Origin of the sequence: Streptomyces sp. NPDC005728, from assembly GCF_040630895.1 — a bacterium.
Taxonomy (GTDB): domain Bacteria; phylum Actinomycetota; class Actinomycetes; order Streptomycetales; family Streptomycetaceae; genus Streptomyces.
In genome coordinates this window covers 1-57,459 of sequence record NZ_JBEXYL010000045.1, presented here as the reverse complement: position 1 = coordinate 57,459, position 57,459 = coordinate 1, and the positions used below count along the sequence as shown (strand labels likewise).

The 57,459-nt window shown below is 71.5% G+C and carries 48 protein-coding genes; 31 read left to right on the top strand and 17 right to left on the bottom strand.

What is annotated here, in order from left to right:
• Positions 1-104: 104 nt before the first annotated feature.
• From ABZ471_RS27325 to ABZ471_RS27310, 4 genes are read right to left on the bottom strand one after another with little or no spacing between them, the layout of a single operon-like run.
• Positions 105-1,013 (bottom strand): phosphotriesterase, encoded by a 909-nt coding sequence (locus ABZ471_RS27325; protein WP_359069856.1) that lies wholly within the window; start codon positions 1,011-1,013, stop codon positions 105-107.
• Positions 1,010-1,594 carry a DUF4865 family protein gene (locus tag ABZ471_RS27320; RefSeq protein ID WP_359069854.1) on the bottom strand — a complete coding sequence of 195 codons (585 nt, stop codon included), beginning with the start codon at positions 1,592-1,594 and terminating at the stop codon, positions 1,010-1,012. The genes ABZ471_RS27325 and ABZ471_RS27320 overlap by 4 nt, the downstream gene beginning before the upstream one ends.
• A gap of 15 nt (positions 1,595-1,609) precedes the next feature.
• Positions 1,610-1,999, bottom strand: a complete 390-nt coding sequence (locus ABZ471_RS27315; RefSeq protein WP_359069852.1) for a cupin domain-containing protein — start codon at positions 1,997-1,999, stop codon at positions 1,610-1,612.
• Between the two features lie 17 nt (positions 2,000-2,016).
• Positions 2,017-2,580: a TetR/AcrR family transcriptional regulator gene (locus ABZ471_RS27310; RefSeq protein ID WP_359069850.1), complete on the bottom strand. Its 564-nt coding sequence runs from the start codon at positions 2,578-2,580 to the stop codon at positions 2,017-2,019.
• Between the two features lie 181 nt (positions 2,581-2,761).
• Here ABZ471_RS27310 and ABZ471_RS27305 point away from each other — a divergent pair, with 181 nt between their 5' ends.
• From ABZ471_RS27305 to ABZ471_RS27290, 4 genes are all read left to right on the top strand, one after another.
• Positions 2,762-3,052, top strand: coding sequence for an SHOCT domain-containing protein (locus ABZ471_RS27305; RefSeq protein WP_359069848.1), 291 nt, complete (start codon positions 2,762-2,764; stop codon positions 3,050-3,052).
• Positions 3,049-3,798, top strand: a complete 750-nt coding sequence (locus ABZ471_RS27300) for an ABC transporter ATP-binding protein (RefSeq protein WP_359069846.1) — start codon at positions 3,049-3,051, stop codon at positions 3,796-3,798. The genes ABZ471_RS27305 and ABZ471_RS27300 overlap by 4 nt, the downstream gene beginning before the upstream one ends.
• Positions 3,795-6,356 carry an FtsX-like permease family protein gene (locus ABZ471_RS27295; protein WP_359069844.1) on the top strand — a complete coding sequence of 854 codons (2,562 nt, stop codon included), beginning with the start codon at positions 3,795-3,797 and terminating at the stop codon, positions 6,354-6,356. The genes ABZ471_RS27300 and ABZ471_RS27295 overlap by 4 nt, the downstream gene beginning before the upstream one ends.
• A gap of 220 nt (positions 6,357-6,576) precedes the next feature.
• Positions 6,577-6,864: a hypothetical protein gene (locus ABZ471_RS27290; protein WP_359069842.1), complete on the top strand. Its 288-nt coding sequence runs from the start codon at positions 6,577-6,579 to the stop codon at positions 6,862-6,864.
• Positions 6,865-7,126: 262 nt separating this feature from the next.
• Here ABZ471_RS27290 and ABZ471_RS27285 read toward each other — a convergent pair whose 3' ends face one another.
• Both ABZ471_RS27285 and ABZ471_RS27280 read right to left on the bottom strand, forming a co-directional pair.
• Positions 7,127-7,717, bottom strand: coding sequence for an ATP-binding protein (locus ABZ471_RS27285; RefSeq protein ID WP_359069841.1), 591 nt, complete (start codon positions 7,715-7,717; stop codon positions 7,127-7,129).
• 205 nt (positions 7,718-7,922) lie between these two features.
• Positions 7,923-8,246, bottom strand: coding sequence for a hypothetical protein (locus ABZ471_RS27280; protein ID WP_359069839.1), 324 nt, complete (start codon positions 8,244-8,246; stop codon positions 7,923-7,925).
• A 374-nt stretch (positions 8,247-8,620) separates the two neighbouring features.
• On the opposite strand from ABZ471_RS27280, the gene ABZ471_RS27275 reads away from it, so the two are divergent.
• Positions 8,621-9,745, top strand: coding sequence for a PLP-dependent cysteine synthase family protein (locus ABZ471_RS27275; protein ID WP_359069838.1), 1,125 nt, complete (start codon positions 8,621-8,623; stop codon positions 9,743-9,745).
• Between the two features lie 21 nt (positions 9,746-9,766).
• Here ABZ471_RS27275 and ABZ471_RS27270 read toward each other — a convergent pair whose 3' ends face one another.
• Together ABZ471_RS27270 and ABZ471_RS27265 are read right to left on the bottom strand one after the other, a co-directional pair.
• Positions 9,767-10,237 carry an SRPBCC family protein gene (locus tag ABZ471_RS27270; protein ID WP_359069836.1) on the bottom strand — a complete coding sequence of 157 codons (471 nt, stop codon included), beginning with the start codon at positions 10,235-10,237 and terminating at the stop codon, positions 9,767-9,769.
• Between the two features lie 70 nt (positions 10,238-10,307).
• The gene (locus ABZ471_RS27265; protein WP_359069834.1) at positions 10,308-11,138 is read right to left on the bottom strand and encodes a DeoR/GlpR family DNA-binding transcription regulator; all 831 of its coding nucleotides are present in this window, start codon (positions 11,136-11,138) and stop codon (positions 10,308-10,310) included.
• A gap of 381 nt (positions 11,139-11,519) precedes the next feature.
• On the opposite strand from ABZ471_RS27265, the gene ABZ471_RS27260 reads away from it, so the two are divergent.
• A complete protein-coding gene (locus ABZ471_RS27260) occupies positions 11,520-13,781 on the top strand; it encodes a hypothetical protein (protein WP_359069890.1) in 2,262 nt (753 codons plus the stop codon).
• Between the two features lie 15 nt (positions 13,782-13,796).
• Here the strand turns inward: ABZ471_RS27260 and ABZ471_RS27255 are convergent, their stop codons facing one another.
• The 4 genes from ABZ471_RS27255 to ABZ471_RS27240 form a co-directional block, all read right to left on the bottom strand.
• Complete coding sequence (locus ABZ471_RS27255) at positions 13,797-16,235, bottom strand: right-handed parallel beta-helix repeat-containing protein (protein ID WP_359069832.1); 2,439 nt, start codon at positions 16,233-16,235, stop codon at positions 13,797-13,799.
• Between the two features lie 109 nt (positions 16,236-16,344).
• Positions 16,345-16,950 carry a hypothetical protein gene (locus ABZ471_RS27250; protein ID WP_359069830.1) on the bottom strand — a complete coding sequence of 202 codons (606 nt, stop codon included), beginning with the start codon at positions 16,948-16,950 and terminating at the stop codon, positions 16,345-16,347.
• 199 nt (positions 16,951-17,149) lie between these two features.
• A complete protein-coding gene (locus tag ABZ471_RS27245) occupies positions 17,150-17,974 on the bottom strand; it encodes an MOSC N-terminal beta barrel domain-containing protein (RefSeq protein WP_359069828.1) in 825 nt (274 codons plus the stop codon).
• Between the two features lie 42 nt (positions 17,975-18,016).
• Entirely contained in the window at positions 18,017-18,454 is a 438-nt protein-coding gene (locus ABZ471_RS27240) for a DUF6643 family protein (protein WP_359069826.1), read from the bottom strand.
• A 296-nt stretch (positions 18,455-18,750) separates the two neighbouring features.
• On the opposite strand from ABZ471_RS27240, the gene ABZ471_RS27235 reads away from it, so the two are divergent.
• The gene (locus ABZ471_RS27235) at positions 18,751-20,067 is read left to right on the top strand and encodes a TerD family protein (protein ID WP_359069888.1); all 1,317 of its coding nucleotides are present in this window, start codon (positions 18,751-18,753) and stop codon (positions 20,065-20,067) included.
• 6 nt (positions 20,068-20,073) lie between these two features.
• On the opposite strand, the gene ABZ471_RS27230 is transcribed toward ABZ471_RS27235, so the two are convergent.
• Complete coding sequence (locus tag ABZ471_RS27230; RefSeq protein WP_359069824.1) at positions 20,074-21,249, bottom strand: glycosyltransferase; 1,176 nt, start codon at positions 21,247-21,249, stop codon at positions 20,074-20,076.
• Positions 21,250-21,306: 57 nt separating this feature from the next.
• Between ABZ471_RS27230 and ABZ471_RS27225 the strand changes: the two genes are divergently transcribed.
• On the top strand, positions 21,307-22,092 hold the full coding sequence (locus tag ABZ471_RS27225) for an aspartate/glutamate racemase family protein (RefSeq protein ID WP_359069823.1): 786 nt from the start codon (positions 21,307-21,309) through the stop codon (positions 22,090-22,092).
• A gap of 85 nt (positions 22,093-22,177) precedes the next feature.
• A complete protein-coding gene (locus ABZ471_RS27220; RefSeq protein ID WP_359069821.1) occupies positions 22,178-22,723 on the top strand; it encodes a hypothetical protein in 546 nt (181 codons plus the stop codon).
• 217 nt (positions 22,724-22,940) lie between these two features.
• Here ABZ471_RS27220 and ABZ471_RS27215 read toward each other — a convergent pair whose 3' ends face one another.
• Positions 22,941-23,906: an O-antigen polymerase gene (locus tag ABZ471_RS27215; protein WP_359069820.1), complete on the bottom strand. Its 966-nt coding sequence runs from the start codon at positions 23,904-23,906 to the stop codon at positions 22,941-22,943.
• Between the two features lie 310 nt (positions 23,907-24,216).
• Here ABZ471_RS27215 and lnt point away from each other — a divergent pair, with 310 nt between their 5' ends.
• The 4 genes from lnt to ABZ471_RS27195 all read left to right on the top strand — a co-directional run bounded on the left by lnt (position 24,217) and on the right by ABZ471_RS27195 (position 29,283).
• Positions 24,217-25,830: an apolipoprotein N-acyltransferase gene (gene lnt / locus ABZ471_RS27210; RefSeq protein WP_359069818.1), complete on the top strand. Its 1,614-nt coding sequence runs from the start codon at positions 24,217-24,219 to the stop codon at positions 25,828-25,830.
• Between the two features lie 68 nt (positions 25,831-25,898).
• The gene (locus ABZ471_RS27205; RefSeq protein ID WP_359069816.1) at positions 25,899-26,378 is read left to right on the top strand and encodes an NUDIX domain-containing protein; all 480 of its coding nucleotides are present in this window, start codon (positions 25,899-25,901) and stop codon (positions 26,376-26,378) included.
• A gap of 54 nt (positions 26,379-26,432) precedes the next feature.
• Entirely contained in the window at positions 26,433-27,254 is an 822-nt protein-coding gene (locus tag ABZ471_RS27200; protein WP_359069814.1) for a 3-hydroxybutyrate dehydrogenase, read from the top strand.
• A 76-nt stretch (positions 27,255-27,330) separates the two neighbouring features.
• Positions 27,331-29,283: a GAF domain-containing protein gene (locus ABZ471_RS27195; protein WP_359069812.1), complete on the top strand. Its 1,953-nt coding sequence runs from the start codon at positions 27,331-27,333 to the stop codon at positions 29,281-29,283.
• Between the two features lie 45 nt (positions 29,284-29,328).
• Here the strand turns inward: ABZ471_RS27195 and ABZ471_RS27190 are convergent, their stop codons facing one another.
• Positions 29,329-30,702, bottom strand: coding sequence for an MFS transporter (locus tag ABZ471_RS27190; RefSeq protein WP_359069810.1), 1,374 nt, complete (start codon positions 30,700-30,702; stop codon positions 29,329-29,331).
• Positions 30,703-31,226: 524 nt separating this feature from the next.
• Between ABZ471_RS27190 and ABZ471_RS27185 the strand changes: the two genes are divergently transcribed.
• The 5 genes from ABZ471_RS27185 to ABZ471_RS27165 all read left to right on the top strand — a co-directional run bounded on the left by ABZ471_RS27185 (position 31,227) and on the right by ABZ471_RS27165 (position 35,981).
• A complete protein-coding gene (locus ABZ471_RS27185) occupies positions 31,227-32,312 on the top strand; it encodes an S-(hydroxymethyl)mycothiol dehydrogenase (RefSeq protein WP_359069809.1) in 1,086 nt (361 codons plus the stop codon).
• Positions 32,312-32,944 carry an MBL fold metallo-hydrolase gene (locus tag ABZ471_RS27180; protein WP_359069807.1) on the top strand — a complete coding sequence of 211 codons (633 nt, stop codon included), beginning with the start codon at positions 32,312-32,314 and terminating at the stop codon, positions 32,942-32,944. The genes ABZ471_RS27185 and ABZ471_RS27180 overlap by 1 nt, the downstream gene beginning before the upstream one ends.
• 250 nt (positions 32,945-33,194) lie before the next feature.
• Positions 33,195-33,557, top strand: a complete 363-nt coding sequence (locus ABZ471_RS27175; RefSeq protein WP_359069805.1) for a bifunctional 3-phenylpropionate/cinnamic acid dioxygenase ferredoxin subunit — start codon at positions 33,195-33,197, stop codon at positions 33,555-33,557.
• Complete coding sequence (locus ABZ471_RS27170) at positions 33,554-34,717, top strand: FAD-dependent oxidoreductase (RefSeq protein WP_359069803.1); 1,164 nt, start codon at positions 33,554-33,556, stop codon at positions 34,715-34,717. Before ABZ471_RS27175 ends, ABZ471_RS27170 begins: the two co-directional genes overlap by 4 nt.
• A 130-nt stretch (positions 34,718-34,847) precedes the next feature.
• Positions 34,848-35,981: an aromatic ring-hydroxylating dioxygenase subunit alpha gene (locus ABZ471_RS27165; protein ID WP_359069801.1), complete on the top strand. Its 1,134-nt coding sequence runs from the start codon at positions 34,848-34,850 to the stop codon at positions 35,979-35,981.
• A gap of 63 nt (positions 35,982-36,044) precedes the next feature.
• Here the strand turns inward: ABZ471_RS27165 and ABZ471_RS27160 are convergent, their stop codons facing one another.
• A complete protein-coding gene (locus tag ABZ471_RS27160; protein ID WP_359069799.1) occupies positions 36,045-36,842 on the bottom strand; it encodes an IclR family transcriptional regulator in 798 nt (265 codons plus the stop codon).
• Positions 36,843-36,997: 155 nt separating this feature from the next.
• Here ABZ471_RS27160 and betA point away from each other — a divergent pair, with 155 nt between their 5' ends.
• Both betA and ABZ471_RS27150 read left to right on the top strand, forming a co-directional pair.
• Positions 36,998-38,668, top strand: a complete 1,671-nt coding sequence (gene betA, locus ABZ471_RS27155; RefSeq protein WP_359069797.1) for a choline dehydrogenase — start codon at positions 36,998-37,000, stop codon at positions 38,666-38,668.
• Between the two features lie 4 nt (positions 38,669-38,672).
• On the top strand, positions 38,673-39,509 hold the full coding sequence (locus ABZ471_RS27150) for a 5,10-methylenetetrahydrofolate reductase (RefSeq protein WP_359069795.1): 837 nt from the start codon (positions 38,673-38,675) through the stop codon (positions 39,507-39,509).
• Between the two features lie 57 nt (positions 39,510-39,566).
• Here ABZ471_RS27150 and purU read toward each other — a convergent pair whose 3' ends face one another.
• Positions 39,567-40,439 (bottom strand): formyltetrahydrofolate deformylase, encoded by an 873-nt coding sequence (gene purU / locus ABZ471_RS27145; protein WP_359069793.1) that lies wholly within the window; start codon positions 40,437-40,439, stop codon positions 39,567-39,569.
• 220 nt (positions 40,440-40,659) lie between these two features.
• Between purU and ABZ471_RS27140 the strand changes: the two genes are divergently transcribed.
• The 11 genes from ABZ471_RS27140 to ABZ471_RS27090 all read left to right on the top strand — a co-directional run bounded on the left by ABZ471_RS27140 (position 40,660) and on the right by ABZ471_RS27090 (position 57,019).
• A complete protein-coding gene (locus ABZ471_RS27140; RefSeq protein ID WP_359069791.1) occupies positions 40,660-42,129 on the top strand; it encodes an aldehyde dehydrogenase family protein in 1,470 nt (489 codons plus the stop codon).
• Between the two features lie 20 nt (positions 42,130-42,149).
• On the top strand, positions 42,150-43,241 hold the full coding sequence (locus ABZ471_RS27135; protein WP_359069789.1) for a glycine betaine/L-proline ABC transporter ATP-binding protein: 1,092 nt from the start codon (positions 42,150-42,152) through the stop codon (positions 43,239-43,241).
• Complete coding sequence (locus ABZ471_RS27130) at positions 43,241-45,250, top strand: ABC transporter permease subunit (RefSeq protein WP_359069787.1); 2,010 nt, start codon at positions 43,241-43,243, stop codon at positions 45,248-45,250. The genes ABZ471_RS27135 and ABZ471_RS27130 overlap by 1 nt, the downstream gene beginning before the upstream one ends.
• Positions 45,251-45,263: 13 nt before the next feature.
• Positions 45,264-46,229 carry an ABC transporter substrate-binding protein gene (locus ABZ471_RS27125; protein WP_359069785.1) on the top strand — a complete coding sequence of 322 codons (966 nt, stop codon included), beginning with the start codon at positions 45,264-45,266 and terminating at the stop codon, positions 46,227-46,229.
• Positions 46,230-46,490: 261 nt separating this feature from the next.
• Positions 46,491-48,929, top strand: a complete 2,439-nt coding sequence (locus ABZ471_RS27120; protein ID WP_359069784.1) for an FAD-dependent oxidoreductase — start codon at positions 46,491-46,493, stop codon at positions 48,927-48,929.
• A 22-nt stretch (positions 48,930-48,951) separates the two neighbouring features.
• Positions 48,952-49,812: a bifunctional methylenetetrahydrofolate dehydrogenase/methenyltetrahydrofolate cyclohydrolase gene (locus ABZ471_RS27115; RefSeq protein ID WP_359069782.1), complete on the top strand. Its 861-nt coding sequence runs from the start codon at positions 48,952-48,954 to the stop codon at positions 49,810-49,812.
• A complete protein-coding gene (gene glyA, locus ABZ471_RS27110; RefSeq protein ID WP_359069780.1) occupies positions 49,809-51,092 on the top strand; it encodes a serine hydroxymethyltransferase in 1,284 nt (427 codons plus the stop codon). The genes ABZ471_RS27115 and glyA overlap by 4 nt, the downstream gene beginning before the upstream one ends.
• Positions 51,089-52,321 (top strand): sarcosine oxidase subunit beta family protein, encoded by a 1,233-nt coding sequence (locus tag ABZ471_RS27105; protein WP_359069778.1) that lies wholly within the window; start codon positions 51,089-51,091, stop codon positions 52,319-52,321. Before glyA ends, ABZ471_RS27105 begins: the two co-directional genes overlap by 4 nt.
• Positions 52,322-52,345: 24 nt before the next feature.
• Positions 52,346-55,603 carry a sarcosine oxidase subunit delta family protein gene (locus ABZ471_RS27100; RefSeq protein WP_359069776.1) on the top strand — a complete coding sequence of 1,086 codons (3,258 nt, stop codon included), beginning with the start codon at positions 52,346-52,348 and terminating at the stop codon, positions 55,601-55,603.
• Positions 55,596-56,198, top strand: a complete 603-nt coding sequence (locus tag ABZ471_RS27095; protein ID WP_359069773.1) for a sarcosine oxidase subunit gamma family protein — start codon at positions 55,596-55,598, stop codon at positions 56,196-56,198. The genes ABZ471_RS27100 and ABZ471_RS27095 overlap by 8 nt, the downstream gene beginning before the upstream one ends.
• Before the next feature lie 395 nt (positions 56,199-56,593).
• Complete coding sequence (locus ABZ471_RS27090; RefSeq protein WP_359069771.1) at positions 56,594-57,019, top strand: hypothetical protein; 426 nt, start codon at positions 56,594-56,596, stop codon at positions 57,017-57,019.
• Positions 57,020-57,459: the final 440 nt, after the last annotated feature.

Here is a 57,459-nt window from a genome sequence, read left to right as displayed (position 1 = left end):
CGGGCGGGTGGCCGGTGGTGTTCCGGAGCCCATCCTCCGGACAGGCAGTCCGAGCCGAAACCCGCCATGGGGACGGAGATCCACACGATCGGGCCACCACCCGGTCACGTCCAGTCGACCGCGAACGCCTGCCCCGGATGGTGCGTGAGGATGCGGTCCACCAGCTCCGCACCCACCGCGTCGGCCAGCCGTGGCCGCACCCTGCGCAGCAGGTACGGCATCCCGGGACCGCCGTCCACCGACCGCGCCCCGGCGGCCACCGTGTCCCCGCCGAGCAGCAGCCGGTCTCCGTACCCGGCCTCCGCCAGGTCCCGGACCGCCTCCGGCATCCGCCAGTCGGTGGCGTGGTGGGCGCGGGAGGGCCCGTCGAAGGCCAGCCAGCAGCCCGAGGCGGCGGCCTGCCGCTGCACCACCGGGTCGGGGGAGCGGTTGAGGTGTCCGAGGATCACCCGGTGCCCGGGCACTCCCAACTCGCCGCACAGCAGGTCGAGCACGTCCAGTGCGCCGGTCCCCAGTTCCAGGTGGACGGCGATCGGCGCTCCGGTGGCCCGGTGGGCCTCCGCCGCGGCGGTCATCGTCCAGCGGGCGTGTGCGTCGAGGGCGTGGAAGCCGCCCGCCACCTTGATCAGACCGGCGCGCACCCCGGACGTGCCGATGCCCTCGGTCAGCTCGCGGACGAACACCTCGGCGAGCCTGCCGCGCAGCCCGTCGAGGATCTCCGGCGCGTAGTGCGCCGCCTGGTGCAACCCGGTCGCGCAGACGAGGTGCACCCCCGTGCTCCTGGACAGGCCCGGCAGATCCGCCGCACGCCGGCCCATGCCGTACGGCGTCCACTGCACGACAGCCGCCCCGCCGGCAGCCCGGAACGCCGTCAGCTCGGCCCGCGCCGCCGTCGCGTCGTCCAGCTCCAGGCCCGGCAACTGCGGGCTGCGCAGGAAGAGATGGTCGTGCGCGTCGCACACGCCCAGTTCGTCGGCGCGGACGTCACCGAGGACCGTACGGACGCGGCTCACCACTGCCGGCCGCGGGGCAGGTCACTCCGCCCGGGTGCCGACAGGTGCAGCACCTCGAACACGTCGCCCTCGGCCTTGGACGTGTTGTGCTCCCAGAGCGAGAAGTGGACCAGCTCCCATGCGCGCGTGTCCACGGCGGTCGCCGCCAGTACCGCCCCGTCCTCCGCGGCCAGCCGCCCGGTCTCGCTCGCCGCGTCCGCCATGAACGTGGCCAACTCCGCACCGTCCGGCACCGGTTGGCGCCGCCGCACGGCGAACGCGGCGGGGGAGCCGGCGGCAGCGCCCTCCTCGAAGGCCAGGCCCGTCCACTGCCGTATCTCCGGCCGCCCGAAGTCGTCGACAGGCCCCTGGAAGGCGCCTCCCCAGAGGAAGCTGTTCATGCCCTCCACGGTGTTCCAGAGGTAGAACGGCCCGTACTGGTTCACCGGCGAGCCGTGCACCCCGCGCTCGCGCAGCACGTACGTCTTGATGCCGAGGCCGTCCCAGTCGTCCAGGAGAGGGGCGACGCGGTTGACGCGGGAGCGGATGATGCCCATGTCGTAGTCTGCGGGCAGGGTGAACTCGTACTGCATGGCGTGCATGTCGCGATTCCCTTCTCAGGCCGGGTAGTCGGTCACGTGCTCGTGCCACTCGGTCGTCGTGCCGTCCTCCGCGGCTTCCACGACGGCGAGGTGCGTCATGAAGGCACGCGGCGCGGCACCGTGCCAGTGCCACTCGCCGGGCTCGATCCACACCGTGTCGCCCGCACGGATCTCCTCCACGGCACCGCCCTTGCGCTGCACCAGCCCCTCGCCCTCCAGGACGTGCAGCACCTGGCCGTGCGGATGCCGGTGCCAGGCGGTGTGCGCGCCGGGCGCGAAGTGGACGTTGAACATGCGCAGCCGGGACGGGGCGGCGGGGGCGGCTATCTCGTCCAGCCACACCGAGCCGGTGAAGTTCTCCGCCGGACCTTGCACGCTTTCGGGACGCCGTCTGGTGATGTGCACGGAAATCGGTCCTCCAGTCAGGGAGTTCGAGGGGCGAGAAGCGAGAGCAGGCCGCGGACACCGGCGTCGAAGGCGGCGGGGGAGCCGGAGGCGCGGGCGAGCACGTAACCGCCCTGCACGGTCGCGAGGACGGCCGCGCCGATCTCCTCGCCGTCCAGGCCGGCCGCGAACTGCCCCTGCTGCTTGCCCTCTTCGACGATCCGGGCGATCCGCCCGCGAATCCACGCGATCGTCTCGTCCACCGGCGCGCGCAGTTCGTCGCTCGCGATCACGTCGGGGTCCATGGTCAGCCGCCCGATCGGACAGCCGCGCAGCACGTCGCGCTCGCGCAGCAGATACGCCTCGATCCGCTCGTACGGCGTGCCGGGGCCGCCGAGCACACCCTCGGCGGTGGTCCGCAGCTCCTCGGCGGTCCGCCTGATCGCCGCCAGGGCCAGGTCCGGCTTGCCCTTGAAGTGGTGGTACATGCTGCCCTGGCCGGCCCCGGCGCGCTCCAGGATCGCCTTGGGGCTCGTGCCCACGTAGCCCCGTTCCCACAGCAGCTCGCGGGTGGACTCGATCAGCCGTTCCGAGGTGCTCATGAACCGATTGTACATACTAGTAGGTACAGTCGGCCAGTCCCCAGGGAGCAGCTGCGCCACCCCGTCGTACTCCCGCGGAGGTACGCGCACTGCCGCCGGCTGCACGACGACCCGGACCCCCTGCCGGAGGGAGCCTCGTGGCATCACCCGAAGACCCTGCCGACAAGGGAGACGAACCGAGATGCAGACCCTGGCGAACTGGGACGGCGGACCCGGCCCGTGGATCCTGTTCTTCCCGCTGATCTGGGCGGTCGTCGTGATCAGCGCCGTCACCTTCCTGCGCCGCACGGCCCGGCGCGGACGCGGCGGCCCCTGGCGGGCCCTGGACGGCGGACGCCCGGCGGGCGACTCGCCGCTCGCGGTCCTCGGCCGCCGCTTCGCCTCCGGCGAGATCGACGAGGACGAGTACTGGCGCCGCCTCTCCGTCCTGGAGGAGCAGTTCGGCCGCGTCGGCAAGGGCGGTGCGGCATGACCACGACGACCGCACTGCGCACGGCGGCCCGCGTCGTGGGCGCGGTGAAGGTGTACGGCGGTGGCGACACCGCCGTACACGCCCTGGACGGCGTGGACGTCGACTTCCCCGCCGGCCGCTTCACCGCGATCATGGGCCCCTCGGGCTCCGGCAAGTCCACCCTGATGCACTGCGCGGCCGGCCTCGACACGCTCACCTCGGGTGCCGCGTACATCGGCGACACCGAGCTGGGCGCACTGGACGACCGCCGTCTGACCCTGCTGCGCCGCGACCGGGTCGGTTTCGTCTTCCAGGCGTTCAACCTGGTGCCGACACTGACGGTCGCGGAGAACATCACCCTGCCCCTGGACCTCGCCGGACGGCGGGGCGACCGGGAGTGGATCGACGCGCTCGTGGACGTCGTCGGGCTGCGCGACCGACTGCGCCACCGGCCCTCCGAACTCTCCGGCGGTCAGCAGCAACGTGTCGCCGTGGCACGGGCGTTCGCCGGCCGCCCGGACGTCGTCTTCGCCGACGAGCCGACCGGCAACCTGGACTCCCGCTCCGGCGGCGAGGTCCTCGGACTCCTCCGCCGCGCCGTACGGCAGACGGACCGCACGGTCGTCATGGTCACCCACGACCCGGTGGCCGCCGCCCACGCCGACGAGGTCGTCTTCCTCGCCGACGGGCGGCTGGTCGACCGGATGGAGTCCCCGACCGCCGACAAGGTCCTGGACCGCATGAAGGCCTTCGAGGTGCGGTCATGAACGCATCGCTCCGGCTCAGCCTCACCTCGCTGCGCGCGCACCGGCGCCGCTTCGCCGGCACGTTCCTCGCGGTGTTCCTCGGCGTCGCCTTCCTGGCCGGCACCCTGGTCATGGGGGACACGCTGCGCGCGAGCTTCGGCAGCATGTTCGGCGAGGCCACCAGCGGCACCGACGCCGTCGTACGCGGCGCCGACGCCATCACCACACCCGGCGAGGCCCAGGGCGTACGGCGCCCCGTCGCCACCTCGCTGGTCGACACCGTCGAACGGGTCCCCGGAGTGGCGGCCGCCGCCCCCGGCATCCAGGGCGCGGGCCAACTCGTCGGCGCCGACGGCAAACCCGTCGGCGGCCAGGGCCCGCCGACCCTCGCCGGCAACTGGATCACCGACCCGAGGCTCAACCCGTACCGGCTCGCCGAGGGCCACGTCCCCGCGCGCTCCGGCGAGGTCGTGATCAACCGGGGAGCCGCGAAGAAGGGCGGCCTGAAGATCGGCGACACCACCACCCTGCGCACCCCGGACCCGGTCGAGGTGACCATCGTCGGCCTCGCCACCTTCGGCGGCCAGGACGGCATGGCCCAGGTGACCTTCACCGGCATGACCCAGGCCGACGCCGAGAAGTACCTCACCGCACGGCCCGGCCAGGCGGCGAGCATCCAGGTGCGGGCCGGTCCCGGAGTGAGCCAGCGGGAACTGGTCCGGCGCCTGACTCCCGTGCTGCCCGAGGGAGTCGAGGCCATCACCGGTCAGCAGTCCGCGCAGGAGAACGACGACATGATCTCCAGCCAGTTCCTGAACCTCTTCACCACCTTCCTGCTCGTCTTCTCCGGCGTCGCCCTGCTCGTCGCCACCTTCTCCATCCACAACACCTTCGCGATCGTCGTCGCCCAACGCACCCGCGAGAACGCCCTGTTGCGCGCCCTCGGCGCCTCCCGCCGCCAGGTGAGCGCCGCCGCCCTCGCCGAGGCCTGCGTCGTCGCCGTCACGGCCTCCGGTGCCGGACTCGCGGGCGGCATCGGCATCGCCGCAGGGCTCCAGGCGCTGTTCCCGGCGATCGGATTCCCCTTCCCCGAGGGTGACCTGGTCATCAAGACGCTGTCGATGGCCCTGCCGCTCGCCGTGGGCGTCGTGGTCTGCCTGAGCTCGGCCCTGCTGCCCGCCGTACGCGCCGGCCGCACCGCCCCGCTGGCCGCACTGCGCGAGACGGCCGTCGACGCCTCCGGTGCGTCCCGCTTCCGTGCGCTCACCGGAACGGCCCTCGGTGCGGCGGCTCTCGCGGCCGCCCTCACCGGTGTCCTCCTCTCACCGTCCGTGTGGCTGGCCGGACTCGGCGCGCTGCTCGCCCTGGTGTCCTTCGTGGTGCTGGGTCCCGTCGCCGCGACCACGGCCGTACGGCTCCTCGGCGGCCCCCTCGACCGGCTGCGCGGGGTCACCGGCGGCCTCGCCCGGCGCAATGCCCTGCGCAGCCCGAAACGGACCGCCGCCACCGCGAGCGCGCTGATGATCGGCGTGGCCGTCGTGTCGCTGTTCACCGTGTTCGGCGCCTCGCTGAAGGCCACCATGGACCAGACGGTGTCCCGCTCCTTCGCCGGCGACGTCGCCGTCAGCACGCCCTCGTTCGGTGCGGGCGGCAGCGGGCTCAGCCCCCGGCTCGCCCCGGCCCTGCAGCGGCTGCCCGATGTGGACACCGCGGTGGGACTCGGCCGCGGTGTCGCCGAAGTGGACGGCAAGGGACGGGCGTTGACCGTGACCGACCCGGTCGCGCTCGCCCGCACCTTCGACCTCGGCACGGTCACCGGATCCCTGCGCGCCCTCGGCACCGACGGCCTCGCGCTGACCCGGGCGGAGGCCGACCGCCAGGACCTGCACACCGGCGACACGGCCCGGCTCACGTTCACCGACGGCAGGACACAGACCTTCACCGTCCGTGCCGTCTACGGCCGGTCCGAACTCGCCGGTGACTACGTCATCACCCGCGCGGCCTGGGCACCCCACCGCACCCAGGACGCCGACACGCTCGTCGCCGTCAGCTTCGAGCGGGGCGTGGACGTCGACGCCGGCAAGGCGGCGGTGAAGAAGGTGGCCGCACAGTACGGCAACCCCGAGGTGCAGACCCGGGACGAGTACGCGCAGTCCTCGGCCGGCGGCATCGACATGATGCTGACGCTCGTCTACGCCCTGCTCGCCCTCGCGGTGGTCATCGCCCTGCTGGGCATCGCCAACACGCTGACCCTCGCCCTCCACGAACGCACCCGGGAACTGGGCCTGCTGCGGGCCGTCGGCCAGACCCGGCCCCAGCTGCGGGCGATGGTCCGCTGGGAGTCGGTCCTGGTCGCCGCCTTCGGCACGGCCGGCGGGCTCGGCCTGGGCGCCTTCCTCGGCTGGGTGCTGGTGAAGGCCTCCGACGGCGCGAGCGACACCGCGTTCGCCTTCGCCCTCCCACCCGCCCGGCTCGCCGTGGTCGCCCTGATCGGCCTCATGGCCGGTGCCCTCGCGGGCCTGCGCCCGGCCCGCCGTGCGGCCCGCCTGGACGTCCTGCGGGCGATCGCCACCGAGTGAGGCGGCGCAGCCGGGATTGCCTGTACGGGTCTGCTCGAATGACCTGACGACGCTGCCGAAATCCGCAAATCCTGCAGCCCAGCACCGCTCACGCTGCAGCAGGGACAGTTTTCGTGGAATTCCCTCGGCTGTACGAGTGGTTAGTTCGGTGAGCGGTTTTTCGGAATGAATGCCGGGGTAGCTTGGCGGCGACTTGTTGTCCTAGACGAGGAGGAAAACCATGCGTGCACGGAGAGTCCTGGCCATCGCGATCGCCACTCCTGTCCTACTCGCCACGATCGGAATGACCGGTGCGTCCGCGGCAACTCTGCGCAAGCCCACACCCGACGTACCGGTCATGCAGCCCGAGCCCAACGCTGACGGTGCAAGCCGCGACAATGAAGAGTTCGGTGACGATGAGATGAGACCGGAGGAAGGCTTCGTGAACACCTTCGCAGGTGACCTCATGGAGCGTTTTTCCCCTACGAAAACGGGCAAGACGGGGGCCTCGTCCCCGGATAAGTTCTGAAACCATAAGAGGTCCTGGCAAGCCTGCAGACTTGCCAGGACCTCTTTGTGTTCCCTTGCAAGTCCTTGGGCGTGCGGCCCCTCTGAATCTCGACGTGATCGACCTTTCCGTCGAGTGTGAACCGCACCTTGCAGTAGCCGTATTCGGCTCTTCTGCTTCGGTATTTCGCCGAAGGATTCCGTGAAAAGGGGGGCGGCGCCGCCCCGGTCGCCGTGAGCGCCCTGTGACAGAGGTGCCCGGCACCGACGTGGTCACCGCCCGGTCAGCCGGGAACGGCTGACCGGGCGGGAGCGGGGGCCGCCGCGGAGGCATGGGCCGCCACGGGCGCCGGAGCCGCCGCAGCGATCGGTGCCGGGGCAGGCTGCACCTCGGTGATCCGGGGCGCGGGCTGCTGTTCGGCCGTACGGCGGGGCGAGCGGGCCGGCTGCCGGCGCGCCGCGGACGGTGCGGGCAGCGTGAACCACACGACCTTGCCGTTGTCGCCGTCCGGCCGTGCCCCCCAGCTCTCGCTCATCGCGGCCACCATGGCCAGGCCTCGCCCGCAGGTGGCCAGCGGGGTGACGTCCGTCGCGTCCGCGACGTCGGCCACCACCGGAAGACGTGGATCGTGGTCGCGCACCGAGACCGTGAGCCGGTCGACCAGCAGTTCCAGCTCGACGGTGCACGACTTGTCGGGCCGGGCGTGCCGGTGGACGTTGCTGAGCAACTCGGTCACACCGAGCGCGGCCCGGTCTATCAACGGGTCCAGACGCCAGTAGCGCAACTGTGCAGATACGATTCTGCGGACCTGGCCGATCCGCGACGGCAGGGCTTGGAGCTCCACCATGCAGTGCCTGCTTGGGTGACTGATCACGGCTGCGACTCCCCGATGTGAGGTCCGGAGGAACCGGAGGAACACGGAGAACAACGGATCCAGCAGGGTGCTTGCGTCCAAACGTCCGCCTGCTGTCGTGGCCGGCGGGCTGGTTCGCAGCGTTATCGCCGGTAAACCCAGAGTGACGTGAGACCAGCGTGACGCAGCGGATGCGCTCCCGCAACTCGCCGCGATCAGACGCAGGTCAGCCGCCGCGTCCGGCTGCCCGCCGCACCGCCTCGATGAACCGCCGTGCCGCGGGCGGCCCCGGCTTGCCCGGAGCGGGATCCTGCTCGCCCAGCGTCAGCAGGTACCGGTTGCCGTTGAGGTCCGCCAGCGCCCGGTCCTCCGGGGCGAACCACGGCTTGGAGGCGCGCACCGCCTGCACCGGCGCGCTGTCGATCTCGCTGCCGTAGCTGGTGAGCAACTCCAGCCTGCCGTCGCTGATCCGGACCTGCCCGGCCCGGGTGAGCGAGCGCATCCGCTTGCCTATCCGCACGCCCGTGGCCGTGAACTCCGGCTCCGCCATCCTTCGCCGCCCCCTTGTGCGTCGCTCGCCGGAACCCGGCCCGCGTGGGTCCGGATGCTGCCCCTGTCCGGTCGTGTCGCCTGGGGCCGTACCGGCTTCGTGATCCAGTGTGCGCCCTCGTTCGGGACGATCGTCCCGTCCGGTGCAGTCTGCCCCGATGCGGCCCGGAGCACCAGTACGCACGCGGGGGCGCGGCGGGCGCCCGGAGCACTCGCGCCAATACGCCCCCGCGCGCCTCGCACGGGTGTGCCCCAGCCCCTCTTTGGGTGGCTCAAAGATGCGTTTATGCAGGTGAGAAGCGGTCTGGAAGGTGCCTATGATCGAGGTGCCGGCCGCGCTGGGCGCCGTCGGTGCCCAGCGTAAGGAGCCCCGCCGTGAGCACCACCCCACAGACCCGGACAGGCGCCACCCTCGACGTCGACCGCAGCGACGCCGCCTACCGCGACTGGCTGAAAGAAGCCGTCCGCAAGGTCCAGGCCGACGCCAACCGCTCGGCGGACACGCACCTGCTGCGCTTCCCGCTGCCCGAGCAATGGGGCATCGACCTGTATCTGAAGGACGAGTCGACGCACCCCACCGGCAGCCTCAAGCACCGGCTCGCCCGCTCCCTGTTCCTCTACGGCCTGTGCAATGGCTGGATCCGCCCGGACCGCCCGGTGATCGAGGCGTCCAGCGGCTCGACAGCCGTCTCCGAGGCCTACTTCGCCAAGCTGATCGGCGTGCCGTTCATCGCGGTCATGCCGCGCACGACGAGCGCCGAGAAGTGCCGTCTGATCGAGTTCCACGGCGGACAGTGCCACTTCGTGGACGACTCCCGGAAGATGTACGAGGAGTCCGCCCGCCTGGCGCTGGAGACCGGCGGCCACTACATGGACCAGTTCACCTACGCCGAGCGGGCCACCGACTGGCGGGGCAACAACAACATCGCCGAATCCATCTTCCGCCAGCTGGAGTTGGAGCGTTTCCCGGAGCCGGCCTGGATCGTCGCGACGGCCGGCACCGGCGGCACCTCGGCGACCCTCGCGCGCTACGTCCACTACATGCAGTACGACACCCGCATCTGCGTCGCCGACCCGGACAACTCCTGTTTCTTCGAGGGCTGGACCACCGGCGATCCGGACGTCACCTGCGACTGCGGCTCCCGCATCGAGGGCATCGGCCGGCCGCGTATGGAGCCGAGCTTCGTGCCCGGCGCCATCGACCGGATGATGAAGGTCCCGGACGCGGCCAGCGTGGCCGCCGTACGCGCCCTGGAGCGGGCCATCGGCCGCAAGGCGGGCGGCTCGACGGGCACCGGCCTGTGGAGCGCGCTGAAGATCGTCTCCGAGATGGTGGCCGCGGGCCGCACGGGCAGCGTGGTCACCCTGCTGTGCGACCCGGGGGACCGCTACCTCGACAAGTACTACTCGGACACCTGGCTGGAGGAGCAGGGCCTGGACATCGCCCCGTACACGGCGGTGATCGAGTCCCTGCTGGCTACGGGCGTGTGGCCGGACTGAGCGCCGACGTCCGGCGGCGGCTCACGAGGGGCGCCCCGTCCGCCGGTCGAGCCGTGCGACCGCCTGCCGGAAGGCCCGGCCCACCCCTGGACGGGCCAGGCGGCACACAAGACGGAACGCGGCCGTGCCGTCGAGCGCGAAGGTCATCCGGATCCGGCTCCCGGTGCCGGCCGGGGTCAGCCGCCACTCCTCGATCCAGGCGCGGGCTCCCGGGGTGTTCGTCACGTCGACGCGGTAGGCGTACAGCTCGGGCGCCTTCGCCACCAGCACCGACTCCTCGAAGCGAGTGCCGCCGCGCAGCCGTACCTCCCGTCCGCCCTCGGTCGGCCGGACCGACGACACCGCCGAGAACCACTCCGGCCAGCCGGACACGTCCTCCGCCAGGGCGCGGAAGACCGCGTCGGGAGCGGCCGCGATGTCCCGGATGAACACGAGCCGCACGGGGGCGGTCTCGACGAAGTCGATCTCCACCGGCCGCAGACGGTGAGCCATGGCGACGAACCCCCTCGTGAAGTCCCTTGCGGATACGAGGCGTTGCGCCGTCAGCCTAACTGACGCGCCGTCAGATGTCCTCGTCGTCCTCCGGTTCGCCCGCCACCACCAGGTGTCGCAGATGCTCCGCGATCTCCGTCCGTGCCTCGGTGGGCAGACCCGCGTCGGTGACCAGCGTGTCCACCTGCTCCAGCGCGGCGAACGAACTGAGGCCCACCGTGCCCCACTTGGTGTGGTCGGCCACCACCACGACCCGGCGCGCCGACTGCACCAGTCGCCGGTTGGTCTCGGCCTCCGCGAGGTTCGGCGTGGACAGGCCCGCCTCCAGCGATATTCCGTGCACCCCGAGGAAGAGCAGGTCGAAGTGGAGGGCGGCGATCGCCTGGTCGGCCACCGGGCCCACCAGTGAGTCGGACGGGGTGCGCACCCCGCCGGTCAGTACCACCGTGGCCGCGCCCTGCCGCTGGCCCGAGGTGCGCTGCGCCGCGTGGAAGACGTCGGCGACCCGCACCGAGTTCGTCACCACGGTCAGATCGGGCACCTCCAGCAGGTGCTGCGCGAGCGCATAGGTCGTCGTACCGCCGGACAGGGCGATCGCCGTACCCGGCGTGACCAGCCGGGCGGCGGTCCGCGCGATGTCCTCCTTGGCGGTCAGCTCCAGACCCGACTTGGCCTCGAAGCCCGGCTCGTGCGTGCTCGCCTCGACCACCGGGACCGCGCCGCCGTGCACCTTCTCCAGCATGCCCTGGCGGGCCAGCGCGTCGAGATCGCGGCGCACGGTCATGTCCGATACGCCGAGCTTGCGGGTCAGTTCGTTGACGCGCACGCCGCCCCGGCGCCGGACCTCGTCCAGGATCAGGGCGCGGCGCTGCTCCGCGAGGAGGTTCTGATTCTCACTCACGTACGCTCCGGTCCTTTCGCCGCAATCTGTCCGACACGCCCGCCGCACCTGCTCCGACCTGGATGTTCGATCCGTCTCCGGTGCGCGGCGGTCCCATCTTTTCACGGGACGGCACCGGTTGCGCCACTACCTGTCACGACGCGCACATGCCATTCGGGCACATCCGGGCATCACGGCTTCCCCCGCCGTCACACGGATCGGGGAGATTCCGTGACGACAGGTGTACGACGTACCGAAAGCGGAGATCCTGATGCCCGCACGGACACAGACCTTGAGGCGCGTCACGGGGGAAGTGCGAGAACAGTGGAACGTGCGCAGGAACGCGTCGCCGGGCGGGACACCCACGGGTCCGTCCCGCGGCCCACGCAGGCGGAGCCCGAGCTGGAACTCCTGGTGCACGGAGTCGGCGGCACCACCCCGGAGAAGATGCTCGACGACCCGAGAACGGTCCGGATCACCGGCGACGACACGGCCGCGGTCTTCCGGCGCGCCGACCACCTCGAGGACGCTCCGGCCGGGCCGGGGCAAGGGTCCGGGAAGGAGCCGGTGCAGGAGGCGTACGTCTGGTGCAACCTCACCTCCGGTGACGGAAGCCGCGCCTTATGGCTCCTGCTGCTGCCCTTCATGGTGGTCAACCTCGCCCATTGGATGCGCCCCGCCGCCCCCGGCCGCAGACGCACCGTCCGGCTCTACGGCCTCCTTGTGCGCCTGACCGCCCTCACCCTCACGGTGCTGCTGGTGGCCGCGGTCTGCGAGGTCGCCCTCGACCTGGTGGCCTGGCAGTGCGCCGGCGTCGCCGCCTGCGCCCGGCGCCACTCCTGGCTGGGCTTTCTCGCTCCCGCCGCCTCCGGTGACGGCTGGTGGAGCCCGCCCGGCCGCCGGCTAGCCCTCGCCGCGTCCGTCCCGACCGCGGTCACCGCTCTGCTCTGGTACCTCTCGCACCGCACGTGGAGTGCGTACGAGTCCCACCGGCCGATGGCCCGCGAGCCCGAGCCGGAGACCGACGACAGTGCTCTGGCCCGGCCCGGCTTCTGGTACGGCCGGCGCCTGGTCGCCCGGCTGCGCGCCGCCCACACCGCGGCGGGGCTGCTCACCGTCGCCGCCGTTGTCGTCGCGCCCGCGGCCCGTTTCGACCATCGCTCCGGCGGCCCGGCGGCACTGAACACCCTCAGCTGGCTGCTCGCCGCGGCCCTGCTCGGCTGTGCGGCCGTCGTGGTGGGCGTGGTCTGCAGCCGGGGCCGCAGCGAGAACCGCCTCGACCAGCAGCTCGACCGCCCGCTCGTACGCCGCCTGCCGCTCGGTGCCCTCGGTCTGCTCCTGCTCGTGCTGCTGTACGCCGGCTGGTCACGACCCGGTTGGCAGTCCGCCGGGCGGCTGCCCGGGGACCCGGCGTTCGGCGCCCTCATGCTGGCCCAGGGCCTGCTCGCCGTCGTCCTCGCCGTCGTGGCGCACGATCTGTACCGCCGGCACCCGGACCCGCGCGCCGGGATGCGCGGCCTCGGCGGGCCTGCGGTCGCGCTGCTCGCCTGTGCGCTGGGCGGGGTGATGTCCGGCGGGATCGCGCAGCGTGTCGCCGACTGGCTGGACGGCACCCGGGCCCTGCTCGACGGGCCGCCGGTGCTGCTGACCTGGCAGGCGTCCGTGATCCCGCCCCTCCTCGTGCTGCTGCTCGCCGCCGCCGTGCTGCTGGCCCTGCGCGCATCACGGCTGGCCCGCGCCGAAGCCGACCGCGTACGCCAGGAACACCCCGGTGAGCCCGAGGACCCCTCCCGCACCCGCAGCATCGCCCGTGCCCGGGCCATGGCCACGCTCACCGACCGGACACCCCTGGTCGTCGCCGTGCTCGCCGCCGCCACCCTGCTGCTGGGCGCCGCCGCCCTGGCAGGCGCCCTGGCCACCGGACAACCCCCCGAAGGCGCGGCCCGGCAGACGTACGACATCGTCCAGGCGGCGGCCGAGACCTGCCAGGCGCTCGGCTCCTGGCTGGTCGGAGTCGGCTTCCTGCTGTTCGTGACCTGGGGCCGGCGCGCCTACAAGGACGCCTCCGCCCGGCGCACCATCGGCATCCTCTGGGACGTCGGCACGTTCTGGCCGCGCGCCGCCCACCCCTTCGCCCCGCCCTGCTACGCCGAGCGCGCGGTGCCGGATCTGACCTGGCGGATGGAGACCTGGACCCGGCACACCGGCGGGCGCCTGGTCCTCTCCGGCCACTCCCAGGGCAGTGTCCTGGCCGCGGCCGCCGCCTGGCAGCTGACCCCGTCCGTACGCAGACGGGTCGCCCTGCTCACGTACGGCTCTCCTCTGGAGCGTCTGTACGGCCGCTGGTTCCCCGCCCACTTCGGCCCGCGGGCCCTGGGCGCCCTGCACGGCGACATCGCCTGCTGGCGCAACCTCCACCGCCGCACCGACCCCATCGGCGGTCCGATCCGCCTCCCCGGCGACTGCGGTCCGGCAGTCGACCACGAGCCCCTGAGGGACCCGCTCGCCTACGGCCGCACCCCCGAGCACCCGCTCCCGGCCCCGATCCTCGGCCACTCCGACTACCAGGCGGACCCGGACTTCGCACGGGAGAGGGACCGGCTGCTGTCCCGTCTGCGACCGGACCTCCCGGGGCAGCGACCGGAACCGCGGTCGCCGGAGTGACCCTGCCGCACGCGCTCAGGGCAGCTGCGGCAGGTCCTCCGCATACAGCAGGGTCAGGTCGTCGGTGCTCGGGTCCGCCAGCTGGGCGACCCGGCTCGCATGCCGCTCCACCATGGCCTCGAAGGTCTGGCGCGCCGTACGGCCGTTGCCGAACGCGGGGCCCTTCGGGAGCGCCGTGAAGTACGTCAGCAGGGCCTCCGAGGCGCCCGGCGCCAGCCGGTACTCGTGCTCGTCGGCCTGCTGCTCGACGATCCGGAGCAGCTCGTCCGGGCCGTAGTCGCTGAAGGTGATGGTCCGGGAGAAGCGGGACGCCACACCGGGGTTGACGGAGAGGAAGCGCTCCATCTCCGCCGTGTAGCCGGCGACGATCACCACGACCGCGTCCCGGTGGTCCTCCATCAGCTTCACCAGCGTGTCGATGGCCTCCTTGCCGAAGTCCCGCCCGGCGTCCTCCGGGGACAGGGCGTAGGCCTCGTCGATGAACAGCACACCGCCGCGCGCCCGTTCGAAGGCCTCCTGGGTGCGGATCGCGGTGGAGCCGATGTGCTCGCCCACCAGGTCGACCCGGGACACCTCGACCAGGTGGCCCTTGTCCAGCACCTTGAGGGCGGCGAGGATCTCGCCGTACAGCCGGGCGACCGTCGTCTTGCCGGTGCCGGGGGAGCCGGTGAAGACCAGGTGCCGCTTGACCGAGGCCGCCTTGAGGCCCGCCAGCTGCCGGCGCCGGCCCACCTCGATCATGTCCGTGAGCGCCCGCACCTCGCGCTTGACGCTCTCCAGGCCCACCAGCGCGTCGAGTTCGCCGAGCACGACCTTCGACGTCCGGGCCGGCTGCTCGGGCTCGGAGGCGGCCACGAGCGGCTCCTGCTCCGTGGTGCGCTGCCCGGGGATCGCCCCGAGCAGCCCGGGGGAGGAGGACGTCGTCTGCACGGCCGGTTCGTGCACGGCCGGCGTCCGGAGGCTGCCGCTCTCGTCGCTGGTGCAGTCCTCCACGACCGGACCTGTCCCGGCCCCCGCGTCCGGTCCCGCGTCGGCGAACTCGTAACCGCCGCGCGCACACCGCTCCGTACGGCATTTCCTGAGCGTGGCACGGCAGCCGTCGATCACATGGAAGCCGTAGCCGCCGCTGCCCCTGACCCGGCAGTTCAGGAAGCTGCCCCGGCCGCCGGCGGACACGTAGAAGCCCGCCTCGGCGGGGGAGTCGACCGTGCACCGCTCGATCGTCGGGTCGGCGCCCTTGGTGACGATCACACCGGTCTGGGTGCCGTCCAGCGTGCAGTTGTTGAGCGTTCCGCCGCTGCCGTGGTCGCGGAACCAGGCGCCGGTGGCCGCGTCCCGGATCCGGCAGTCGTCGAGCTGCGCGGTCGCGCCGTCGCTCACCGACACCGCCGTGTTGCGTACCTGGGACAGGTCACTGTCGACGACGTCCGCGCGCGAGCCGCGGTCCAGCACGAACAGCGCGTCCGGCACGTCGTGCACCCGGCAGGAGTCGAGGACCACGGTGGCGCCGTCGCTCACCCACACCGCCGGGTAGTCGCCGGTGCTGTCGAAGATCTCGCACTGGTTGGCGTCCACCCGGGTGCCCGGGTCCCACACGGACAGGCCGTTGCGCCCGAACTGGCGGACCGTCGTCCGGGTCAGCGTGAGCACCGAACGGGAGCGCAGGTCGACCGCGTTCTCCGGGATGTCGTGGATCCGGCAGTCCGCGAGCGTGAGCACCGCGTCCGTGTCGAGCGTGACACCGTCGGCCGTGGTGCGGTGCACATCGCAGTCGGTCAGGTGCGCCGTGGCCCGCTGGGTGACCTGCACCCCGGAGCCCCGGACCTCGTACACCTCGCAACCGACCGCCTCCAGCGCGGAGTTCTCTCCGGTCGCGGTCAGCCCGGTGCCGGAGGCGTGGTGCACCCGGCAGCGCTCCAGGCGCGGGTGGGCGCCCCCGCGGACCGCCACGCCGGCCTGCCCGGCCGCGACGACCTCGCACTCCTCGAACACCCCGCCGGCGCCGTCGAGGACGGCGATGCCGATGCCGGCCGGGTTGTCGACGGTGCAGCGGCGCACGGTCGGCCGGGCCCCGCCCCGCACCTCGATGCCCGCGGCGGACCGCGTGACGATCCGCACGTCCGTCAGCTCGGGTGTGCCTTCCTCCACCAACAGGGCGGGCGCCGCCGCGTCCTGACCCTCCACGTGCAGGTCCTGCACCACGGCGGAGGCCCGCACGGTCAGCGGCACCCCGTCCACGGGCGCGATCCGCACCGAGCCCGGCGAGCCCTCCGGTCCGCGCAGCGTCACCGACCGCTGGACGACCAGGTTCTCCCGGTACGTGCCGGGGGCGATGGTGAGGACGTCACCGTCGGCGGCTGCCTCCAGGGCGGCGGCGAGCGACGCGTACTCACCCGTGCGGCGCCGCCACCGCGATGTACCGGTGTGCGTCACCTGGACCGTGCCCTGTGCCATGGCGTTGCCGTGCCCCCACCTCGTAGTACGCGGGTCGATGCCGAATGCGAGTCGGCCGGTCCACCGTAGCGTGCGCGCGGGTGGTGGGTTGACCAGAGCCGGAAGGCCGTCAGCTGCCGGTGCCTGCCTTGCCCCAGTCCGGGCCCGCGCGGTCCCAGGCCTGGTCCCAACGCGCGTACCGGCGGCGGACCATGCGCCAGACGATCAGGCGACGGCCGCTCTCGACCAGGCCCGCGGTCAGCAGCGCCGCACCCAGCCCGGCGAGCACCGCGTGCGTCGTCGCCGTCGGGGAGTCCAGTGGGCGGGTGGTTATTCGGCCGTGCCCGTCCGTCCAGAGCCGGAAGTGGTCCCCCCGGTGCGGGGACTTGAGACGCGCCAGTGCCGGTCCGTGCCGCCGGGCGCCGTCCGGTGCCGTCCAGTCGGCGAGGACGCGGCTGCGGGTGTCGTGCGCGGCGCCCGTGTCCGGGTCGGCCTCCATCGGGGCACCGCCCAGCCTGCGCACCACGGTGGCGGTGACGAGGTGGCGGGAGTGCCGCTGCTCCTGCACGGAGCGCTGCAGGGAGTCCTGGGCCACCACGCCGACCAGGGAGCCGAGCACGGGCGCGGCCACGGTGACCAGCACGAGTGCCACGAGCGCCACCCAGGCCTCGGCCAGGTCGGTCGCACGGCGCAGCGGATTGCGCCGCCAGCGCCACAGGCCGATGAGTGCTCGCATGGACCCCACCCCCTACCGCCCCTACCGCTCCGTCATAACCCCCGGCGGAGCCGCTCACCCGCGGCCCCGGTCAAGAGAGAGCGAGATCACTTCTGACCGGGCCGCGCTCACGCATGTCTCACGTCGTCCCAACGACCGGGCCCCGCCCCCGGGTTCCCCGCCCGCGCCGGCGGTCAGCAGACCATGCCGTCCTCGAGTTCTACTGCAGTACCCGCACCGGGTCCCCGACGCGGACCGTGCCGGGTGAGAGGGGCACGAGGTTCTGGCCGAAGAGCAGTTTCGTGCCGGCCCTGCGGTGCCGCGCCAGCGTGCGCAGGGGTTCGCGGCCGCGCGCGGCGGTGTCCTGGTCGGTGGTGGTCACGACGCAGCGCCCGCAGGCCTTGGCGACCCGGAAGTCGACCTCGCCGATGGAGATCCGCGTCCAGTGGTCCTCGGCCCAGGCCTCGGTGCCCGCGACGACCACGTTGGGCCGGAAGCGGTTCATGGGCAGCGGGCCCTCGGCGGCGTGATCGCCCTGGGCGATGAGGGAGTTCAGGGCGTCGAGCGAGGCGACGGTGGTGACCAGCAGGGGGTAGCCGTCGGCGAAGCTCACCGTCTCGCCCGGCAGCGCGTACTCGGGGTCGACGGGACGGCGGGTGGCCGGATCGTCCATGTGGACCAGACGGACCTCGGCACCCAGATACGCGGAACACCAGTCATGAGCGGCGTCGCAGGCCGCGACGGCGTTCACCTTCGTGCCGAAGACGTGCGTCGCGACCGTGGCCGCCGGCTCCGGGACGGGGATCGTCAGTGCCTCCTGTCCGGGCGCGGACAGCAGAAGGCCGCCGCCGGCCATGGGCTCGGCGGCGGCCAGCGCGAGGCGCGGCTGCTCGCGCTGTGTGACGACCTTGCCCCCGTCGTCGATCAGCGCCCAGCGTCGGTCTCCGGCCAGGCCCCATGGCTCCACCACGGCTTCCCGGGGTGCGACACCGCGGAACGCCTTGACCGGATGGACGTGGATCGACTGCAGCTCTGCGTTCCCCATGACGCCATCGTGCCAGGTGGCACCGACGCCGGGGGGCGCCGGTCAGTAGCCGCGGTACTGCTGGTTGTTGTACGGGTCCTGGTAGGGAGCCGGCGCGGGACGCGGCGCGGCGGGGCGCATGGCCTCGTACCCCGTGCCGGCCGCCATCGGACGCTGCTGCTGATGAGCCTGCGGGCCGGGATAGCCGCGCGGCGCGCTCGCCTGCTGCGGGATGTACGCCGTGGGCGCCTGCTGCAGCGGGGCGGGCTGGTGGGCCTGCGGGTATCCGTAGGCGGGCATCTGCGGGGAGGGGGCCGCCGGGAGGGCGGGGAGCGCCGACGGGAGCGCGGGCAGGCTGCTGCCCGTGTCGTACGCGGCGGGGACCCGGATCGGGGCGATCTGCGGGGTGCCCCGCTCGGCCACGAGCGAGTCGTAGATCGGGGTGTCCGGGAAGGAGGCGGAGTAGTAGCCGCCGCCATAGGTGGAGCGGGGGGAGGTCATGGCACATAAGTTAAGCCCACGATGTGCTGGTTGGGGAGACCGATAAGAGGGTTGTTTTCCGTGTCGGCAGTGACTAGGGATCGCCAATCCGAGCGAACTTGGCAAAAATGGACGCGGTTCAACGTTTGGATCCTGTAAAGGCAGAGTTCCCAGGGGGTTACCGGCGGTTGACCGGCGATCTTTCTGCGCAGCTCGTGGGAGTTCGCCGGCCCCGGGAATAGGTTGGGCGGGTAGGGATGATCCCGGGAGCCCGGGCACCACCGGGACGCCGACACACGATGGGGGCGGACATGTCAATGCCGAAAGGGTCGAATGCGCCGGTGCCGACCACGGCCCTGCGCGTCGAATTGGGCTGGCGCTCCGGACCCGGCGTGCCCGACGCGGACGCCTCCGCGCTGCTGCTCGCGGCAGGAAAGGTCCGCTCCGACGGGGACTTCGTCTTCTACAACCAGCCCGCGCACCCCTCCGGCGCGGTCCGTCACGAGGGCAAGCGGACCGCCGGTGAGCGCGTCACGGACACCCTTCTCGTCGACCTCGCGCGCGTGGAGAGCGGGATCGAGCGGATCGTCCTCGCGGCCTCCGCGGACGGCGGCACGTTCGGACAGGTCCCGGACCTCTACATCGAGGTGACCGACGCCGGCGGCGGGGCCGTGGCCGCCCGCTTCGACAGCCCCGGCGCGACCACGGAGACGGCCTTCGTGCTCGGCGAGTTCTACCGCCGCCAGGGCGGCTGGAAGTTCCGTGCCGTCGGCCAGGGCTACAGCAGCGGACTCGAAGGCCTGGCAACGGACTTCGGCATCACCGTCGACGAGCCGCAGCACACCGCACCGTCCCGCACGCCCGTCGCTCCTCCTCCCGCGACAGTCGGACCGCCTCCCACGCCCGCCGCCGCGCCGCCGGTTCCGCCTCTGGCGGCGATGCCGGCGCCGACCACCACTCCCGTTCCCCTGCCGCCGCCCCCTGCCACCGCTCCGCCCGCACCGGTACGCCTCTCCAAGGTCACCCTCACCAAGGCGGCCCCCTCGGTCTCCCTGGCCAAGCAGGGCGGTACCTCCGGTGCCATGCGCGTGAACCTCAACTGGCAGGTGCGCAAACAGTTCCCGGGCTGGGGCGGCCGGTGGGGCGCCGGCCAGCAGGACCTCGACCTCGACCTCTGCGCCCTGTACGAACTCGCGGACGGCCGCAAGGGCGTCGTCCAGGCACTCGGCAACGCCTTCGGCTCCCTGAACCGGCCGCCGTACATCCTCCTGGACGGCGACGACCGCACCGGGGCCGTGGCCGCCGGCGAGAACCTCACCATCAACCTCGACCACAAACAGGACTTCCGGCGCATTCTGGTCTTCGTCACCATCTACGAGGGCGCCGCCTCCTTCGCCGACCTGCACGCGACGGTCACCCTCCAACCCCAGCACGGCGCCCCCATCGACTTCTCGCTGGACGAGTGCACGGTCCCTTCCATGGTCTGCGCCCTCGCCCTGATCACCAACACGGGCGGCGATCTCGTCGTCCAGCGCGAGGCGCGATACCTGGTACCGGAGCGCGGGGTGAGCCCGCAGCGGACCATGGACCGCGCCTACGGGTGGGGCATGAACTGGACGCCCGGACGCAAGTGACCGGGGTCAGCCCTCCTCGGGCACGGCGTCCGGGCGCGCGTACGTGCGGCCCTTCCAGGCCGCCCCGCGCCCCCGGTAGTGCTGCACCGCGGAGTCGACCGTCATGAGGAGGTAGAGGAAGGCGGTGCAGGGCAGCAGCGGCGCGAGCCACAGCGGCTGCCGGTAGTAGCGCAGCATCGGCACGTACGTCCCCGCCATCACCGCCCACGCCGCCGCGCCCGCGACCGCAGTCGCCGCACTGCCGGTGACCGCGCCCGCCACCGCGGCCGCGGGCGGCACCAGGTACACCAGGGCGAGCCCGGCGACCGTGCCGAGCAGGAGCAGCGGGTTGTGTCGCAGCTGTGCGTACGCGCTGCGCGAGACCATCCGCCACAGGTCGTGCAGCCGCGGATAGGGACGCACGCTGTCCACCCGCTCGGCCAGCCCCAGCCAGAGGTGACCGCCGGCGCCCCGCACCGCGCGCGCGAGGGCGACGTCGTCGATGACGGCGTGCCGGATGGCGTCCGGAATCCGCGCCTTCTCGGCCATGTCGGCGCGCAGCAGGACACACCCGCCCGCCGCTGCCGCGGTCCGCGCTCCCCGCCGGCCGATCCGGCGGAAGGGATACAGCTGCGCGAAGAAGTAGACGAACGCCGGGACCACCAGCCGTTCCCACCGGCTGTCCACCCTCAGCCGCGCCATCTGCGACACCACGTCGAAACCCCCGGTGCCGGCCGCCGCCACCAGCTCGCGCAGGCTGTCCGGCGCGTGCGCGATGTCCGCGTCCGTGAGGAGCAGATATTCGGGGGCACGCGCGCGTGCGAGACCGATGCCGTGCCGCACCGCCCACAGCTTGCCCGTCCAGCCCGCGGGCGGCTCGCCGGGGGAGTCCACGGTGAGCGGCAGTCCGCCGTGCCGCCGCGCCAGCTCGCGGGCCAGCTCTCCGGTGCCGTCCGTGCTCCCGTCGTCCACGAGGAAGACCTTCGCCCGCCCCGGATAGTCCTGCGCGAGCAGCGACGGCAGACTCGCGGGCAGCACGGCGGCCTCGTCGCGGGCCGGGACGACCACACAGACCGACGGCCAGTCGGCGGGTTCACGGCGAGGCGGCAGCCGGACGTCCGTGCGCCAGAAGAAGCCCTGGCACAGCAGCAGCCAGCACCAGGCGGCGAGGGATACGACGGCGGTCCACACGATCGCGCTCACGGCCGCAGTCTGCCCCACCGGACCGGCCCGCAAAGTCCGATCGTCTATCGTGGCCGGGTGAAGATCGCGCTCATGGACTCCGGAATCGGCCTCCTTCCTGCCGCGGCCGCGGTGCGCCGGCTGCGCCCCGACGCGGATCTCGTGCTCTCGTGGGACCCGGACGGGATGCCCTGGGGGCCGCGCACTCCGGAGGACATCACGCGACGGGCCATCGCCGTGGCGGAGGCCGCTGCCGCGCACCGGCCCGATGTCCTGATCGTCGCCTGCAACACCGCCTCCGTGCACTCCCTGCCGCAGATGCGTGCGCGTTTCGAACCCGACCTGCCGATCATCGGTACGGTGCCGGCGATCAAGCCGGCTGCGGCCGGCGGCGGACCTGTGGCGATCTGGGCGACTCCCGCCACCACCGGGAGCGCCTATCAGCGTGGTCTGATCGAACAGTTCGCCGACGGAGTGACCGTCACCGAGGTGCCCTGCCCGGGACTCGCGGACGCCGTGCACCATGCGGACGAAGCGGCCGTCGACGCCGCCGTCGCCGCCGCGGCGGCACGTACGCCCGACGACGTGACGACCGTCGTCCTGGGCTGCACCAACTACGAACTGGTCGCCGAGCGCATCCGGGCGGCCGTGCAGAAGCCCGGTCTGCCGCCGCTCATCCTGCACGGTTCCGCCGGAGCGGTCGCCGCCCAGGCGCTGCGTCGGATCGGCGCGGCGCCCGCCCCGGCGGCCGAGGCCGAGACCAGTCTCACAGTGCTGCTGAGCGGGCGTGCGGCGGAGCTTCCCGAGACCGCCCTGTCCTACCCGGAAGGCCGCCTGCTGCAGGTGGTCAGGACTGCCGGCTGACCCGCGCGCGAAGCCACCTCCTTCCGGAGCAGTCACCCTCCGCGAGCCGGTACCGGCGCAGCGAAACCTGAGTAACCTCATAAACATGAGGGAGCACCGCCACGCCGAGGACGCCTCGCACCCCGACGTCTGGACCGGACGCGCCACCAACCGCGTGCAATGGCTGCTGGCCCTGGTCGGCGCGGCCTGTATGGCACTCGGAGTCGAGCTGGCTGTGGACTCGGCCTGGACCTCGGGCATCGCCCCGCTGGTGATGTCGGTCGTGGGCTGCATCGCCGCCGGACTGCTGGTCCTCTTCGGCACGCTCGCCTTCGTGCACGTCGATCTGAAGCTCGACAACGAGTGCGTCGAGGTGCGCTGCGGTCACATCGGCGTGCCCCGCCGCCGCATCCCGCTGTCCCAGGTCGCCGGCGCCGACTTCAGCCCCCATGTCACCCCGCGCCAATGGGGCGGCTGGGGCTACCGCTGGCGCCCCGAGAAGGGCACCGCGGTCGTCGTCCGCCGTGGCGAGGCCATCGTGCTGCGCCTCTGGGACGGCCACACCTTCACGATCACCGTGGACAACGCGGAATCGGCGGTCCGGGTCATCAGGGCCAGGCTGCGCGCGGGCACACCGGGCAGCACGCACTGAGACCGCGGACGGGTACGGGCACGGGCCGATCCAGGTCGGTTGGTCCCCGCGGAGGCAGGCGAGGGCTTTCCGGCCCGCCCACACCGACACGCGCCCCGCGACCCCGGACCACCCCGCGGTCCGGGCCTGAGCTGGAACGCTCATACGGCGCCGGAGCCTGAACGCTCCTATGGCCCCTGAGCCGGAACGCCCCTATGGCCCCCGAGCCGGAACGCCCCTACGGTTCCGTGCTCCCGCCGGTCCACGGCCGTGCCGTCGCCCACCCCGCCAGTAGCCCCGCGCCCGCCGTCACCGTGGTGAAGCTCAGCGCGTTGCCGACCGAGGCGATCACGGCGAGTGCGGTCAGGGCCGCGCCCGCGGTCAGGGCGACCGGAGTGGAACGAGGGGTTCGCCACAGGGCGTACAGGGCCCAGGCGAATACGGCGGCCAGCAGGGCCACGCCGACCAGGCCCTGTTCGGACGCCTGCTGGAGCGGGGCCGAGTGCGGTCGGCCGTCGGGCAGGACAGCCTGCTGTGCCGTGCCGCTCAGCTCGCCGAAGCGGCCGGGGCCGACCCCGAGCCCCGTGTCCCCCCGGGCCAGCCGCAGCGCGTCCTGCCACAGCTGGACCCGGTGTGGTGTGAACCGGCCCTCCAGCGCCTCGGCGAGGCAGCCGGGCAGGGTGCCCGCCGCGACCGCCCAGACCGTCCCCGCCACCAGGGCCGCCGCCAGGGCCAGCCCCGCGATGCCCGCGCCACGGTGGGGCATCGAGCCCGCGGCGAGCGAGCACAGCAGTACGGCGACACTGGCCGCGCAGCCGGCGGCCGAGCCCACGGCAGCCCCGGTCAGCGCGATCCCGGCGGCGAGCAGCCGCAGCCCGAGCCGCAGCGCGGGCGCCCGCGCTGACCAGGCCGCACAGCAGGCCGCGCCGGTGGCCAGCGCCAGCAGGGCGGTGGTGGCACCCGCGTGCCCGAGCGGGGCGGCATACCGGGGACCGGTGGAGAGGTCGGGCAGCAGCACGGCCAGTACAAGGCCGGCCGCCGCACCCACGCCGGGCGCGGTCACCGGAAGCAGCGCCCCGGAGATACGGCCGGCCGCGTAACTCGCGGCCACGGCGAGCACCGCGAGCAGTACCCCCTCGGGCCGCCCGTCCTGGGCCGCCGCCGTGATCAGCGACCATGCGGCGCACGCTCCCAGAAGGATCATGCCCGCCCCGTCAGAAACGTTTCGTCTGATGCTGTAGGCGTCCGCGTCGTTCGCACCGGACGCGGACCTCGTCCCCGTCGACCCCACCCGTCGCCCCTCGTACCCCGGTCCCCCGACCTGTGGCGGGCCCCGGCCGCACGCACCGGGACCGGCCGCACCGCTGAGGCTGGGCCACACCGTAACGGCTGACGACCGATGTGTGCAGGAGGAGCGCAGGTTTATGCAGGAGGAGCACGATGCCGGCGCTGCATAGGCGGGGGCGCACGGCCCGTGCTGTCGGCCGCAAGGTCAACCGCCGTACACTCCCCGGGTGACCGTCACCGCAACTTCCGTGGACCAGTCCGACCAGCTCAGGCCGCCCTCCGCGGCGACCGCGCGCGGCCGCCGACTGCTGCGTCTGGTCCCGGCCGCCGCCTCCGCGCTCTGCGGACTGCTGCTCTACGTCAGCTTCCCGCCGCGCCCCCTGTGGTGGCTGGCCCTGCCCGCCTTCGCCGGCTTCGCCTGGGTGCTGCGCGACCGCACCTGGAAGGCTGCCCTCGGCCTCGGCTACCTGTTCGGGCTCGGCTTCCTGCTGCCGCTGCTGGTGTGGACCGGCGTGGAGGTCGGCCCCGGCCCCTGGCTCGCCCTGGTCGCCATCGAGGCGGTCTTCGTCGCTCTCGTCGGCCTGGGTGTCGCCGCGGTGTCCAAGCTGCCGGCCTGGCCGGTGTGGGCGGCCGCCGTCTGGATCGCCGGAGAGGCGGTACGCGCGCGCGTACCGTTCCGCGGCTTCCCGTGGGGCAAGATCGCCTTCGGCCAGGCGGACGGCGTCTTCCTGCCGCTCGCCGCGGTCGGCGGCACCCCGGTGCTCGGCTTCGCGGTCGTCCTGTGCGGGTTCGGTCTGTACGAGGCGGGGCGCCTGATCGCCGAGCGACGGCGCACCCAGACCCTCCGGCGCGCGGCCGCGGCCGCCGCGCTGCTGAGCATCGCCATCCCGGTCGCGGGAGCGGTCGCGGCCCGGCCGCTGGTGAGCGACAGGGCCCAGGACGGCACCGCGACCGTCGCGGTCATCCAGGGCAACGTGCCGCGCTCCGGTCTGGAGTTCAACGCCCAGCGACGGGCCGTCCTCGACTACCACGCGCGGGAGACCCTCAAGCTCGCCGCCGACGTCAAGGCCGGCAAGGCGCCCAAGCCCGACTACGTTCTGTGGCCCGAGAACTCCTCGGACATCGACCCCTTCGCCAACACCGACGCCGCCGCCGTCATCGACGGCGCCGCCAAGGCGATAGGCGCGCCCATCTCGGTCGGCGGAGTCGTCGAGAAGGACGGCAAGCTGCTCAACGAGCAGATCCTGTGGGACCCGGTGAAGGGCCCGACGCAGACCTATGACAAGCGCCAGGTCCAGCCGTTCGGCGAGTTCCTCCCGCTGCGGTCGCTCATCGGCATGATCAACAAGAACTGGACCAGCATGGTCCGCCAGGACTTCAGCCGGGGCAGCAAGCCGGGCGTGTTCGACATCGACGGCGCCAAGGTCGGCTTCGCCACCTGCTACGAGGCCGCCTTCGACTGGGCCGTACGGGACACCGTCACACATGGTGCGGAAATGATCTCCGTGCCGAGCAACAACGCCACCTTCGACCGCAGCGAGATGACCTACCAGCAGCTCGCCATGTCCCGCATCCGCGCGGTCGAGCACAGCCGGACCGTGACGGTGCCGGTGACCAGCGGCGTCAGCGCGGTCATCATGCCGGATGGGAAGATCACCCAGAAGACCGGCATGTTCGTGCCCGCCTACCTGGTCCAGAAGGTCCCGCTGCGCACCTCCGAGACGCCCGCGACCCGGATGGGCATTCTGCCGGAGATCGCCCTGGTGCTGGTCGCCGCGGGCGGGCTCGGTTGGGCGATCGGGTCCGGGCTGCGCGGCCGCCGACGCACCGACGGCGCGTAGGGGTACGACCGCCGTACGCCCTCTGAACAGCCACGGAAGAAGCGCATGGGCCCGTTAGGGTCGGGCCCATGGCTACTCCTGATTTCATCCGCACGCTCCGGGCCTCCGCGGGCCATCAGCTGCTGTGGCTCCCCGGGGTCACCGCCATCGTCTTCGACGACGAGGGCAGAGTGCTCCTGGGCCGGCGGTCCGACACACGCAAGTGGTCGGTGATCGGCGGCATCCCGGAGCCTGGCGAGCAGCCCGCGGCCTGCGCCGTGCGGGAGGTCTTCGAGGAGACGGCGGTGCACTGCGTCCCCGAACGGGTCGTCCTCGTCCAGGCCCTGGAGCCGGTCACCTACGGCAACGGGGACGTCTGCCAGTACATGGACATCACCTTCCGCTGCCGGGCCGTGGGCGGCGAGGCCCGGGTCAACGACGACGAGTCGCTGGACGTGGACTGGTTCACAGTGGACGCCCTGCCCGCGCTGAACGAGTTCGGGCTGCACCGGATCAAGCAGGCCATGTCGGAGGCACCCACATGGTTTGACCCTATGAGTCTTGGCTGAAGTATGGATGGTCACCACATGTGGTGAGGGGCGGGATCCTCTTAGGGTCGGCGCATGACCTCGTCCAGCCCGCTGCCCGCCCCGCACCCCCCTGCCCCGTCCCCCACCCTCGACCTCGGCGGCCGTACCGCCCTGGTCACCGGTGCCGCCAGCGGCATCGGCCGCGCCTGCGCGCTGCGGCTCGCCGCCGCCGGGGCCGAGGTCAGAGCTGTCGACCGGGACGCGGCGGGCCTGGCCGAGCTGGCGGAACTGGCCAAGCGGGCCGGGAACCTCGCGGGCACGGTCGTACCCCAGGTCCTGGACCTCACCGACCTGGACGCCGCCGAGCAAGCCGCCGTCGGCACCGATGTCCTGGTCAACAACGCGGGACTGCAACTGGTCCGCCCCCTGGAGGACTTCCCGACCGATGTCTTCCACACCGTGCTGACCGTGATGCTGGAGGCGCCCTTCCGGCTGATCCGGGGTGCCCTCCCGCACATGTACGCGCAGGGCTGGGGCCGGATCGTCAATGTGTCCTCCGTCCATGGTCTGCGCGCCTCGTCCTTCAAGTCCGCCTATGTGGCCGCCAAACACGGCCTCGAAGGACTCTCCAAGACGGCCTCCCTGGAAGGCGCCCCCCACGGCGTGACCTCCAACTGTGTGAACCCGGCCTATGTGCGCACCCCACTGGTCGAGAAGCAGATCGCCGACCAGGCCCAGGCGCACGGAATCCCCGAGGAGCGGGTCCTGTCCGAGATCCTGCTCAGGGACAGCGCCGTCCGGCGGCTCATCGAACCGGAGGAGGTCGCCGAGGCCGTGGCCTACCTGTGCAGCCCCCAGGCGTCCTTCGTCACCGGCACGTCGCTGGTGCTCGACGGCGGCTGGACGGCCCACTGAGCCGGCCGGCGACGCCGGACCCGGGAGTTTTCCACAGGCCCGACGGGCCGAGCGGCCGATGCGGAATCCTGTGACCATGTCTCGCGATCACGTCCAGTCAGCCGGGCGCCCCACCACCGGGGGCGCCGGCGGGGTGCCCGACGACAGCGCGGCGGCCCCGTACCTCGACCTGCTGGCCCACGACGCCCCCGTGGAGGCGTACGAGCAGCCGGTGCTGCTCGCCCGCGCCGAGGGAGAGCCGGCCGACCGGATCGCCGCGCTGGAGCATGCCAAGCTCCTCGCCCTGCGGGTGCGGTCGGAGCTGGAAGGGCGCAGGCGCCGCGAAGCGGAACTGTCGGCACTCTTCGAGACCGCCCACGACCTGGCCGGGCTCAGGGACGTGGACGCCGTCCTCCAGGCCATCGTGCAGCGCGCCCGCTCCCTGCTCGGCACGGACGTCGCCTACCTCAGCCTCAACGACCCGGAGCGCGGCGACACCTACATGCGTGTGACGGAGGGCTCGGTCGCCGCCCGCTTCCAGCAACTGCGCCTCGGCATGGGCGAGGGGCTCGGCGGATTGGTCGCCCAGACCGCGCGGCCGTACGTCACCGACGACTACTTCAAGGACGCCCGCTTCCAGCACACCCTCACCATCGACGCCGGCGTGCGCGACGAAGGCCTGGTCGCCATCCTCGGCGTGCCGCTGATGCTCGGCCCGCACGTCATCGGCGTCCTCTTCGCAGCGGACCGGCGGGCCCGGGTCTTCGAACGCGAGCAGATCGCCCTGCTCGGCTCCTTCGCCGCGCTCGCCGCAGCCGCCATCGACACCGCCAACCTGCTCACCGAGACCCGCTCGGCCCTGGCCGGACTGGAGCGCGCCAACGAGATCATCCGCGACCGCAGCGCCGTCATCGAGCGCGCCTCCGACGTGCACGACCGGCTCGCCGAACTCGTGCTGCGCGGCGGCGGCGTGCACGACGTGGCCGCGGCCGTCTCCGAGGTCCTCGACGGCACGGTCGAGTTCACCGAGGCCGCTACGGCACCGGCCGCGGCGCTGGAGGTGTCCCGCGCCGAGGGACACGCCGTACCGCACGGAAGCGACTGGATCGCCGCGGTCGCCGCGGGCGGCGAACTCCTCGGAGCGCTGGTGCTGCACGGCCACCCCGGCCTCGATCCGGTCGACCAGCGCACCCTGGAACGCGCGGCGATGGTCACCTCGCTGCTCCTGCTGGCCCGCCGCTCCGCCGCCGAGGCCGAACAGCGCGTGCGGGGCGAGCTGCTGGACGACCTCCTGGACGTACGCGACCGGGACCCGCGCCTGCTGCGCGAGCGGGCCGCCCGCCTGGGCGCCGACCTGGACGTCACCCATGTCGTCCTCGCCGCCCGCCTGGAGACACCGGCGGGCGACGCCGACGAGGAGGCCGCCGCCCGCCGGCGCCTGTGGTCCGCCGCCTCCCACCTCGCCGCCACCCGGCAGGGCCTGGCCGCTGCCCGCGACGGCGGCACGGTCCTGCTACTCCCGCTCGCCACCGGCGACATCGCCACGGACCTGGCCCGTCGCACCGCACGCCACCTCGGCACGGCCGTCCACCAGCCCGTCACCGTCGGCGCCTCCGCGCCCGCCACCGACCTCGCCGCCCACCGCGACACCGTGGCCGCCGCCTATGCGGAAGGCTTGCGCTGCCTGGACGCACTGCACCTGCTCGGCCGCGACGGAGACGGCGCGGCGGCCGAGGACTTCGGCTTCCTCGGCCTGCTCCTCGCGGGCGAACGGGACATCGGCGGCTTCGTCGAGCGCACCATCGGCCCGGTTGCGGCCTACGACGAGCGCCGCGGTACGGAGCTGCTGTCCACCCTGGACGCGTACTTCGCCAGCGGGATGAGCCCGGCCCGAACCAAGGACGCACTCCACGTGCACGTCAACACGGTCGCCCAGCGGCTCGAGCGCGTGGGCCGCCTCCTGGGCGAGGACTGGCAGACCCCGGCCCGCACCCTGGAGATCCAACTCGCCCTGCGCCTGCACCGGTTGGCAGCTCCGAGACACGACTGACCGGCCCCGCACGGGGCCGGCCCTCGGCCCGAGCCGTCGCGCCGCTCAGACCGTCCGCGCCTCGGCCGCCCGGGCGGCGGCGCGTTCGTCGTCCCCGGCCTCCACCTCGGCGAGATCCCGGTGCCGTGTCTCCCGGGCCACGCCCACGGCGATCAGCGTCAGCACGGAAGCTGCGATCACGTACAGCGCGATCGGCGTCGAGCTGTCGTAGTCGGCGAGCAGTGCGGTGGCGATGAGCGGGGCGGGCGCACCGGCCGCCACCGAGGCGAACTGGGCACCTATGGAAGCACCGGAGTACCGCATGCGGGTCGCGAACATCTCGGCGAAGAACGCAGCCTGGGGCGCGTACATCGCACCGTGCAGCACCAGCCCGACGGTCACGGCGAGCACCAGGTACCCGAACGCGCCGGTGTCGACGAGCGAGAAGAACGGGAACATCCACAGACCGATACCGGCCGCGCCGAGCAGGTACACGGGCCGTCGCCCGACCCGGTCGGAGAGCGCGCCCCAGGCGGGGATCACGGCGAAGTGCACGGCGGAGCCGATGAGGACGGCGTTGAGCGCGGTCTGCTTGGACACGTGGGCGGACGTGGTGGCGTAGACGAGGATGAAGGCGGTGATGACGTAGTAGCTGATGTTCTCCGCCATGCGCGCCCCCATGGCGACGAGCACGTCCCGCCAGTGGTGGCGCAGCACGGAGACGAGCGGCGGCTGCTCCGCCCCATCGGTTTGCCGGGACTCGGCCCGCTCCAACGCCTCCTTGAAGACGGGGGATTCATCGACGGAGAGACGAATCCACAAACCGACCATCACCAGCACACCGGAGAGCAGGAACGGGATCCGCCAGCCCCAGCTGCCGAAGGCGTCGTCCGAGAGCACCGCGGTGAGCAGCGACAGCGCACCGGTCGCGAGCAACTGCCCGGCAGGCGCCCCCGTCTGCGGCCACGCGGCCCAGAAACCGCGCCGCCGCGCGTCCCCGTGCTCGGACACCAGCAGGACGGCACCGCCCCACTCGCCACCGAGCGCGAACCCCTGCACCAGACGCAGCGCGGTCAGCAGCACGGGCGCGGCGCCGCCGACGGTCGCATGCGTGGGCAGCAGGCCGATGGCGAACGTCGCCCCGCCCATCAGCAACAGGCTCAGCACCAGCAGCTTCTTGCGCCCCAGCCGGTCACCGTAGTGCCCGAACACGAGCGCCCCCAGCGGGCGGGCGGCGAACCCGACGGCATACGTCAGAAACGACAGCAGTGTTCCGACGAGCGGATCGGAGTCCGGAAAGAACAGCTTGTTGAACACCAGCGCGGCGGCGGAACCGTACAGAAAGAAGTCGTACCACTCGATGGTGGTGCCGATGAGGCTGGCGGCGACGATGCGGGGGAGGTGGGACGGGGCTGGTGGAGCGGTCGCGGGGGAGGACATCGGCACCACTTCCTGACGTTCGGCGGGGACGTTTGCGTGTCGCCATACCGTAGGAACGTGCACGGCAGGGGCGTATGTGGTGGGGCGCCATAGTTCTGGGCGTGGGAGTGCGTGCGGCAACCATGGAAGGGGTGTCGGGGCCTCCGCGGTGGCTTCAACGAGGGCACGACTCGGTGACCCTTCGCATCGCCATCGCCATCGCCGCGCAGGCGCCACCAGGCGGGTTCGGGCTGCGTTTCGGCGCCGCGTTTCGGCCTGGCGGCGTGCGGAGTCGAAGCGTCGGAGCCGGCCGGCCCGGCCGTCGTTCTGGAAGCCGCCCTGGTGCAAGTGGCCGCACGGGCCCGGCGGAGAAGGCGTGCGCCGACGCGGTCCGCCCTCGCTCGGACGACACTCCCACGGCCACGCGCCGTATCGCGTGACGGATCCTTGACCGCCGCTGCGCTCTCCGCGATGCTGTGTTGCGAAACACGAGATGCGTACCGTAATAGGCAACATCTCGACCCTCTGTCAGCCGAGGAGTGGCCATGTCTCAGCAGGTCCGTGCCGTCGTCGCGCGGAGCAAGGGCGCCCCCGTCAGTGTGGAAACGATCGTCGTGCCCGACCCCGGCCCGGGTGAGGCAGTGGTCAGGATCGAGGCCTGCGGCGTCTGCCACACCGATCTGCACTATCGCGAGGGCGGCATCAGCGACGACTTCCCCTTCCTGCTGGGGCACGAGGCGGCGGGGGTGGTGGAGTCGGTGGGCGAGGGTGTCACGGATGTGGCGCCTGGTGACTTCGTGATCCTGAACTGGCGCGCGGTGTGCGGCCAGTGCCGTGCCTGTCTGCGCGGACGGCCCTGGTACTGCTTCAGCACGCACAACGCGAAGCAGAAGATGACCTTGACCGACGGTACGGAGCTCTCGCCGGCTCTGGGTATCGGCGCCTTCGCCGAGAAGACGCTGGTGGCGGCCGGACAGTGCACCAAGGTGGACCCGGCCGCGTCGGCGGCCGCCGCCGGACTGCTGGGCTGCGGGGTGATGGCGGGCATCGGCGCGGCCATCAACACCGGCAGCGTCGGACGCGGTGACAGCGTGGCGGTCATCGGCTGCGGGGGTGTGGGCGACGCCGCGATCGTCGGATCGCATCTGGCGGGTGCAGCGAAGATCATCGCGGTGGACATCGACGACCGCAAGCTGGCCACGGCGAAGAGACTGGGCGCGACCCACACGGTCAACTCCACGGAGACGGACGCGGTCGACGCGGTGCGCGAGCTGACCGGGGGGTTCGGCGCCGACGTCGTCATCGAGGCGGTGGGCCGTCCGGAGACGTACCGGCAGGCCTTCTACTCCCGCGATCTTGCCGGGACGGTGGTGCTGGTCGGCGTACCGAACCCGGAGATGAAGCTGGAGCTGCCGCTGCTGGACGTGTTCGGCCGGGGCGGTTCGCTGAAGTCGTCCTGGTACGGCGACTGCCTGCCCTCCCGTGACTTCCCGATGCTCATCGACCTCTACCTGCAGGGCCGCCTCGACCTGGACGCCTTCGTCACCGAGACCATCGCGCTCGACGAGGTCGAGAAGGCCTTCGAGCGTATGCACCACGGTGACGTCCTGCGTTCTGTGGTGGTCCTCTGATGGCAGGCGCGCGCATCGAACGCCTCGTCACCGCGGGGACGTTCTCCCTGGACGGCGGTACCTGGGACGTCGACAACAACGTGTGGATCGTCGGTGACGACAGCGAGGCGGTCGTCGTCGACGCCGCTCACGACGCCGACGCCATCGTCCAGGCCCTCGGCGGACGCATCCTGCGCGCGATCGTGTGCACCCACGCGCACAACGACCACATCGACGCCGCACCGGAGCTGGCCGCCCGCACCGGCGCCCCGATCCTGCTGCACGCCGAGGATCTGCCGCTGTGGAAGCACACCCATCCCGACCGGACGCCGGACGGCGAGCTGATCGACGGGCAGACGGTCACGGTGGCGGGCATTCGGCTGGCCGTGCTGCACACCCCGGGGCACGCCCCGGGAGCCGTCTGTCTGTACGCACCGGACCTGGCCGCGCTGTTCAGCGGCGACACGCTCTTCGCGGGCGGTCCCGGGGCGACGGGAAGGTCGTACAGCGACTTCCCCACCATCATCGAATCGATCAGGGAACGTCTCCTCGCGCTGCCGCACGACACGGTGGTGCACACCGGCCACGGCGAGACCACCACCATCGGCGCCGAGGCGCCGCATCTCCGGGAGTGGATCGACCGCGGCTTCTGACCGCCCGGCGACGGCCTCGCCCCGGTGACGGTGTCCTTGGCACCGCCGCCGGCGGCGAGGCTGTCGCGCCCTTGTGCGACGCCTGTTCTCCCTGGTCACCGCCGTGGTCCGGGGTGCTTCGGCGTGCGTGGAAAACCGCCGTGGCAGCCGCTTCAAACCGACCCTTGGACGCCTTGACAAGGCTTTGGCGCGGCCTCCAAACTAACGTTGCGCTAATCGCAATCCGTTTCGCTATACGCACCGAGGTGTCATGATGATTCCCGCGTGCCGTCTCGCGGATCTGCCGCGAGGCGAGGCCCACCGGCTCGACATCGACCCGCCGGTCTCGGTGTTCCACACCGATGACGGCGAGCTCTTCGCCATCGACGACACCTGCACCCACCAGGACGCCTCGCTCGCCGACGGCTGGCTGGAGGGCTGCGAGGTGGAATGCCCGCTGCACGCCTCGAAGTTCGACCTGAGGACCGGAGCCGTGGACGCCCCGCCGGCCAAGCTCCCGGTCCGCACGCACGAGGTCGTCGTCGACGACGGGACGGTCTACGTGCGGCTGTCCACGGAGGCGCCCAACCTGCCGCCGTGCATCGCCTCCCGCCTGGCCGGAGGTCCCGCGTGAGGACCGTGGCCGTGGTGGGCGCCTCGCTGGCCGGTCTGTCGGCCGCGCGCTCGCTGCGGAAACGGGGGTACGACGGTCGGCTGGTCGTCATCGGCGACGAGCCCCACCGCCCGTACGACAGGCCGCCGTTGTCCAAGGAGTTCCTGGCCGGTGCCATCGGCGAAGCGGATCTGGCACTGGAGAGGGACGACGAGGAGCTCCGGGCGGAGTGGGTGCTCGGCGTCCGCGCCACCGGACTCGACCGCACCCGGCGGTCGATCCGGCTCGCCGGCGGCCGGGAGATACGCGCCGACGGCGTGGTCATCGCGACCGGCGCGACCGCCCGTACCCTGCCCGGCACCGAGGGCCTCGCAGGAGTCCACACGCTGCGCACCCTCGACGACGCCCGCGTCCTGCGGGACGAACTGGCCCGGGGCGGACGGCTGGTGGTGATCGGCGGCGGCTTCATAGGCGCCGAGGTCGCCTCCACGGCCCACGCTCTCGGCCTCGACGTCACCGTGATCGAGGCGGCGCCGACACCGCTGGCCGGACCGCTCGGCGAGGCCATGGGCGGCATCGTCTCCGCCCTCCATGCGGACCACGGCGTACGGCTGCTGTGCGGGGTGGGGGTCAAGGGGCTGAGCGGGGAGCGCCGGGTGGACGCCGTACTCCTGGAGGGCGGCCGCAGTGTTCCGGCCGACATCGTCGTCGTCGGTGTGGGCGCGCGTCCCTGCGTCGAGTGGCTGCAGGGGTCCGGTGTCGCACTCGACAACGGCGTGAAGTGCGGCGCCGACGGCCGCACCAGCCTGGCCGGGGTGGTCGCCGTGGGCGACTGCGCCAACTGGTACGACCCGCACACAGGCGTCCATCGCAGGGTCGAGCACTGGACCGGCGCGCTGGAACGGCCCGACGCCGCCGTGGCCACGCTGCTCGCGCACGGTGCAACGGAACCGGGCGTGCCCCGGCCTGCGTACTTCTGGTCCGACCAGTACGGCGTGAAGATCCAGTTCGTCGGCCATGCCGCCGGGGCCGACAGCGTGACGGTCGAGGAAGGTACGACCGACGACCGTAGTTTCCTGGCCGTCTACCGGCGGGCCGGCAGTCCGGTCGCCGTGCTCGGGATGAACCAACCGCGGCTGTTCACCCGCTGGCGCAAGCAGCTCACCGCCGCCGCGTCTTGACACCGTGCCTGCGACATCCCATGCTGCGTTGCACATAACACGCAGCGTTGCGTCATACACAACGCCGTTCGAAGTCGCTCTTCCCGGCGCGTGACTGACCATTCCACGACGTTTCCCGAGGAGTGCAGCGTTGACCTCGACAAACCTGCCGGACAGCCTGATCGCCACCCTCCCCGGCTCCGCATACACGGACCCCGGCATCTTCGCCCAGGAACAGGAACGCATCTTCGAGACGATGTGGTTCTGCGTCGCGCGAGCATCGGACCTGCCGAAGCCAGGAGCCTTCCGCACCGTCGACGTGGGCCGCGAGAGCATCCTCGTCACCCGGGCCCGGGACAACGCGATCCGCGCCTACTTCAACGTCTGCCGGCACCGCGGAGCCAAGCTCTGCACCGACGGGACGGGCGAGGTCAAGCGCGCCTTCCAGTGCCCGTACCACGCCTGGACCTACGATCTCGACGGCAAGCTGGTCGCGGCACCCAACCTCACCAAGATGCCCGACGTGGGCCGCACCGAGTACGGCCTGGTGAGCGTGGCCGTCCGGGAATGGCTCGGCTATGTCTGGGTCTGTCTGGCGGAGAACCCGCCCTCCTTCGAGGAGGACGTCCTCGGCGAGGTCGTCGGGCGCCTCGGCGACGTGGAGTCGATCGAGCGCTACGACATCGCGAACCTCTCGGTGGGCAGGCGGATCGTCTACGACGTCAGGGCGAACTGGAAGCTCATCATCGAGAACTTCATGGAGTGCTACCACTGCGCCACGATCCACCCCGAACTCACCGAGGTCCTGCCCGAGTTCGCCGACGGATACGCAGCCCAGTACTACGTCGGCCACGGCGCCGAGTTCGGTACGGAGATCCAGGGCTTCACCGTCGACGGCTCCGAGGGCCTGGACCGCATCCCGGGGGTGTCCGAGGAGCAGGACCGCCGGTACTACGCGATCACGGTCAAGCCGCAGGTCTTCATCAACCTCGTGCCCGACCACGTGATCTTCCACCGCATGTACCCGGTGGCCGTCGACCGCACGGTCGTCGAATGCGACTGGCTCTACCTGCCCGGCGTGGTGGAGAGCGGCAAGGATGTCAGCCGGTCCGTGGAGCTCTTCGACCGGGTCAACCGTCAGGACTTCGACGCCTGCGAGCGCACCCAGCCCGGCATGAGCTCGCGGCTGTACGCCAAGGGCGGTGTGCTCGTTCCCAGTGAGCACCACATCGGCGCCTTCCACGACTGGGTGCACGAGCGTCTCGGAACGCGGCAGCCGGAGTAGCGCGGGGGATGCCCGTGGCCCGCACGGGCGCACGCGGGCTGCTCGGCGGGCGTTCCGGTGCGCTCAGCCCAGGTACCCCATGCGGTGGCTGATCTCCTCCGCGCCCTTGACCAGTACCGGAGCCAGCTCGTGCATGCGCTCCTCGGTGAACCGGTACGAGGGCCCGGAGGCGCTGATCGACGCGATGACCTGGCCTTCCCGGTCACGGATCGGCGCGGCCATGGCGTGCAGCCCGATCTCCAGCTCCTCCAGCGTCCGGGAGTAGCCGCGCTCCCGGGCCTCGGCAAGGTTCTTCTCGAGCTTCGCCTTCGAGGAGATCGTGTGGGGGGTCATCTTCTTCAGACCGGCATCCGCCAGCAGCGCCGCGCGCTCCTTGGCGGGCAGGTGGGCCAGCATGATCTTGCCGCTGGAGGTGGCGTGCAGCGGGGTCAGCTCGCCGACCCAGTTGTGCGCGGCGACGGCGGCCGGGCCGCGCACCTGGTAGAGGTTGATCGCGTACTGCTCCTGCATGACGGCGATGTTGACCGTCTCGCCGATCTCCTCCGCGAGGCGCTCACAGACCGGACGGCCCTGCTGGGTGATGTCGAGACGTCCCGTGACCGCCCCGGCCAGGCGTACGATGCCGAAACCGAGCCGGTACTTGCCGCGCTCGCCCGACTGCTCCACGAGACCGCGCGCCTCCAGGGCGCCGAGCAGACGGAACGCGGTCGACTTGTGAACATCGATCTCGGCGGCCACCTCGCTCACGCCCGCTTCGCCGCGCTGGGCCAGGATCTCGAGGACGCTGATGGCCCGGTCGACGGACTGCACCCCGCCGGACTGCGAGCTGTTCGTTTCGGTATCCGGACTGTAGTTGCTCATAGCGGAACTATACGCGCAGTAAACAACGCACTTGCAAGTAACCGGGTGGAAACGAAGACCTTGCAAGTTGCGCGGTTCGCAACCTAGTGCGTATAGCGATACCCGTATTAGCATGCCTCGCGTATCGACGGCGCGAGCGAGCGAGACGAGGCACCATGGCTCCCCTGCACTACGACTTCGTCATCGTCGGCGGTGGATCAGCCGGCAGCGCACTGGCGAACCGACTCTCGGCCGACCCCGGAAACCGGGTGCTCGTGCTGGAGGCGGGCCGGTCCGACTACCCCTGGGACGTGTTCATCCACATGCCCGCGGCGCTGACCTATCCCATCGGCAGCCGCTTCTACGACTGGAAATACGAGTCCGAGCCCGAGCCCCACATGGGCGGCCGGCGCATCTACCACGCCCGCGGCAAAGTGCTGGGCGGCTCCAGCAGCATCAACGGCATGATCTTCCAGCGCGGCAACCCCATGGACTACGAGCGCTGGGCCGCCGACCCCGGGATGGAGACGTGGGACTACGCGCACTGCCTGCCGTACTTCCGGCGGATGGAGAACTGTCTCGCGGCCGACCCCGACGACGAGTTCCGCGGTCACGACGGCCCCCTCGTCCTCGAACGCGGCCCCGCCACGAACCCGCTGTTCGGCGCCTTCCTCGAGGCCACCCAGGAGGCGGGCTACGCCCCCACTGACGACGTCAACGGCTACCGGCAGGAAGGTTTCGCGAAGTTCGACCGGAACGTCCATCGCGGACGTCGGCTGTCGGCCTCCAAGGCGTACCTCAAGCCCGCCAGGAAGCGGCCCAACCTCACCGTCACCACCCGCGCCCTGGTCACCAAGGTCCTCTTCGAGGGCAAGCGGGCCGTGGGCGTCGAGTACCAGCGCGGCCGGGGCCCGGTCCAGCAGGTCCGCGCCGAGGAAGTCATCCTGTGCGGCGGCGCCGTCAACTCCCCGCAACTGCTCCTGCTCTCCGGCGTCGGCAACGCCGCCGAGTTGTCCGCCCTGGGCATCGACGTCGTCCACGACCTGCCGGGCGTCGGCGAGAACATGCAGGACCACCTGGAGGTGTACGTCCAGTACGGCTGCAAGCAGCCCGTCTCCATGCAGCCGTACATGGCGAAGTGGCGTGCCCCCTTCATCGGGCTCCAGTGGCTCTTCCGCAAGGGACCGGCCGCGACCAACCACTTCGAGGCCGGCGGCTTCGCCCGCAGTAACAAGGACGTGGACTACCCCAACCTGATGTTCCACTTCCTGCCGGTCGCGGTCCGCTACGACGGCTCCTCGCCGTCGGGCGGCCACGGCTATCAGGTGCACGTCGGGCCCATGTACTCCGACGCCATCGGCTCGGTGAAGATCAAGAGCAAGGACCCGCGGGAACACCCGGCACTGCGCTTCAACTACCTCTCCACCGAGCAGGACCGCCGGGAGTGGGTCGAGGCGATCCGCGTGGCCCGCAGGCTGCTCAACCAGCCGGCACTCGCCCCGTACAACGACGGCGAGATCTCGCCCGGCCCCTCCGTCGAGACCGACGAGGAGATCCTTGCGTGGGTCGCCAAGGAGGGCGAGACCGCCCTGCACCCCTCGTGCACCTGCAAGATGGGCACCGACGAGATGGCGGTCGTCGACCCGCGGAGCATGCGGGTGCACGGCCTGGAGGGGCTGCGGGTCGTCGACGCCTCGGTGATGCCCTACGTCACCAACGGCAACATCTATGCGCCGGTGATGATGATCGCCGAGAAGGCGGCCGACCTGATCCTCGGCAAGGAGCCGGCGGCGCCCTCCAAGGCCGCGTACTACCGCCACCGCGACGCCCAGAAGCAGGCCGGGTAGGGCTTTGGGCGCCGAGGCCCTGCGGGCGCTGCTGAGACGCGTCCGCTACGAGGTGCTGCCGGCGAAGGCGACCGAGGAGAAGGTCCTCGCCCATGTCCCGCGCGACGTCGTGGTCACGGTCACGGCGTCGCCCGTCAAGGGCCTGGAGCCGACCCTCGGCCTCACCGAGCGGCTTGTGGCACACGGCTACCGTGTCGTCCCGCACGTGCCCGCGCGGCTGCTGCGGGACGACACACACCTGAAGGACGTCGTCGAGCGGCTGCGCACGGTGGGCGTCGACGACGTCTTCGTCCCGGCGGGCGACGCCGACCCGCCGGCCGGGCCGTACGACGGGGCGCTGTCGGTGCTGCGCCGACTGGGCGAGCTGGGCGGGCCCTTCGCGCACCTGGGGATCACCGGATACCCCGAGAGCCATCCGCTCATCCACGACGACCTCACCATCCAGGCGATGTGGGACAAGCACGCGCACGCCACGTACATCGTCAGCAACCTGTGCTTCGATCCGCGCGTGCTCGGCGACTGGATCGCCCGTATACGGCGCCGTGACGTCACGCTGCCCGTGCATGTGGGCGTCGCCGGACCGGTGCAGCGCGCGAAGCTGCTGTCCATGGCGACGAAGATCGGGGTGGGGGAGTCCACGCGCTTCCTGACCAGGCACGCGTCCTGGTTCCTGCGGTTTGCGACACCCGGGGGGTACGTGCCCGAGAGACTGCTCGACCGCAGCGCGGAGGCGCTCACCGCGCCGTCGGCCCATGTGGCAGGCCTGCACGTCTTCACGTTCAACCAGATCGCGGAGACGGAGAGGTGGCGCCGCGCCTTGCTGGACCGGCTGGGCGGCTGAGGGCGCACGCGAAGCGGGCGGGGCCGGAATCCGGCCCCGCCCCCTTCGACGTGTCGTTCAGCGGAAGACCACCGTGCGGTTCCCCTCCACCATGACGCGGCTCTCGGTGTGCCACTTCACCGCGTGGGCCAGTACCTGTGCCTCCACGTCGCGGCCCACGGTGACCAGATCGTCGGGGTCCAGGGAGTGGTCCACCCGGATCACGTCCTGCTCGATGATCTGGCCCTCGTCCAGGTCGGACGTCACATAGTGCGCCGTCGCGCCGACCAGCTTCACCCCGCGCTCGTAGGCCTGCTGGTAGGGCTTCGCGCCCTTGAAGCTCGGCAGGAACGAGTGGTGGATGTTGATGGCACGGCCCTCCAGTTCCTTGCACAGGTCGTCGGAGAGGACCTGCATGTAGCGGGCGAGGACCACGAGGTCGACGTTGAGCTCACGTACCAGCTCCAGCAGGCGCGCCTCCGCCTCGGGCTTGGTGTCCCTGGTCACCGGGATGTGGTGGAAAGGGACGCCGTAGGTCTCCGCCAGCCCCTCGAAGTCGCGGTGGTTGGAGACGATGGCCGGGATCTCGATGTTGAGGGCGCCGCTGCGGCAGCGGAAGAGCAGGTCGTTGAGGCAGTGGCCGAACCTGGACACCATGATCAGGGTCCGGGTCGGGGTCGCGGCGTCCCGGAGGATCCAGGTGATCCCGTGGGCCTCGGCGACCGGGCCGAATCGGTAACGCAGTGTTTCCAGATCGACGTCCGGATCGGAAACGTCGAAGTGAACCCTCATGAAGAAGCGGTCCTGGAGTCGATCATCGAACTGCTGGCTTTGCAGGATGTTGCCGGAGTTCCTGACGAGAAAGCCGCTCACTGCGTGGACCAGTCCGGCCGTGTCCGGACACGAGAGAGTGAGGACGTACTCACGGCCGGGATGCGGTCGAGGGGACATGTAGGGCCTCCATTGGTGCGTATGGCACAACATGGTGAGCGATACGCAACAGGATTGAGGTCCGTGCCGCCCGCGGTCAAGAGTGTCGGGGCATCTGCCGTGATGGCCGAATCGGGATCCGCCAACCCCTTGACGTACGTCAGCCCATTCGGCCAGGGTGTTCCACCACAAGCAATTCAATGCACAATGCGCAACGAATTCCATTCGAAGGGCTCGGCGCGTGGCAGATCTGTATGTGGACGGAGAATGGCGCGCTGCGGTGGCCGGCGGCCACCGGGAGATCCGCTGCCCGGCGGACGGCACGCTCGTCACGAGGGTGTCCGAGGGCACCCGGGCCGACACCGAGGCCGCGATCGCCGCGGCCCGTCGGGCCTTCGACACCGGCCCCTGGCCGCACACCCCCGAACGTGAGCGAGGCGCGCTTCTGCTGCGCACCGCCGACATCATCGAGCGCGACGCCAAGGAGTTCGCCCGCGCCGAGTCGCTCGACACCGGCAAGCGCCTGGTCGAGAGCGAGTACGACATCGCCGACGTCGCCTCCTGCTTCCGCTACTACGGCGGCATCGCCGGCACCAGCGCCGGCCGGGTGGTGGACACCGGCCGCGACGACGCTCTCAGCCGGGTCACCTACGAGCCCGTCGGCGTCTGCGGACTGATCACCCCCTGGAACTACCCCCTGCTGCAGGCGTCCTGGAAGGTCGCGCCCGCCCTCCTCGCGGGCAACACCGTCGTTCTCAAGCCCAGCGAGCTGACGCCCTCCACCTCGATCCTGCTGATGCGGGCCCTGCACGAGGCCGGGCTGCCGGCCGGCGCAGCCAACCTCGTCCTGGGCAGCGGCCCCGAGGTGGGCGCCCCGCTCTCCGAGGACCCGGCCGTCGACATGGTGTCCTTCACCGGCGGCCTGGCGACCGGGCGGCACATCATGGCCACCGCCGCCGCCACCGTGAAGAAGGTCGCGCTGGAACTCGGCGGCAAGAACCCGAACGTGGTCTTCGCGGACGCGGACTTCGAGACCGCCGTGGACTTCGCGCTCACCGCCGTCTTCCTGCACTCCGGGCAGGTCTGCTCGGCCGGCGCCCGGCTGATCGTCGAGGACTCCCTCCACGACGCCTTCGTCGACGAGGTCGTACGCCGCGCCCGACTGATCCGCCTCGGCGGTCCCTTCGACCCCGAGGCGGAGACCGGGGCGCTGATCTCCGCGCAGCACCGGGAGAAGGTCGAGGCGTACGTCGCCGCCGGTCTCGCCGAGGGCGCCGTACTGCGCTGCGGCGGCGAGCGCCCCGAGGACTCCGCGCTGGCGAACGGCTTCTACTACCCGCCCACTGTTCTCGACGAGTGCCGGCAGGACATGCGCGTGGTGCACGAGGAGTCCTTCGGTCCCGTGCTCACCGTCGAGCGCTTCCACGACGAGGACGACGCCGTCCGCATCGCCAACGACACGGAGTACGGACTCGCCGGAGCCGTCTGGACGCAGGACGCGGGCAAGGCCCAGCGGGTCGCCCGGCGGCTGCGTCACGGCACGGTGTGGATCAACGACTACCACCCCTATGTGCCGCAAGCGGAATGGGGTGGCTTCGGGCACTCGGGCGTGGGCCGGGAGCTGGGACCGACCGGACTCGACGAATACCGAGAGCCAAAGCACGTCTGGCAGAACATCCAACCCCGGCCGCAACACTGGTTCCGCGGCTGAACGCCGAAAAGAGGTCGATCGTGACCCCAGCACAGACCGAGGTGTCGCAGCGGCGCGACACGTCCCAGGACCCCCAGGACCGCACCCCGGTCATCTCCGTGCGCCGGCTGTGGAAGGTGTTCGGGCCGAAGGCCGACCAGGTGCCGGACTCCGAGGAGCTGTGCGGACTCACTCGCCGGGAGCTCATGGACCGCACCGGGTGCACGGCCGCCGTGCGCGACGTGAACTTCGAGGTATCGCCCGGCGAGGTCTTCGTCGTCATGGGTCTGTCCGGTTCCGGCAAGTCCACCCTGGTGCGATGTCTGACCCGGCTGATCGAACCCACCGCGGGCGAGGTCGTCTTCGAGGGCGAGGACATCCGGGGCGCCGACCCCAGGCGACTGCGCGAACTGCGGCGCAGCAAGTTCTCCATGGTCTTCCAGCACTTCGGACTGCTGCCGCACCGCAAGGTCGTCGACAACGTGGCCTTCGGCCTGGAGATCCGTGGCATGGGCAAGGCCGCGCGCACCAAGAAGGCCCTGGAGGTCGTCGAACTGGTGGGTCTGGCCGGATACGAGAACTCCTATCCGGACCAGCTCTCCGGCGGCATGCAGCAGCGCGTCGGTCTCGCCCGCGCCCTCGCCGGCGACCCCGACGTCCTCTTCTTCGACGAACCGTTCTCCGCGCTCGACCCGCTGATCCGCCGCGACATGCAGAGCGAGGTCATCCGCCTGCACCACGAGGTCGGCAAGACCATGGTCTTCATCACCCACGACCTCTCCGAGGCCCTGAAGCTGGGCGACCGCATCCTGATCATGCGCGACGGCAAGATGGTCCAGTGCGGCACCGGCGACGAACTCGTGGGCGCCCCCGCCGACGACTACGTACGGGACTTCGTCAAGGACGTGCCGCGCGGTGATGTACTGACACTGCGCTGGATCATGCGCCCCGCGCAGCCCGACGACGCCCTCGACGGCCCCGAGTTCGGCCCGGACGTCGTGGTGCGCGAGGCCACCCGTGCAGTGCTCGCCGCAGAGAAGCCGGTCAAGGTCGTCGAGAACGGCAAGCTGCTCGGCATCGTGGGCGATGAGGAGATCCTCGCGGTGGTGGCCGGGCAAGAAGGCGGCGCGTGATGGCCACCGTTCTGGAGAAGCCCGAGAAGCCCGAGAAGACCGACAAGGTCCCGCCGGCGGTGGCCGCGCCGGCTGCCCGCAAGGCCGGCCGCCCCATGGTGCTGGCGGCGATCCTGGTCGCCTGGCTGGTGCTCTTCGCCGTGCTGCGCGGTCGGCAGACGCTGACCCTCGCCGCCGCCGACCTCACCGGTCTGCACCGCTGGTTGAACGACGTCAACGACAGCATCGGGGCCAACCGCAACTCCAACCCGCTCTTCCTGTACTTCTTCAACGAGATCCGCCTGGCCATCGACAACCTGGTGACGTTCGTCCAGTCCCTGATCTCCCAGCCCACCGGCAGCCGCCCGGTCCCGCAGATCGGCTGGCTCGGCGTCGTCGGACTCACCGGGTACGTCTCCTGGGCCGTGGGCAACTGGCGGGTCGCCCTCCTGGCGGTGGCGGGCTTCACCTTCTTCGGGCTGCAGGGCCTGTGGCAGGAGAGCATGGACACGCTGGCACTGACCCTGTCGGCGGTCTTCGTGGCGTTGCTCATCGGCATCCCGCTCGGTGTGTGGGCGGGTCTCTCCGACCGGTTCAACCGGATCATGACGCCCTTCCTGGACTTCATGCAGACGATGCCGACCTTCGTCTACCTCGCTCCGCTGACCCTGATCTTCCTCATCGGAGGGGCCTCCGCCGTGATCACCACGGTGATCTACGCGGCACCGCCCGCCATCCGCATCACCGCGCACGCCATCCGCTCCGTACCCGAGACCACCGTCGAGGCGGCGGACTCGCTCGGCACGACCAGGTCGCAGCAACTGCTGAAAGTACTGCTGCCGATGTCCAAGCGCACGGTGGTCATGGGCGTCAACCAGACCATCATGGCCGCCCTGGCCATGGTGACCATCGCCGCCCTGATCGACGCGCCGGGCCTCGGCAAGACCGTCGTGCAGGCCCTGCAGTCGCTCGACGTCGGCACCGCCTTCAACGCCGGCCTCGCCATCGTCGTCATGGCCATCGTGCTCGACCGGGTCACCACGGCGGCGGCCGGACGCGCCGAGGCGGCCCGCCGCAGGGGCGACCACCTCCTCAAGTGGCGCAGGCCGCTGCTGGGTGCGGGCGCGGTCGCGGTGGCCGTTCTGGTCTACCTGTCCCACACCTTCGTCTGGGCGGCCGAGTTCCCCGGCGACGGCACCGTCGGCAGTCACATCGCGAGCGCGGCCGACACCACGACCACCTGGCTGCAGGACCATCTCTCCGGCCTGACCAACGCCCTTCGGGACGCCCTCACCAACGGCCTGCTCAACCCGTTCCAGACGCTGCTGACCGACTCCCCGTGGTGGCTCGTCGGCGCCGTCCTGGTCGCGCTCGGCGCGGTGCTCGGCGGATGGCGCGCCGGCGTGACCGCCGCCGTGTGCGTCGGGCTGCTCGTCGGCACGGGCCTGTGGTCGGACAGCATGACGACCCTCGCCTCGACCGCCGTTGCCACGGTGCTGGTGATGCTGCTCGGCGCCGTCTTCGGCGTGTGGATGGGACGCAGCCTGTTCGTGGACCGGCTGATGCGGCCCACCCTGGACGCCGCGCAGGTCATGCCGCCGTTCGTCTATCTCGTGCCGTTCCTGGCCCTCTTCGGCGCCACCCGTTTCACCGCGATCGTCGCGGCCGTCGTCTACGCGGCGCCCGTCGCCATCAAGATCATCGCGGACGGTGTGCGGAACGTTCCCGAGTCCACGGTGGAGGCGGCCACCTCTGCCGGGTGCAACACCTGGCAGATCATCACCAAGGTCCAACTGCCGATGGCACGCAGCGCCCTGACTCTCGCGACGAACCAGGGACTGATCTACGTGCTGTCGATGGTTGTGGTGGGCGGCCTGGTAGGGGCCGGCGCCCTCGGCTACGACGTCGTGGCCGGGTTCTCGCAGGGAGAGCTGTACGGAAAGGGGCTGGCGGCGGGACTCGCCATCGTACTGCTCGGAGTCATGTTCGACCGGATCACTCAGGCTGCGGCGCGACGCACCAGGGCTTAAGGAGCAGGACACCATGGCAAGACACTGGCGAGCCGGCGCGGCCGGCCTGGCCGTCCTCGGCCTCACCCTCACGGCGTGCGGAGGGGCGAAGGTCGGTGACACCTCCTCCGCGGGCTCCAAGGGCTCGGGCGGCAAGTGCGGCACGTTCAACCTGGCCGTCAACCCGTGGGTGGGCTACGAGGCGGACGCGGCGGTCGTCGCGTACGTCGCGCAGCACGACCTCGGCTGCACGGTCAAGAAGAAGGACCTCAAGGAGGAGATCGCCTGGCAGGGCTTCGGGACCGGCGAGGTCGACGCCGTCCTGGAGAACTGGGGCCACGACGATCTGAAGAAGAAGTACATCACCGGGCAGAAGACTGCCGTCGAGGCGGGGCAGACCGGCAACAAGGGCATCATCGGCTGGTACGTGCCGCCGTGGCTGGCCAAGGCCCACCCGGACATCACCGACTGGAAGAACCTCGGCAAGTACGCGTCCGAGTTCAAGACCTCCGAGTCGGGCGGCAAGGGTCAGCTGCTCGACGGCGACCCGTCGTACGTCACCAACGACGCGGCGCTGGTGAAGAACCTGAAGCTGGACTACAAGGTGGTGTACGCGGGCAGCGAGACCGCGCTCATCCAGGCCTTCCGGACGGCCGAGAAGAACAAGCAGTGGGTGATCGGCTACTTCTACGAGCCGCAGTGGTTCCTGTCCGAGGTGCCGCTGGTCAAGGTCAACCTTCCCAAGTACACGACGGGCTGCGACGCCGACGCCGCGAAGGTCGCCTGCGACTATCCCGTCTACGACCTGGACAAGGTCGTCAGCGCGAAGTTCGCCAAGTCCGGGAGCCCGGCGTACGACCTGGTGAAGAAGTTCAACTGGACCAACGACGACCAGAACACCGTGGCCAAGTACATCGCGGTGGACAAGATGTCGGACGACGCGGCCGCCAAGAAATGGGTCGAGGCGAACCGCGGCAAGGTCGACGCCTGGCTGAAGTAGCGGGCGCAGACACGTCCGGGTCACCGCCGCCGTCACCGTCTCCGGCCGTGGAGCGGTGACGCGTCGGCGACCCCGAAAACCCCTGAACGGGCCCGGCAGGCTGCCAGTGCAGCCGGCCGGGCCCGTTGGTCTTTCGCGCTGTTCACCGACGCCTTGCGCCCCCTTGACACCCCTCCTCGGGGGCAGGCACATTGAGTTGCGCAACCTGAATCACGTTGCGCAGACAGCAACTGGACCGGTTTCGAGTTCGGAGGTTGAGCGATGGCGGGACCCCGAGTGGTCATCATCGGAGCGGGCGTCGTGGGAGCGGCCCTCGCGGACGAGATCTCCGCACGCGGCTGGACCGAAGTGACCGTGGTCGACCAGGGCCCCCTCCCGGCCACGGGGGGATCCTCCTCGCACGCCCCGGGCCTGGTCTTCCAGACGAACCCCTCCAAGACCATGACCGAGCTGGCCCGCTACACCGTCGAGAAGTTCTGCTCCCTCGACGTCGACGGCAAGCCCTGCTTCCTGCAGGTCGGCGGCCTCGAAGTGGCGACCACCCCCGAGCGCCTCGCCGAACTCCACCGCCGCCACGGCTGGATCACCGCCTGGGGCATCGAGGCGCGCCTGCTGACCGCCGACGAGTGCGTCGAGCAGCATCCGCTGGTCGACCGCGACAAGGTCCTCGGCGGCCTCCTGGTCCCCACCGACGGCCTCGCCAAGGCCGTCCTCGCCGTCGAGGCGCAGATCCGCCGGGCCACCGGACGCGGCGTGCGCTTCCTGGCCCGCCACGAAGTCCTCGACGTACGGCAGAACGAGGGCCGTGTCACCGGAGTCCTGACCGACCAGGGCGAGATCCCCGCCGACATCGTCGTGTGCTGCGCCGGCATCTGGGGCCCGAAGATCGCCCGCATGGCCGGGATGAACCTCCCGCTCACCCCGCTCGCCCACCAGCTCGCCTGGACCGGGCCGGTACCGGCCCTCGCGGGCCAGACGGAAGAGGCGGTCCGCCCCATCCTGCGCCACCAGGACGCCGGCCTCTACTACCGCGACCGCTTCGACGGCATCGGCATCGGCTACTACGGCCACCGCCCGATGCCCGTCTCGGCGGACGACATCCTCTCCGTCGACGAGGCCGAAGAGATGCCGTCCGTCATGAAGTTCACCGAGGAGGACTTCGAGGACGCCTGGACCGCGACCCGGTCGCTGCTCCCCGCGACGAGGGAGGCCAAGGTCGAGGAGGGCATCAACGGCCTGTTCTCCTTCACCACCGACGGCTACCCGTTGCTCGGCGAGTCACCGGACGTCGAGGGCTTCTGGGTCGCGGAGGCCGTGTGGGTCACCCACTCCGCAGGCGTCGGCCGGGCCGTCGCCGAATGGCTGGTCGACGGCCACTGCTCCTCCTTCGACCTGCACGAGTGCGACGTCAACCGCTTCGAGCCGCACCAGCTCTCCCCGGAGTACGTCCTGGCCCGCGACTGCCAGAACTTCGCCGAGGTCTACGACATCCTCCACCCGCTCCAGCCGTCCGGGAAGCCGCGCCCCATCCGCACCAGCCCCTTCCACGCCCGTCAGCAGGAACACGGCGCGTTCTTCCTGGAGGCGAACGGCTGGGAGCGCCCGCAGTGGTACGAGGCCAACGCGGGCCTGGTCGAGGGCCGCTCCATCCCGACCCCGGGCGACTGGGCCGCCCGCTACTGGTCGCCCGTCGTCGGCGCGGAGGCCCAGGTCACCCGCGAGACGGTCGCGATGTACGACATGACGGCCCTCAAGCGTCTGGAGGTGAGCGGCCCAGGCGCCGCGGCCTTCCTGGAGGGCCTGTGCACCGGCAAGGTCGCCAAGTCGGCCGGCTCGGTGACGTACACCCTCCTCCTCGACCACGACGGCGGCATCCGCAGCGACGTCACCGTCGCCCGCCTGGCCCGCGACCTCTTCCAGGTCGGGGCCAACGGCAACCTGGACCTGGACTGGTTCACCCGCCACCTGCCCGCCGACGGCACGGTCCAGGTCCGCGACATCACCCCCGGGACCTGCTGCATCGGCCTGTGGGGCCCGCTCGCCCGAAAGGTGCTGCAGCCCCTCACCGACGAGGACTTCTCGAACGACGGCCTCAAGTACTTCCGCGCCAAGCGCGCCCACATCGGCAGCGTCCCCGTCACCGCGATGCGCCTGTCGTACGTGGGTGAACTCGGCTGGGAGCTGTACACCACCGCCGACCTCGGCCAGAAGCTCTGGGACACCCTCTGGGCCGCGGCCCGGCCGCTCGGCGGCATCATCGCGGGCCGCGGCGCCTTCAACAGCCTCCGCCTGGAGAAGGGCTACCGGTCCTTCGGCACCGACATGACCTACGAGCACGACCCCTACGAGGCCGGCGTCGGCTTCGCCGTCAAGCTCGACAAGGACGACTTCATCGGCAAGGCAGCACTCGAACGCCGCAAGGCCGACGTCCGCCGCAGGCTGACCTGCCTCACCATCGACGACCCCCGGTCCGTCGTCATGGGCAAGGAGCCGGTGTACGAAGGCGACCGCGCCGTCGGCTACGTCACCAGCGCCGCCTACGGCTACACGATCGGCAAGGGCATCGCCTACGCCTGGCTCCCGGCGGAGCTCGCCACCCCCGGCACCACCGTGCACATCGGTTACTTCGACCAGCGCGTCGAGGCGGTCGTCGCCGAGGAGCCCCTGTTCGACCCGACCATGTCCCGTCTGCGTGGTTAGCCCTGGGGAAGGAACACCGCCGGTGACCGCACAACTGCTGGACGGCAAGGCGACCGCAGCCACCGTCCGCCATGAACTCGCCGACCGCGTCGCCAAGTTGACCATCAGCACCGGACGGCAGCCGGGCCTCGGTACCGTCCTGGTGGGTGACGACCCGGGCAGCCACGCCTATGTCGCCGGAAAGCACCGTGACTGCGCACAGATCGGCGTCGCCTCCCTGCGCCGCGAACTGCCAGCCGACGCGACACAGCAGCAGGTCGAGGACGTCATCGACGAACTCAACGCCGACCCGGCCTGCACCGGCTACATCGTGCAACTCCCGCTCCCGCGCCACCTGGACGCGGGCGCCGTACTCGAGCGCATGGACCCTGCCAAGGACGCCGACGGGCTGCACCCCGTCAACCTCGGCCGGCTCGTCCTCGGCGTCGAGGCACCACTGCCGTGCACCCCGCGCGGCATCGTCGAACTGCTGCGCCGGTACGAGGTGCCGCTCGCCGGAGCGCGTGTGTGCGTGATCGGCCGGGGCATCACGGTCGGACGTCCGCTCGGACTCCTGTTGACCCGCCGCTCCGAGAACGCCACCGTCACCCTGTGTCACACCGGAACCAAGGGACTGGCCTGGCACGTACGCGAGGCGGACATCGTCGTCGCGGCGGCCGGCTCGCCCGGACTGATCACCAAGGACATGCTGCGCCCCGGCGCGGCGGTCCTGGACGTCGGCATCACCCGCACCGACCACGGGCTCGCCGGCGATGTGCACCCGGAGGCCGCCACGGTCGCCGGATGGCTCGCGCCGATGCCCGGGGGCGTGGGCCCCATGACCCGGGCGATGCTGCTCGCCAACGTCGTCGAGGCCGCCGAGAGGAACGCGAACACCGTATGAACGCGCTGAACACACCCCTGGCGGAGCTGGACCCCGAGGTCCACGCCGCACTCCGCGCAGAGCTGCACCGCCAGCAGTCCACCCTGGAGATGATCGCCTCCGAGAACTTCGCGCCGTCCGCCGTGATGGAGGCCCAGGGGTCCGTCGCGACCAACAAGTACGCCGAGGGCTACCCCGGCCGTCGCTACTACGGCGGCTGCGAACACGTCGACGTCACCGAGCGCCTGGCCATCGAACGCGTCAAGTCCCTGTTCGGCGCCGGCTACGCCAACGTCCAGCCGCACTCGGGCGCCCAGGCGAACACCGCCGTCTTCTTCGCCCTCCTCCGGCCCGGCGACACCATCCTCGGCCTGGACCTCGCGCACGGCGGACACCTCACCCACGGCATGCGCATCAACTACAGCGGCAAGATGCTCAATGTCGTCCCGTACCACGTCGCCGAGACGGACAACCTCGTGGACATGGACGAGGTGGAGCGCCTCGCCAAGGAGCACCGCCCCAAGATGATCATCGCGGGCTGGTCGGCGTATCCGAGGCAGCTGGACTTCGCGGCCTTCCGCCGCATCGCCGACGAGGTCGGTGCCCTGCTGATGGTCGACATGGCGCACTTCGCGGGCCTGGTCGCCGCAGGACTGCACCCCAGCCCCGTCCCGCACGCGCACGTGGTCACCACCACGACGCACAAGACGCTCGGCGGCCCCCGCGGCGGAGTCATCCTCACCAACGACGCCGACCTGGCCAAGAAGATCAACTCGGCAGTGTTCCCCGGAATGCAGGGCGGCCCGCTGGAGCACGTCATCGCCGCGAAGGCGGTCTCCTTCAAGGTGGCGGCGTCGCCCGAGTTCGCCGAACGCCAGGCCCGCACGCTGGCCGGCGCCCGCATCCTGGCCGAGCGCCTGACTCGGCCGGATGCCACAGCGGCGGGCGTCAAGGTGCTCACCGACGGCACGGACGTCCACCTGGTCCTGGTCGACCTCCGGGACTCCTCCCTGGACGGTCGGCAGGCGGAGGACCTGCTCCACGAGATCGGCATCACCGTCAACCGCAACGCCGTCCCCTTCGACCCGCGCCCGCCCATGGTGACCTCCGGGCTGCGCATCGGCACCCCCGCCCTGGCCACCCGCGGCTTCGCCGAGGAGGACTTCGCCGAGGTCGCCGACGTGATCGCCCTGGCCCTCCAGCCCGAGCCCGACGTGTCCGCGCTGCGCGCCCGCACCGTGGCCCTGGCCGCCAGGCACCCGCTCTACCCGCACCTTTCGGAAGCCGGAGACGCCCGATGAGCCCCAGCACCCCAGGCGCCGACCTCCCCGACCACCCCGACTGGCTCTGGCGCACGCCCGAGCCGAAGCGGTCGTACGACGTGGTGATCGTCGGCGGCGGCGGACACGGGCTCGCCACCGCCCACTACCTGGCGAAGAACCACGGCATCACCAACGTCGCCGTACTGGAGAAGGGCTGGCTCGCGGGCGGCAACATGGCCCGCAACACCACGATCATCCGCTCCAACTACCTGTGGGACGAGAGCGCAGGCATCTACGAACACGCTCTCAAGCTGTGGGAAGGGCTGGAGGAGGAGCTGGACTACCCGATCCTCTTCTCCCAGCGCGGCGTGCTGAACCTCGCCCACAGCCTCCAGGACGTCCGCGACAGCGTGCGTCGCGTCGAGGCGAACCGACTGAACGGCGTGGACGCCGAATGGCTCGACGCCGAGCAGGTCAAAGAGGTCTGCCCGATCGTCAACACCTCACCCGACGTGCGCTATCCGGTCCTCGGCGGCACCTACCAGCCGCGCGCGGGCATCGCCAAGCACGACTACGTGGCCTGGGGCTTCGCCCGCTCGGCGGACGCGGCCGGGATCGACATCATCCAGAACTGCGAGGTCACGGGTCTCGACGTGGTCGGCGGCCGCGTGGTCGGCGTCCGGACCGCCCTGGGCCCGATCGCGGCCGGCAAGGTGGCCCTCTGCTCGGCCGGCCACACCTCGGTGCTGGCGGCGATGGCGGGCGTCGAACTCCCGCTGCAGAGCCATCCGTTGCAGGCGCTGGTCTCCGAGCTCCTGGAGCCCGTGCACCCGACGGTGGTCATGTCCAACGCCGTCCACGTGTACGTCAGCCAGGCGCACAAGGGGGAGCTGGTGATGGGCGCGGGCATCGACGCGTACAACTCCTACACCCAGCGCGGCGCGTTCCACATCATCGAGGAACAGATGTCCGCGGCCCTGGAGCTCTTCCCCGTCTTCGCCCGCGCCCACGTGCTGCGCACCTGGGGCGGCATCGTCGACGTCAGTCCCGACGCCTCACCGATCGTCGGCCTCACCCCCGTCGACAGCCTTTACCTCAACTGCGGCTGGGGAACGGGCGGCTTCAAGGCCACCCCGGGTGTCGGCTGGGTCTACGCCCACACCATCGCCCACGACACCCCCCACGCCCTCAACGCCCCCTTCTCGCTCGACCGTTTCACCACCGGCGCGCTCGTCGACGAGCACGGCGCGGCCGCGGTGGCCCACTAGGGATCCTCAAGGGAGCCGAACGACATGCTGCTCATCCCCTGCCCGTGGTGCGGGCCCCGCGACGAGGCCGAGTTCCACTACGGTGGCCAGGCGCACGTGGCCTACCCCGAGGACCCGGCCGCCCTCACCGACGAGGAGTGGGCGCGGTACCTTTTCTTCCGCGACAACCCGAAAGGGCCGTTCGCCGAGCGCTGGAGCCACGCGGCGGGGTGCCGCCGGTGGTTCAACGCGGTGCGGGACACGGCGAGCAACGAGATCCTCGCCGTCTACCGGACGGGCGAGCCGCGTCCGGAGACGCTGGAGCCCCGTCCGGTGACTTCTCAGCCGGCCCTGGCTGTGTCAGCCCGTCCGGCGATCGATGACGAGGCCCGTTCAGGGCCGACGGAGCTCCAGGGGGTGGAGCCCCTGGAGGACGGGGCGGGTAGGGGCGGCGGGGGCGCTGCATCCACCAGCGGCTCCACCGTGGGCCATCCGTTCCGCACCCTCACCGGTGGCCGAATCGACCGCGACACCCCCCTCACCTTCACCTTCGACGGCACCGAATACCAGGGCTACCGCGGCGACACCCTCGCCTCCGCCCTCCTTGCCAACGGCGTCATCGCGGCAGCGACCAGCATCAAGCTCGGCCGCCCCCGCGGCATCTTCTCGGCCGGCGTCGAGGAGCCGAACGCGGTGGTCCAGATCGAGGCCCCCTTCCCCGAGCCGATGCTCCCCGCGACCACCGTCGAGCTGTACGACGGCCTGGTCGCGAGCAGCCTGCCCGGCCAGGGCCGCCTCGCCACGGAACCGGACCCCGCTCGCTACGACGCCGTACACGCCCACTGCGACCTGCTGATCGTCGGCGCCGGACCGGCCGGCCTCGCGGCGACAGCCGCGGCAGTACGCAGCGGCGCCCGCGTCATCCTCGCCGACGACCAGCCGGAGCCCGGCGGCAGCCTGCTCGGCACGGCCGAACACCTTGACTGGGTCTCGGCCACCGCCGCCCTGCTGGACGCGGCCCCCGAGGTGCGCGTCCTGCGCCGCACCACCGTCTTCGGCTACTACGACGACAACCACCTCCTGGCCGTCGAACGCCGTACCAGCCACCTCGGCGCCGGGGCCCCCGAGAACGTCTCCCGCGAACGCGTCTGGCGCATCCGTGCCCGCCGAGTCGTCCTCGCCACCGGCGCCCACGAGCGCTCGCTGGCCTTCGGGGACAACGACCGCCCTGGCGTGATGCTGGCCGCCTCGGCCCGCACCTACGTCAACCGCCACGGAGTCGCCCCCGGCCGCCACGCCGTCGTCTTCACGACGAACGACAGCGCCTACCCCGCCGCCCTCGACCTCGCGGCAGCGGGCGTCGGGATCGCGGCGATCGTCGACACGCGCCCCGCAGCGGGGGAGTGGGCCGACCGTGCCCGGTCCGCCGGGATCGAGGTGCTGGCGGGCCACGCGGTCACCGGCACCGAGGGCAAGGCCCGCCTCACCGCTGTAACGGTCGCCCCGTACGGAGAGCTTGCCGGGCAGCGTGAGTTCGCCGTCGACCTCCTGCTGGTCTCCGGCGGCTGGAATCCCGTGGCGCACCTGTTCAGCCAGGCCGGCGGCAAGCTCCGCCATGACGAGGCGCTCGGCACGTTCGTCCCGGACACCTGCCGTCAGGCGCTGGAAGTCGCGGGCAGCGCGGCCGGCACCTTCGACCTCGCCGCAGTGCTGGCCCAGGGCGCGGCGGCAGGAGTCCGTGCCGTCGAAGCCGAGGGCTACACCGCCGAGGCCCCCGCACTGCCCGCAGTCCCGGCCCGGCCACAGTCGCCGCCCATGCAGGTCTTCGCCGTCCCCGCACCGGCCGACGCGCCCTGCTTCGTCGACCTCCAACGCGACGTCACCGTCGACGACCTGGCCCGCGCGACCGGGGCCGGCCTGCGCTCGATCGAGCACACCAAGCGCTATACCACGGCCGGCACCGCCAACGACCAGGGCAGGACCTCCGGGGTTCTCGCGAGCGGCATCGTCGCGCAACTCCTCGGCGTGGACATCTCCGCGCTCGGCCTGCCGACGTTCCGCCCGCCCTGCACGCCCGTCTCCTTCGCCACCCTCGCGGGCCGCGATCGCGGCGCGCTGCACGACCCGATCCGCACGACCGCCCTGCACGGCTGGCATGTCGAACACGGTGCCCTCTTCGAGAACGTCGGTCAGTGGAAGCGGCCCTGGTACTACCCGCAGGACGGCGAGGACATGGAGACCGCCGTGCTGCGCGAGTGCCGTGCCGCCCGCGAGGGCGTCGCGTTCATGGACGCCTCCACCCTCGGCAAGATCGACGTGCAGGGCCCGGACGCCGCAGCCTTCCTCGACCTGCTCTACACCAACATGATGAGCACGCTGAAGGTCGGCATGATCCGCTACGGCGTGATGTGCCGCCCGGACGGCATGATCTTCGACGACGGCACCGTCATCCGGCTCGACCGGGAGCGCTTCCTGGTCACCACCACCACCGGCAACGCGGCGGCCGTTCTGGACTGGATGGAGGAGTGGCTGCAGACCGAGTGGCCCGAACTGCGCGTCCACTGCACCTCCGTGACCGAGCAGTGGGCCACCGTCGCTCTGGTCGGCCCCCACTCCCGCCGGCTCCTCGGCTCGCTCGCACCCCAACTTGCCGTGTCCAACGACGACTTCCCGTTCATGGCGTGGCGGGAGACGACCGTGGCGGGCATCGACGCACGTGTGTGCCGGATCAGCTTCTCCGGCGAACTCGCCTACGAGATCAACGTGTCACCCTGGGACGCCCTCACGTTGTGGCAGGCCCTGTACGAGGCCGGTGCCTCGTACGGCGTCACTCCGTACGGGACCGAGACCATGCACGTGCTGCGCGCCGAGAAGGGCTACCCGATCATCGGTCAGGACACCGACGGCACGGTCACCCCGCAGGACCTGGGCATGAGCTGGGCGGTGTCGAAGAAGAAGCCCGACTTCATCGGCAAGCGCTCCTACGCCCGCGCCGACACCGTCCGCGGCGACCGCAAGCACCTCGTCGGACTCCTCCCCGAGGACCCGTCCGCCTTCCTGCCCGAGGGCACCCAGCTGGTCGCCGACAGCGCACTGCCCGCCCCGCCGGTCCCGATGCTGGGCCATGTCACCTCCAGCTACCGCAGCGCGGCGCTCGGTCGGACCTTCGCGCTCGCCCTGGTCAAGGGCGGCCGGGACCGTATCGGCGAACGTCTGTACGCACCCGTTGGCGACCGGCTGCTCCCGGTGACCGTCGCCAGCCCCGTCCTCTACGACCCCGAGGGAGCCCGCCGCGATGGCTGACACCGCCCCGACCGCACGGCAGCGCAGCCCCCTGGCGCATGCCGCCGACCGCCTGGCTGCCGCGACGCGCTCCTCCGGGGGCGCGGTCCGCCTGGCCGAACTCCCCTTCCTGGCCCAGGTGAACGTCCGCCTCGACGCGAAGAGCCCGGCGGCGGACGCCGTCGGACTCGCCCTCGGGCTCCCACTGCCCCTGGAACCCGACACCGTCGTGCGCGCCGGGGACCTGACCGCGGTGTGGCTCGGCCCCGACGAATGGCTGGTGGTCGGTCGGCCCGGCGCCCAGCGGGATCTGGAGAGCCGGATCCGCTCGGCAGCGGGGGCCGATCCCGTCTCCGTCACCGACGTCTCCGCCCAGCGCACCACCGTCCTGGTCGCCGGACCCCGCGCCCGCGACCTGCTGTCCCACGGCTGCCCACTGGACCTCCACCCGCGAGCCTTCGGCCCCGGGCGCTGCGCCCAGACAACGCTGGCGCGCACGCAGGTCGTCCTGGTCGCCCGCGACGAAGCCAGGGCGGGTTTCTGGGTACTGGTGCGCTCCTCCTTCGCCGGCTACTTGACGGACTGGCTGCTGGACGCGGCCGTCGAATACGGGTGAACGGGTCGGGAGGAGGACGTACCGCCGGGCGGAAGAACGTCCGTCATGCACCCTGCCGACCCGCTCGGGCAGTCCGAGGAGTGGCTGCGGTCCGCCGCATGGCACAGGCGCATGCCTTCCGTGCTCCTCTTGGCCGGCCAGCACGCTCCGGTGCTGGTTCGGTGCTGACTTTCGGGCCGCGGAGTACACAAGACCGCACCTCGCAGCTCTCATCGGATGAGTTGTCGTACCACTCGATGGTGGTGCCGATGAGGCTGGCGGCGACGATGCGGGGGAGGTTCGGGGGAGCGGGTGGGGTGCTTGCGGGCGACGACATCGGCACCACTTCCTGGCGTGTGACGGGGACGGTTGCGTGTCGCCATACCGTAGGAACGTACAGGTCAGAGGTGTTTGTGGTGGGACACCATAGTTCTGGGCGTGGGACTGCGTGCGCCCACCACGCCGCCTCGGCGGTGCTCGACTACTGGGGAACCGTGGCCGGCTGGAGCCTGCGGGCCCAGGTGCTGCTCGGCTACCCGGAGTCTGCAGTGATCCGCCGTCCGGCCTTCGATGTCCTGATCGACCCCGGCGATCTGCCGGCCGCCAAGGAGGCCGCGGCGACGTGCAGGAGAGAGGGAGGCTGGTTCGGCGTACTGGCGGTGCGGCAACGCAGCGGGCGGCTCATGGAGATGGGTTTCCGGGCACGTGCGCTGCTGCGCGGTGACCATGTTCGCGAATGGTTCCTCGCCGGGGCACCCGCGGCGGAGGTCCTCGAGTGGCTGAGGGACCGCGCGGTCCTCGACGGATCGTTCCGCCGGTGCCCGATCGGTCTGGCCGCGTGAGCCAGGTGATGGAGAGCGGAAAATCACTGGTGTCCACCGAACAGTACGCCCGCCTGGAGCGGGATCCGACACGAGTGCGGGCCGCGTCTGTCCCGGCCTTCCGACTGGAAATCCCGCCGGCCGGGCCCTGGGGGTGGCCGAGACGGTCGAGGACTCACCGAACGCCATCTGGCCCGACTTCGACTGGCGCTCCTCGACCAGGCCGGCGGCCGCATCGGATCGACGCTGGACGTGGCACAGCGGGGTTGCCCTTCCGGCGCGGACAACAGCGGCGTCAGATCGATGAGGTCTCCCTTTCGTTACAGGTCAGGGCTGAGCCGGACGGCCGGCAGACGGGCGACGTCGGGTGGTTCGGCCGTTCGGGCCCGGCAGGTAGCCGGAGGTCCGGATGAAGGCGTAGTTGTCGAGGATGTCCAGGATGCCCGCGACGGGGATCAGGA

What these genes read in the sequence shown, in the direction of transcription:
- ABZ471_RS27215 (WP_359069820.1), bottom strand. Translation starts at nt 23,906, where the DNA reads ATGATCCTTCTGGGAGCGTGCGCCGCATGGTCGCTGATCACGGCGGCG.
- ABZ471_RS27190 (WP_359069810.1), bottom strand. Translation starts at nt 30,702, where the DNA reads ATGTCCTCCCCCGCGACCGCTCCACCAGCCCCGTCCCACCTCCCCCGC.
- ABZ471_RS27255 (WP_359069832.1), bottom strand. Translation starts at nt 16,235, where the DNA reads ATGGCACAGGGCACGGTCCAGGTGACGCACACCGGTACATCGCGGTGG.
- ABZ471_RS27100 (WP_359069776.1), top strand. Translation starts at nt 52,346, where the DNA reads ATGCTGCTCATCCCCTGCCCGTGGTGCGGGCCCCGCGACGAGGCCGAG.
- ABZ471_RS27245 (WP_359069828.1), bottom strand. Translation starts at nt 17,974, where the DNA reads ATGGGGAACGCAGAGCTGCAGTCGATCCACGTCCATCCGGTCAAGGCG.
- purU (WP_359069793.1), bottom strand. Translation starts at nt 40,439, where the DNA reads ATGTCCCCTCGACCGCATCCCGGCCGTGAGTACGTCCTCACTCTCTCG.
- ABZ471_RS27195 (WP_359069812.1), top strand. Translation starts at nt 27,331, where the DNA reads ATGTCTCGCGATCACGTCCAGTCAGCCGGGCGCCCCACCACCGGGGGC.
- ABZ471_RS27305 (WP_359069848.1), top strand. Translation starts at nt 2,762, where the DNA reads ATGCAGACCCTGGCGAACTGGGACGGCGGACCCGGCCCGTGGATCCTG.
- ABZ471_RS27320 (WP_359069854.1), bottom strand. Translation starts at nt 1,594, where the DNA reads ATGCACGCCATGCAGTACGAGTTCACCCTGCCCGCAGACTACGACATG.
- betA (WP_359069797.1), top strand. Translation starts at nt 36,998, where the DNA reads ATGGCTCCCCTGCACTACGACTTCGTCATCGTCGGCGGTGGATCAGCC.
- ABZ471_RS27125 (WP_359069785.1), top strand. Translation starts at nt 45,264, where the DNA reads ATGGCAAGACACTGGCGAGCCGGCGCGGCCGGCCTGGCCGTCCTCGGC.
- ABZ471_RS27200 (WP_359069814.1), top strand. Translation starts at nt 26,433, where the DNA reads ATGACCTCGTCCAGCCCGCTGCCCGCCCCGCACCCCCCTGCCCCGTCC.
- ABZ471_RS27240 (WP_359069826.1), bottom strand. Translation starts at nt 18,454, where the DNA reads ATGACCTCCCCCCGCTCCACCTATGGCGGCGGCTACTACTCCGCCTCC.
- ABZ471_RS27180 (WP_359069807.1), top strand. Translation starts at nt 32,312, where the DNA reads ATGGCAGGCGCGCGCATCGAACGCCTCGTCACCGCGGGGACGTTCTCC.
- ABZ471_RS27250 (WP_359069830.1), bottom strand. Translation starts at nt 16,950, where the DNA reads ATGCGAGCACTCATCGGCCTGTGGCGCTGGCGGCGCAATCCGCTGCGC.
- ABZ471_RS27175 (WP_359069805.1), top strand. Translation starts at nt 33,195, where the DNA reads ATGATGATTCCCGCGTGCCGTCTCGCGGATCTGCCGCGAGGCGAGGCC.
- ABZ471_RS27310 (WP_359069850.1), bottom strand. Translation starts at nt 2,580, where the DNA reads ATGAGCACCTCGGAACGGCTGATCGAGTCCACCCGCGAGCTGCTGTGG.
- ABZ471_RS27185 (WP_359069809.1), top strand. Translation starts at nt 31,227, where the DNA reads ATGTCTCAGCAGGTCCGTGCCGTCGTCGCGCGGAGCAAGGGCGCCCCC.
- ABZ471_RS27295 (WP_359069844.1), top strand. Translation starts at nt 3,795, where the DNA reads ATGAACGCATCGCTCCGGCTCAGCCTCACCTCGCTGCGCGCGCACCGG.
- ABZ471_RS27300 (WP_359069846.1), top strand. Translation starts at nt 3,049, where the DNA reads ATGACCACGACGACCGCACTGCGCACGGCGGCCCGCGTCGTGGGCGCG.
- glyA (WP_359069780.1), top strand. Translation starts at nt 49,809, where the DNA reads ATGAACGCGCTGAACACACCCCTGGCGGAGCTGGACCCCGAGGTCCAC.
- ABZ471_RS27105 (WP_359069778.1), top strand. Translation starts at nt 51,089, where the DNA reads ATGAGCCCCAGCACCCCAGGCGCCGACCTCCCCGACCACCCCGACTGG.
- ABZ471_RS27270 (WP_359069836.1), bottom strand. Translation starts at nt 10,237, where the DNA reads ATGGCTCACCGTCTGCGGCCGGTGGAGATCGACTTCGTCGAGACCGCC.
- ABZ471_RS27235 (WP_359069888.1), top strand. Translation starts at nt 18,751, where the DNA reads ATGCCGAAAGGGTCGAATGCGCCGGTGCCGACCACGGCCCTGCGCGTC.
- ABZ471_RS27205 (WP_359069816.1), top strand. Translation starts at nt 25,899, where the DNA reads ATGGCTACTCCTGATTTCATCCGCACGCTCCGGGCCTCCGCGGGCCAT.
- ABZ471_RS27130 (WP_359069787.1), top strand. Translation starts at nt 43,241, where the DNA reads ATGGCCACCGTTCTGGAGAAGCCCGAGAAGCCCGAGAAGACCGACAAG.
- ABZ471_RS27280 (WP_359069839.1), bottom strand. Translation starts at nt 8,246, where the DNA reads ATGGCGGAGCCGGAGTTCACGGCCACGGGCGTGCGGATAGGCAAGCGG.
- ABZ471_RS27120 (WP_359069784.1), top strand. Translation starts at nt 46,491, where the DNA reads ATGGCGGGACCCCGAGTGGTCATCATCGGAGCGGGCGTCGTGGGAGCG.
- ABZ471_RS27220 (WP_359069821.1), top strand. Translation starts at nt 22,178, where the DNA reads ATGAGGGAGCACCGCCACGCCGAGGACGCCTCGCACCCCGACGTCTGG.
- ABZ471_RS27290 (WP_359069842.1), top strand. Translation starts at nt 6,577, where the DNA reads ATGCGTGCACGGAGAGTCCTGGCCATCGCGATCGCCACTCCTGTCCTA.
- ABZ471_RS27160 (WP_359069799.1), bottom strand. Translation starts at nt 36,842, where the DNA reads ATGAGCAACTACAGTCCGGATACCGAAACGAACAGCTCGCAGTCCGGC.
- ABZ471_RS27095 (WP_359069773.1), top strand. Translation starts at nt 55,596, where the DNA reads ATGGCTGACACCGCCCCGACCGCACGGCAGCGCAGCCCCCTGGCGCAT.